The 56,523-nt window shown below is 73.7% G+C and carries 52 protein-coding genes and 1 pseudogene (2 of these 53 running past the window's edge); 14 read left to right on the forward strand and 39 right to left on the reverse strand.

Going from position 1 to position 56,523, the window contains the following annotated elements:
- On the forward strand, positions 1–369 hold the 3' portion of the coding sequence (locus tag OO47_RS09440) for a tyrosine-protein phosphatase (RefSeq protein WP_030215559.1). The gene continues 447 nt to the left of window position 1, outside the view; the window shows 369 of its 816 coding nt (coding positions 448–816); the start codon falls outside the window, past its left edge; the stop codon is at positions 367–369.
- Between the two features lie 18 nt (positions 370–387).
- Here OO47_RS09440 and OO47_RS36810 read toward each other — a convergent pair whose 3' ends face one another.
- From OO47_RS36810 to OO47_RS09525, 17 genes are all read right to left on the reverse strand, one after another.
- On the reverse strand, positions 388–564 hold the full coding sequence (locus OO47_RS36810; RefSeq protein WP_158708645.1) for a DUF6126 family protein: 177 nt from the start codon (positions 562–564) through the stop codon (positions 388–390).
- A 19-nt stretch (positions 565–583) separates the two neighbouring features.
- Positions 584–1,213 (reverse strand): helix-turn-helix domain-containing protein, encoded by a 630-nt coding sequence (locus OO47_RS09445; RefSeq protein ID WP_030215560.1) that lies wholly within the window; start codon positions 1,211–1,213, stop codon positions 584–586.
- A 76-nt stretch (positions 1,214–1,289) separates the two neighbouring features.
- Entirely contained in the window at positions 1,290–2,678 is a 1,389-nt protein-coding gene (locus OO47_RS09450; RefSeq protein WP_030215561.1) for an aspartate aminotransferase family protein, read from the reverse strand.
- Between the two features lie 16 nt (positions 2,679–2,694).
- Entirely contained in the window at positions 2,695–3,717 is a 1,023-nt protein-coding gene (gene hpnH / locus OO47_RS09455; RefSeq protein WP_030215562.1) for an adenosyl-hopene transferase HpnH, read from the reverse strand.
- Between the two features lie 7 nt (positions 3,718–3,724).
- The gene (locus OO47_RS09460) at positions 3,725–4,399 is read right to left on the reverse strand and encodes a phosphorylase family protein (protein WP_030215565.1); all 675 of its coding nucleotides are present in this window, start codon (positions 4,397–4,399) and stop codon (positions 3,725–3,727) included.
- Positions 4,399–6,474 (reverse strand): squalene--hopene cyclase, encoded by a 2,076-nt coding sequence (gene shc, locus OO47_RS09465; RefSeq protein ID WP_030215567.1) that lies wholly within the window; start codon positions 6,472–6,474, stop codon positions 4,399–4,401. Before shc ends, OO47_RS09460 begins: the two co-directional genes overlap by 1 nt.
- Before the next feature lie 108 nt (positions 6,475–6,582).
- Positions 6,583–7,680 (reverse strand): polyprenyl synthetase family protein, encoded by a 1,098-nt coding sequence (locus tag OO47_RS09470; protein WP_051716114.1) that lies wholly within the window; start codon positions 7,678–7,680, stop codon positions 6,583–6,585.
- Positions 7,677–9,077 carry a hydroxysqualene dehydroxylase HpnE gene (gene hpnE / locus OO47_RS09475; protein WP_030215572.1) on the reverse strand — a complete coding sequence of 467 codons (1,401 nt, stop codon included), beginning with the start codon at positions 9,075–9,077 and terminating at the stop codon, positions 7,677–7,679. The genes OO47_RS09470 and hpnE overlap by 4 nt, the downstream gene beginning before the upstream one ends.
- A 172-nt stretch (positions 9,078–9,249) precedes the next feature.
- On the reverse strand, positions 9,250–10,200 hold the full coding sequence (hpnD, locus tag OO47_RS09485; protein WP_030215583.1) for a presqualene diphosphate synthase HpnD: 951 nt from the start codon (positions 10,198–10,200) through the stop codon (positions 9,250–9,252).
- Positions 10,197–11,108 (reverse strand): squalene synthase HpnC, encoded by a 912-nt coding sequence (gene hpnC, locus OO47_RS09490; RefSeq protein ID WP_030215586.1) that lies wholly within the window; start codon positions 11,106–11,108, stop codon positions 10,197–10,199. Before hpnC ends, hpnD begins: the two co-directional genes overlap by 4 nt.
- A gap of 514 nt (positions 11,109–11,622) precedes the next feature.
- Positions 11,623–12,408, reverse strand: coding sequence for an ABC transporter ATP-binding protein (locus OO47_RS09495; protein ID WP_030215588.1), 786 nt, complete (start codon positions 12,406–12,408; stop codon positions 11,623–11,625).
- Positions 12,401–13,330, reverse strand: coding sequence for an ABC transporter permease (locus OO47_RS09500; RefSeq protein ID WP_030215590.1), 930 nt, complete (start codon positions 13,328–13,330; stop codon positions 12,401–12,403). The genes OO47_RS09495 and OO47_RS09500 overlap by 8 nt, the downstream gene beginning before the upstream one ends.
- 50 nt (positions 13,331–13,380) lie before the next feature.
- Positions 13,381–14,226, reverse strand: coding sequence for a glycosyltransferase family 2 protein (locus OO47_RS09505; protein WP_407696289.1), 846 nt, complete (start codon positions 14,224–14,226; stop codon positions 13,381–13,383).
- 47 nt (positions 14,227–14,273) lie between these two features.
- A complete protein-coding gene (locus OO47_RS09510; RefSeq protein ID WP_078489555.1) occupies positions 14,274–15,053 on the reverse strand; it encodes a CDP-alcohol phosphatidyltransferase family protein in 780 nt (259 codons plus the stop codon).
- The gene (locus OO47_RS09515; RefSeq protein ID WP_030215593.1) at positions 15,031–16,092 is read right to left on the reverse strand and encodes an iron-containing alcohol dehydrogenase family protein; all 1,062 of its coding nucleotides are present in this window, start codon (positions 16,090–16,092) and stop codon (positions 15,031–15,033) included. Before OO47_RS09515 ends, OO47_RS09510 begins: the two co-directional genes overlap by 23 nt.
- Positions 16,080–16,817, reverse strand: coding sequence for a phosphocholine cytidylyltransferase family protein (locus tag OO47_RS09520; RefSeq protein ID WP_030215597.1), 738 nt, complete (start codon positions 16,815–16,817; stop codon positions 16,080–16,082). The genes OO47_RS09515 and OO47_RS09520 overlap by 13 nt, the downstream gene beginning before the upstream one ends.
- Positions 16,814–18,613 carry a DUF5941 domain-containing protein gene (locus tag OO47_RS09525; RefSeq protein ID WP_078489556.1) on the reverse strand — a complete coding sequence of 600 codons (1,800 nt, stop codon included), beginning with the start codon at positions 18,611–18,613 and terminating at the stop codon, positions 16,814–16,816. The genes OO47_RS09520 and OO47_RS09525 overlap by 4 nt, the downstream gene beginning before the upstream one ends.
- Before the next feature lie 414 nt (positions 18,614–19,027).
- Between OO47_RS09525 and OO47_RS09530 the strand changes: the two genes are divergently transcribed.
- The 3 genes from OO47_RS09530 (at position 19,028) to idi (ending at position 22,222) form a co-directional block, all read left to right on the forward strand.
- Positions 19,028–19,981 (forward strand): cation diffusion facilitator family transporter, encoded by a 954-nt coding sequence (locus OO47_RS09530; protein ID WP_030215602.1) that lies wholly within the window; start codon positions 19,028–19,030, stop codon positions 19,979–19,981.
- Positions 19,982–20,183: 202 nt separating this feature from the next.
- Positions 20,184–21,449, forward strand: a complete 1,266-nt coding sequence (locus OO47_RS09535; protein ID WP_030215605.1) for a bifunctional class I SAM-dependent methyltransferase/N-acetyltransferase — start codon at positions 20,184–20,186, stop codon at positions 21,447–21,449.
- A gap of 152 nt (positions 21,450–21,601) precedes the next feature.
- Positions 21,602–22,222 carry an isopentenyl-diphosphate Delta-isomerase gene (gene idi / locus OO47_RS09540; protein ID WP_030215608.1) on the forward strand — a complete coding sequence of 207 codons (621 nt, stop codon included), beginning with the start codon at positions 21,602–21,604 and terminating at the stop codon, positions 22,220–22,222.
- On the opposite strand, the gene OO47_RS09545 is transcribed toward idi, so the two are convergent.
- Complete coding sequence (locus OO47_RS09545; protein WP_407696290.1) at positions 22,188–22,736, reverse strand: ATP-binding protein; 549 nt, start codon at positions 22,734–22,736, stop codon at positions 22,188–22,190. The two genes, idi and OO47_RS09545, sit on opposite strands and share 35 nt — an antisense overlap.
- Positions 22,737–22,920: 184 nt before the next feature.
- On the opposite strand from OO47_RS09545, the gene OO47_RS09550 reads away from it, so the two are divergent.
- Positions 22,921–23,664, forward strand: coding sequence for an enoyl-CoA hydratase/isomerase family protein (locus OO47_RS09550; RefSeq protein WP_030215610.1), 744 nt, complete (start codon positions 22,921–22,923; stop codon positions 23,662–23,664).
- A gap of 12 nt (positions 23,665–23,676) precedes the next feature.
- On the opposite strand, the gene OO47_RS09555 is transcribed toward OO47_RS09550, so the two are convergent.
- On the reverse strand, positions 23,677–24,330 hold the full coding sequence (locus OO47_RS09555) for a DJ-1/PfpI family protein (protein WP_030215611.1): 654 nt from the start codon (positions 24,328–24,330) through the stop codon (positions 23,677–23,679).
- A 172-nt stretch (positions 24,331–24,502) separates the two neighbouring features.
- The gene (locus OO47_RS09560; protein ID WP_030215613.1) at positions 24,503–25,474 is read right to left on the reverse strand and encodes a GlxA family transcriptional regulator; all 972 of its coding nucleotides are present in this window, start codon (positions 25,472–25,474) and stop codon (positions 24,503–24,505) included.
- A 609-nt stretch (positions 25,475–26,083) separates the two neighbouring features.
- Between OO47_RS09560 and OO47_RS09565 the strand changes: the two genes are divergently transcribed.
- Both OO47_RS09565 and OO47_RS09570 read left to right on the forward strand, forming a co-directional pair.
- On the forward strand, positions 26,084–26,950 hold the full coding sequence (locus OO47_RS09565; protein WP_030215616.1) for an SCO6745 family protein: 867 nt from the start codon (positions 26,084–26,086) through the stop codon (positions 26,948–26,950).
- Between the two features lie 95 nt (positions 26,951–27,045).
- Complete coding sequence (locus OO47_RS09570; RefSeq protein ID WP_030215619.1) at positions 27,046–29,475, forward strand: Tex family protein; 2,430 nt, start codon at positions 27,046–27,048, stop codon at positions 29,473–29,475.
- A gap of 79 nt (positions 29,476–29,554) precedes the next feature.
- On the opposite strand, the gene OO47_RS09575 is transcribed toward OO47_RS09570, so the two are convergent.
- The 6 genes from OO47_RS09575 to OO47_RS09600 form a co-directional block, all read right to left on the reverse strand.
- Positions 29,555–29,959 (reverse strand): hypothetical protein, encoded by a 405-nt coding sequence (locus OO47_RS09575; RefSeq protein ID WP_030215623.1) that lies wholly within the window; start codon positions 29,957–29,959, stop codon positions 29,555–29,557.
- Positions 29,960–30,087: 128 nt separating this feature from the next.
- Positions 30,088–31,725 carry an ABC-F family ATP-binding cassette domain-containing protein gene (locus OO47_RS09580; RefSeq protein WP_030215626.1) on the reverse strand — a complete coding sequence of 546 codons (1,638 nt, stop codon included), beginning with the start codon at positions 31,723–31,725 and terminating at the stop codon, positions 30,088–30,090.
- Between the two features lie 64 nt (positions 31,726–31,789).
- Positions 31,790–32,266, reverse strand: a complete 477-nt coding sequence (locus tag OO47_RS09585; protein WP_030215628.1) for a hypothetical protein — start codon at positions 32,264–32,266, stop codon at positions 31,790–31,792.
- A gap of 172 nt (positions 32,267–32,438) precedes the next feature.
- Complete coding sequence (locus OO47_RS09590; RefSeq protein WP_030215630.1) at positions 32,439–32,741, reverse strand: hypothetical protein; 303 nt, start codon at positions 32,739–32,741, stop codon at positions 32,439–32,441.
- Positions 32,742–32,859: 118 nt separating this feature from the next.
- On the reverse strand, positions 32,860–34,206 hold the full coding sequence (locus tag OO47_RS09595; protein WP_051716116.1) for a M14 family metallopeptidase: 1,347 nt from the start codon (positions 34,204–34,206) through the stop codon (positions 32,860–32,862).
- The gene (locus tag OO47_RS09600) at positions 34,203–36,248 is read right to left on the reverse strand and encodes a Xaa-Pro dipeptidyl-peptidase (protein WP_051736386.1); all 2,046 of its coding nucleotides are present in this window, start codon (positions 36,246–36,248) and stop codon (positions 34,203–34,205) included. Before OO47_RS09600 ends, OO47_RS09595 begins: the two co-directional genes overlap by 4 nt.
- A gap of 225 nt (positions 36,249–36,473) precedes the next feature.
- Between OO47_RS09600 and OO47_RS09605 the strand changes: the two genes are divergently transcribed.
- Positions 36,474–38,039, forward strand: coding sequence for a M1 family metallopeptidase (locus OO47_RS09605; protein ID WP_030215640.1), 1,566 nt, complete (start codon positions 36,474–36,476; stop codon positions 38,037–38,039).
- A 30-nt stretch (positions 38,040–38,069) separates the two neighbouring features.
- Here OO47_RS09605 and OO47_RS09610 read toward each other — a convergent pair whose 3' ends face one another.
- Both OO47_RS09610 and OO47_RS09615 read right to left on the reverse strand, forming a co-directional pair.
- Positions 38,070–38,933 carry an oxygenase MpaB family protein gene (locus tag OO47_RS09610; RefSeq protein WP_030215643.1) on the reverse strand — a complete coding sequence of 288 codons (864 nt, stop codon included), beginning with the start codon at positions 38,931–38,933 and terminating at the stop codon, positions 38,070–38,072.
- Positions 38,934–39,043: 110 nt separating this feature from the next.
- Positions 39,044–39,529, reverse strand: a complete 486-nt coding sequence (locus OO47_RS09615) for a F0F1 ATP synthase subunit B family protein (protein WP_030215645.1) — start codon at positions 39,527–39,529, stop codon at positions 39,044–39,046.
- 125 nt (positions 39,530–39,654) lie between these two features.
- Between OO47_RS09615 and sph the strand changes: the two genes are divergently transcribed.
- Entirely contained in the window at positions 39,655–40,680 is a 1,026-nt protein-coding gene (gene sph / locus OO47_RS09620; protein ID WP_051716117.1) for a sphingomyelin phosphodiesterase, read from the forward strand.
- 22 nt (positions 40,681–40,702) lie between these two features.
- On the opposite strand, the gene OO47_RS09625 is transcribed toward sph, so the two are convergent.
- Positions 40,703–41,194 carry a hypothetical protein gene (locus OO47_RS09625; protein WP_030215651.1) on the reverse strand — a complete coding sequence of 164 codons (492 nt, stop codon included), beginning with the start codon at positions 41,192–41,194 and terminating at the stop codon, positions 40,703–40,705.
- A 93-nt stretch (positions 41,195–41,287) separates the two neighbouring features.
- A complete protein-coding gene (locus OO47_RS09630) occupies positions 41,288–41,782 on the reverse strand; it encodes a macro domain-containing protein (RefSeq protein ID WP_030215654.1) in 495 nt (164 codons plus the stop codon).
- Positions 41,783–41,905: 123 nt separating this feature from the next.
- On the opposite strand from OO47_RS09630, the gene OO47_RS09635 reads away from it, so the two are divergent.
- Entirely contained in the window at positions 41,906–42,643 is a 738-nt protein-coding gene (locus OO47_RS09635) for a MerR family transcriptional regulator (protein WP_030215662.1), read from the forward strand.
- Positions 42,644–42,647: 4 nt separating this feature from the next.
- Here OO47_RS09635 and OO47_RS09640 read toward each other — a convergent pair whose 3' ends face one another.
- The 4 genes from OO47_RS09640 to OO47_RS09655 are packed head-to-tail and all read right to left on the reverse strand — an operon-like array spanning position 42,648 to position 48,425.
- Positions 42,648–44,822: a 3-hydroxyacyl-CoA dehydrogenase NAD-binding domain-containing protein gene (locus OO47_RS09640; protein ID WP_030215664.1), complete on the reverse strand. Its 2,175-nt coding sequence runs from the start codon at positions 44,820–44,822 to the stop codon at positions 42,648–42,650.
- A gap of 40 nt (positions 44,823–44,862) precedes the next feature.
- Positions 44,863–46,077, reverse strand: a complete 1,215-nt coding sequence (locus OO47_RS09645) for an acetyl-CoA C-acetyltransferase (RefSeq protein WP_030215666.1) — start codon at positions 46,075–46,077, stop codon at positions 44,863–44,865.
- Positions 46,078–46,137: 60 nt separating this feature from the next.
- The gene (locus OO47_RS09650; protein WP_030215668.1) at positions 46,138–47,280 is read right to left on the reverse strand and encodes an acyl-CoA dehydrogenase family protein; all 1,143 of its coding nucleotides are present in this window, start codon (positions 47,278–47,280) and stop codon (positions 46,138–46,140) included.
- Positions 47,277–48,425: a CaiB/BaiF CoA transferase family protein gene (locus tag OO47_RS09655; RefSeq protein ID WP_030215671.1), complete on the reverse strand. Its 1,149-nt coding sequence runs from the start codon at positions 48,423–48,425 to the stop codon at positions 47,277–47,279. The genes OO47_RS09650 and OO47_RS09655 overlap by 4 nt, the downstream gene beginning before the upstream one ends.
- A gap of 214 nt (positions 48,426–48,639) precedes the next feature.
- Here OO47_RS09655 and OO47_RS09660 point away from each other — a divergent pair, with 214 nt between their 5' ends.
- The gene (locus OO47_RS09660; RefSeq protein ID WP_051716118.1) at positions 48,640–49,863 is read left to right on the forward strand and encodes a saccharopine dehydrogenase family protein; all 1,224 of its coding nucleotides are present in this window, start codon (positions 48,640–48,642) and stop codon (positions 49,861–49,863) included.
- Positions 49,864–49,888: 25 nt separating this feature from the next.
- On the opposite strand, the gene OO47_RS09665 is transcribed toward OO47_RS09660, so the two are convergent.
- Entirely contained in the window at positions 49,889–50,260 is a 372-nt protein-coding gene (locus OO47_RS09665; protein WP_030215681.1) for a VOC family protein, read from the reverse strand.
- 128 nt (positions 50,261–50,388) lie between these two features.
- Entirely contained in the window at positions 50,389–51,114 is a 726-nt protein-coding gene (locus OO47_RS09670; protein WP_030215682.1) for an endonuclease V, read from the reverse strand.
- Positions 51,115–51,205: 91 nt separating this feature from the next.
- On the opposite strand from OO47_RS09670, the gene OO47_RS09675 reads away from it, so the two are divergent.
- A complete protein-coding gene (locus OO47_RS09675) occupies positions 51,206–51,505 on the forward strand; it encodes a YciI family protein (RefSeq protein ID WP_030215684.1) in 300 nt (99 codons plus the stop codon).
- Positions 51,506–51,524: 19 nt separating this feature from the next.
- Here the strand turns inward: OO47_RS09675 and OO47_RS33295 are convergent.
- From OO47_RS33295 to OO47_RS09690, 3 genes and pseudogenes are all read right to left on the reverse strand, one after another.
- Positions 51,525–52,831: pseudogene (locus OO47_RS33295) on the reverse strand (oxygenase MpaB family protein).
- A complete protein-coding gene (gene uppS / locus OO47_RS09685; RefSeq protein ID WP_267883685.1) occupies positions 52,828–53,541 on the reverse strand; it encodes a polyprenyl diphosphate synthase in 714 nt (237 codons plus the stop codon). Before uppS ends, OO47_RS33295 begins: the two are co-directional and overlap by 4 nt.
- 241 nt (positions 53,542–53,782) lie before the next feature.
- Complete coding sequence (locus tag OO47_RS09690) at positions 53,783–55,063, reverse strand: oxidoreductase (RefSeq protein WP_234323112.1); 1,281 nt, start codon at positions 55,061–55,063, stop codon at positions 53,783–53,785.
- A gap of 322 nt (positions 55,064–55,385) precedes the next feature.
- Between OO47_RS09690 and ssgD the strand changes: the two genes are divergently transcribed.
- A complete protein-coding gene (gene ssgD / locus OO47_RS09695) occupies positions 55,386–55,802 on the forward strand; it encodes a spore wall synthesis regulator SsgD (protein WP_030215698.1) in 417 nt (138 codons plus the stop codon).
- A 285-nt stretch (positions 55,803–56,087) separates the two neighbouring features.
- Positions 56,088–56,523, forward strand: partial view of an ABC-F family ATP-binding cassette domain-containing protein gene (locus OO47_RS09700; protein ID WP_030215704.1) — the 5' portion only. The gene runs 1,208 nt beyond the window's last position; the window shows 436 of its 1,644 coding nt (coding positions 1–436); the start codon lies at positions 56,088–56,090; the stop codon falls past the right edge of the window.

Raw genomic sequence — 56,523 nt, forward strand, 5'->3', positions numbered from 1 at the left:
ATGGCGGAGGAGAGCGTCCCGGCCCTGATGCACTGCGCGGCGGGCAAGGACCGGGCCGGGCTCGCCGTCGCGATCACCCTGCTCGCCGTCGGGGTCGAGCGGACCGCGATCGAGGCCGACTACGTGAAGTCGAACGAGCCGCACCGCCGCTACAAGGTGCGCCGCAGCTCCACCGCCCCGGACGCCATGGGGCCCGAGGTGATGGAGCTGCTGAGCCCGCTCTTCGACGCGCGGGCGGAGTACCTGCGGGCCGCCTTCGAGACCATCGAGACGACCTGGGGCTCGGTGGACGCCTACTTCGCCACGGGCCTGTCGCTGTCCCCGGAGACCCGCGAGCTGCTGCGGGAGCGCCTGCTCACCGAGGCGTAGGGCCTGTCCGCCCGGGCCCTACTTCGCACCCATCGCGAAGAGCAGGTAGAGGAAGCCGGCGAAGAGGTGCCCGGCGATCAGGTAGGCGAAGAGACGGAGCACCAGCCCCTTGGGGAACTTGCCCTCCCCGCGCTCCTCGCCGGTGACGGGTACGGACTTCTCGGACATGTCGGCCCTTTCCTGAAGAATCGTCACGGAAGAATCGTTACGGCGGTCAGCGCCGGTGCGGGGTCCCGTCGCCGAGGCACAGCTCGGCGACGGGGCTCTGCACCAGGGTGTGGACGAAGAGCAGCTCGGCCCCGCCCTGCGTGGCGGCGCCGATCCGGTGCGGGGTGAGCGAGTCGAAGTGCGCGCTGTCCCCGGGGTCGAGGACGTGGACCGCCTCGCCGAGCGCGAGCCGCACCCGCCCCTCCAGGACGTGGATCCACTCCTCTCCGGCGTGGACGCGCACGATGTCGGCCCGGGTGGCGTACGGCACGTGGACCCGCAGGCACTGGAGGGCGCGCCCGGCGCCGCCCGCCTGGCGGTAGATCCAGCCGTCCGCCTCGACGGGCTCGGAGCGGCCGGCCCGGACGACGGGGTCGCGCTCGGGGGGCACCTCTCCCAGGAGCTCGGAGACCGTCGTACCGTAGATGCGGGACAGGGCGAGCAGCATCGGCAGCGAGGGCTGCCGGTTCCCCGTCTCCAGGCGCGAGAGGTGGGCGGGCGAGAGGCCGGCCCGCCGGGCGGCGGCCTCCAGGGTGAGGCCCCGGCGCCGGCGCAGGGCCCGCAGCTGCGGGGCGACGTCGGGCAGGGCGCCGGAGGCGGCGGGGTCCGGGGAGGTGTCCCCGGGGACGTGGTCCATGCGTCCATTCCGCCAGGATCGTGCCTCTGAGGCAAGTTTCTTGCCCCAGAGGCAAAACCCGGAGGGTCCTTTCCGGTCAGCGCTGCGCGACCGCCTGCCTGACCAGGGTCTTCCCGAAGTCCCACATCAGGCCGCCCCCGCCGTGGGCCTCGTCCATGACCGCCGTGAAGGCGGTGACGAACCGGTCCACGTCCGCCTCGTCGACGACGAGCGGCGGGATCAGCTTGATCACCTCCAGGTGGTCCCCGGAGACCTGGGTGAGGATCCTGTGCCGCTGGAGCAGCGGCACGACGACCATCTGGGCGAAGAGGCCCTTGCGGGCCGCCTGGAGCATCGTCCAGCGGCCGCGCAGCCCGAGCGAGGACGGCCGGCCGAACTCGATGCCGATCATCAGGCCGCGCCCGCGGATCTCGTGCAGCAGCTCGTACCGGGGCACCAGCTCCTTGAGGCGGCCGGAGAGCAGGTCGCCGATCCGGCGCGCGCGGGCCACCGTGCCCTCGTCCTCCATCACGGAGAGGACGGCGAGCCCGGCGGCCATGGCCTGCGCGTTCGACCCGAAGCTGGCGGAGTGGACCAGGACCCGGTCCATGGACGAGTAGACCTTCCGGAAGATCCGGTCCGTGCCGAGGGTGGCGCCGATCGGCACGTAGCCGCCGGAGAGCGCCTTGGCGACGCAGACCAGGTCCGGCTCGACGCCCTCCTCGTGCTGGTACGCGTAGAAGTCGCCGGTCCTGCCGAGGCCGGTCTGCACCTCGTCCGCGATCAGCAGGGCGCCGTGCCGGCGCAGCAGCTCCTGGGCCGCGCGCAGGAAGCCGGGCGGGGCCTCGTGGACGCCCTTGCCCTGGATCGGCTCCACGACGAAGCCGGCCACGTCCCCCTTCCGCAGCTCCCGCTCCAGGGCGTCGAGGTCGCCGAGGGCGATCGCGGTGTCCGGCAGGAGCGGGGCGAAGCCGTCCCGGAAGCCCCGCTCCCCGTTGACGGAGAGGGAGCCGGCGGTGAGCCCGTGGAAGGCGTGGGCGCAGTAGACGATCCTGGGCCGCCCGGTGGCGTACCGGGCGAACTTGAGGGCGGTCTCGACGGCCTCGGTGCCACTGTTGCCGAAGAAGACGCGGTCGAGGTGGGGGCTGTGGGCGAGCAGCCGCTCGGCGAGGAGGCCGGGCAGCGGCTGGCAGTCGAAGCGGGTGAGGTCGGCGAGGCCGGCGTCCAGGACGTCGTGGAGGGCCTTGCGGACGACGGGGTGGTGCCGTCCGAGGCCCATCACGCCGAAGCCGGCGAGCATGTCCAGGTAGTCGTTCCCGTCGGCGTCCCAGAAGTGGGCGCCCTCGGCCCGCTCGTACACCTTGTCGAAGCCGATGGTGCGGAGCATGCGCGGCAGCTGGGGGTTGAGGTACCGGGAGTGCAGCTCGTACCGCTCGCCGCCGCGCTCGGCGAGCAGGGCCCGCAGGTCGAACCCGCCGCCGGTCACGCGCCGCTCACCCCGCTCACCTGCTGTTCCCGGAGGCGGTCTCCCGGACCGCGCGCAGGGACTCCTTGAGGGAGCCCATGGTGGCGAGGACGGCGGTGGGCTCGTAGCCGCAGTGCGCCATGCAGTTGGCGCAGCGCGGGTCCTTGCCCCGGCCGTACTTCTCCCAGTCGGTCTCCTCGACGAGCTCGCGGTACGTGGGGACGTAGCCGTCGCTCATCAGGTAGCAGGGCCGCTGCCAGCCGAAGAGGGAGTAGTTCGGGATGGCCCAGGCGGTGCAGGGGAAGTCGGCCCTGCCCTCCAGGAAGTCCAGGAAGAGCGGCGAGTGGTTCAGGCGCCAGCGGCGCCGGTTCCCACCGGCGAACGCCTTCCTGAAGAGCTCCCGGGTCTGCTCGACGCCGAGGAAGTGCTCCTGGTCGGGGGCCTTCTCGTAGGCGTAGGCGGGCGAGATCATCATCTCGTCGACCTGGAGGTCGTCGTTGAGGTAGTTGAGCACCTCGATGACGGTCTGCGGGGTGTCGGTGTTGAAGAAGGTCGAGTTGGTGGTGACCCGGAAACCGCGCCGCTTGGCCTCCTTGATCGCCGCCACCGCCTCGTCGAAGACGCCCTCCTTGGCCACCGACTCGTCGTGGCGCTCGCGCAGCCCGTCGATGTGCACGGCGAAGGCGAAGTACGGGGAGGGGGTGAAGTTCTCCAGCTTCTTGCGCAGCAGCATCGCGTTGGTGCAGAGGAAGACGTACTTCCGGCGGTCGACCAACTGGCGCACGATCTCATGGATCTGAGGGTGCATCAGGGGCTCGCCGCCCGCGATGGACACCATGGGGGCGCCGGACTCCAGGACCGCGCCGACCGCCTGGGCGACCGGCATGCGCTGCTTGAGGACACCCGCCGGGTGCTGGATCTTCCCGCAGCCCTCGCACTTGAGGTTGCAGGCGAAGAGCGGTTCGAGCTCGACGATCAGCGGGAACTTGTCGCGCTTGCGGAGCTTCTGTTCGAAGAGGTAGGTCCCGACCCGGATGGACTGACGGAGCGGCATGGCCATAACTCGCTCACCTCCTGGGGAGCAGCAAAGAACGGTGCCATTCGTAGAAAGCGGGAAGGACGGCACGAAGGACGCGAAAGGCTGATATTCCCCCGCGTACCGTGCCAATACGGACCAGCTCATGCTCTGGAGCGTCCACGACCACCCGGACGGCCGCAACCGGACGCGCGCCCGGCCCCTCTCCGAAGGCTCCGGCGGCCCGTGCGGTACGCAGGGTCGCGGCGGACTCCATGTCGACGGCGATCGCGCCCGTGCCGCGCAGCGCGGCCCGCTCCGGGCCCCGCACCACATGGTCGGAGCCGGACAGCGGGCCGATGTGCACGGACCGCCCCGGCACCGCCCTGACCAGGGCCTTCACCAGGAGGTCCGGGCCGGTGCACGCGGTCGTGCCGTCGGGCCCGCGGGTCTCGTCGGCGACCACCAGGTCCCCGGGGTGCATGCCCGGGGCGAGCCCCGCGCAGAACCCGGAGGCGATCACGGCCGCGTCCCAGCGGCGCCGCTCCCCCAGCGCCCGGGAGACCGCCGTCCGGGCCCGCTCGGGGCCCATGCCCGTCCGCAGCACGGTGACCGGCCCGGGGGCGCCGCCCCGGTCGCCGCTGCGCAGGGCGAGCTGCTCGATGCCGAGCGCGCAGGCGATCAGGAGCGGCGGGGTGGCGGCGCCGGGGGCGGGCGCGCGGCCCATCACCCCTCCTTGCGGAGCGACGGCTCCCCGTGCGCGTAGCGGCCGAGCGCCGTGAGGGGGAAGACCTGGCGGTAGAGGTGGTAGTTGATCGAGAAGTCCCAGGGGAACCCGGTGCCGGTGAAGTACGGCTCGTCCCACGAACCGTCCGGGAGCTGGGTCTCGGTCAGCCAGGAGATCCCCCGGCGGACCGGCTCGGACTCCCGCTCGCCCGCGGCGAGCAGGGCGATCAGCGCCCACGCGGTCTGGGAGGCGGTGGAGGCGCCCCGCCCGAGCCACTGCTCGTCCTGGTACGAGCGCAGGTCCTCGCCCCAGCCGCCGTCCTCGTTCTGCACGGAGCCGAGCCAGGCGACGGCCCGGCGGACCGCCGGGTGGGAGGCGGGGATTCCGGCGGCGGCGAGGGCGGGGAGCACGGAGCCCGTCCCGTACACCAGGTTGACGCCCCAGCGGCCGAACCATCCGCCGTTCGGCTCCTGGGCGGCGAGCAGCCACTCGATTCCCCGCCGGGTGCGCGGGTCCCCGGCCAGGCCCTCGTGGGCCAGCATCTCCACCACGTGCGCGGTGACGTCGGCGGAGGGCGGGTCGACGACCTCGCCGAAGTCGCAGAAGGGCAGCTTGTTGGGGAGGACGCTGGTGTTGTCGGCGTCGAAGGCCCCCCAGGCGCCGTCGCGGGACTGCATGCCGAGCGTCCAGCGCGCGCCCCGGGCGACGGCGGCCTCGACCCGGGCGGGGTCGGGGTGCCGGACCCGGCGCAGGGCGAGCAGGACCTCGGCGGTGTCGTCGGTGTCGGGGTAGTTGTCGTTGTGGAACTCGAACGCCCAGCCGCCCGGCGGGAGTCCGGGCCGGCGCACCGCCCAGTCCCCGGCCCGGGTGATCTCCTCGTCCAGCATCCAGTCGACGGCCTTCACCAGGGCCGGGTGGTCGGGCGGGAGCCCGGCGTCGGCGAGGGCGATGGTGGCGAGGCAGGTGTCCCAGACCGGGGACTGGCAGGCCTCGATCATCCGGGAGCCGTCCTCGCGCCGGACGGCGAAGCGGTCGAGGGACTCCAGGCCGGCCCGCATGACGGGGTGCCCGAGGTCGTAGCCGAGGAGGTGGAGGGCGATGATCGAGTAGACGGCGGGGGGCTGGATGCCGCCCCAGCAGCCGTCGTTCTCCTGGCGCTCGACGATCCAGCGGGCGGCGAGGTTCATGGCCACCTCGCGCACCGGGCGCGGCGCCACCCGGTGGTAGAGGTGCAGCGCCTTGTCGATCCGCTGGAAGATCCCGTCCCAGCCGGTCGCCGGGGCGAGCGGGCGGGGCGGGTTCGGGCGGGCCGGGTCGGTGTGCAGCTCGTCCAGGGGGAAGGGCGCGGGGCGGACCGGGCGCTTGGCGGAGACCACGGTGAGCGGCACGATCGTCTGGCGGGCCCAGCAGCCGAAGTCGTAGATGTTGAGCGGGAACCACTTGGGCAGGAAGAGCATCTCCGGGGGCAGCTCGGGCAGGTCCTCCCAGCGCCACCATCCGAAGAGGGCGAGCCAGATGCGGGTGAAGACCCGGGTGTCCGCGATGCCGCCGTGGGCGCGGACCCACGCGGAGGCGCGGGCCATGTGCGGGGCGTCGGGCGGGTCCCCGGCGAGCCGCAGGGCCACATAGGCCTCGACGGTGGTGGAGAGCTCGCCGGGTCCGCCGTAGAAGGTGGACCAGGTGCCGTCCTCGCGCTGCTCGCGGCGGACGTGGAGGGCCGCGGCCCGGGTGGTCCCGGGGTCGAGGATGCCCAGGAACTGGCGGAGGAGCAGGTCCTCGGCGTCCATGGTGACGTTGGTCTCCAGGTCGCCCTTCCACCAGCCCGCCGGGTCCTGGAGGGCGAGGAGGTGCTCGGCGGCCCGTGCCGCGGCCCGCGCGGCGGTCTCGTCGAGTCTTCCCGGGGCGGGGGCGGTCCCCTCCGGGAGGGTTCTTCCCGGGGCGGGGGCGGCCCCTTCCGGGAGGGTTCTTCCCGGGGCGGGGGCGGCCCCTTCCGGGAGGGCGGTGTCGGTCGTCTCGCCGTCCACGGCCGTCCGGGGGCTCGCGGCCCCGGCGCTTCCGTCGGTCGTCGCTGTCATGGCTTCCCCTTCGTGCAGTCTGTTTCCTTCTGCTCCTGCGGGTCTGCCGTCGGCCGGCGCCGGGTGGCACCGGCCGGCGACCGCGAACTCATATCAGGGTGATGGCGCTCACCTCTTCCGCACCACCACGAAGTCGGCCAGGGCGGTGAGCTGGGCCCGTACGCGGGCGGGCATGTCCACGTCCAGGGCCCCGATCGCCACGGCGTGCTGGCGGCGGGCCTCCTGGGAGGTCCACTCCCGGCCGCCGGCCTCCTCGATGAGGGCGGCCCGGAAGGCGAACTCCTCCTCGGAGAAGGAGGCGAAGTCGGCGGACTTGGCGTCCGCGGCGAGCAGTTCGCCGAGCCGCTCGGAGGCCGGTCCGCCGGCGGCGAGGGCGGCGACGACGGGCAGGGACTTCTTGCGCTGGCGCAGGTCGCTCCAGGTCTGCTTGCCGGTGGCCTCCGGGTCGCCCCAGATGCCGAGCAGGTCGTCCACGGCCTGGAAGGCGAGCCCGAGGTGGTAGCCGTACTCCTCCAGCTTGTCGGCGGTCCGGTCGTCGGCCCCGCCGAGGACGGCGCCGATGGAGACGGCGCAGGCGAGGAGGGCGCCGGTCTTGTTGCCCTCCATCTCCAGGCACTCCTCGACGGTGACCCGCTCGCGGTGCTCGTAGGAGATGTCCTGGGCCTGCCCGTCGATGAGCTTGCGGGTGGCCGTGGTGAGCCGGCGGGTGGCGCGCCCGGCCTCGACGGTGCCGAGTTCGAGGAGCAGTTCGTTGGCGAGGGCGAAGAGGGCGTCGCCGACGAGGATGGCCTGCGCGGGGCCGTGCACCTTCCACACGGTGTCGCGGTGGCGGCGCTGCTCGTCGCCGTCCATCAGGTCGTCGTGGAGCAGCGAGAAGTTGTGGACGAGCTCCACGGCGACGGCGCCGGGGATCCCGACCTCGGGCGCGGCGCCCGCGGCCTCGGCCGACAGCAGGGCGAGCGCGGGGCGGACGGCCTTGCCGCCGTCGCCGTCGGCGGGGTTGCCCTGGGCGTCGATCCAGCCGAAGTGGTAGGCGGCCACGGTGTCCATGGGCGGCGCGAGGCGGTCGACGGCCGCCCGCAGTACGGGGGCGGACAGGGTCCGTCCCCGCTCCAGCAGTGCGGACACGTCCGCGGTGTCGACGACCGGGTGTCCCGGCGGCGCTGTCGGCACGGTCTCTCCTCTTGTTCCGGTACTCACACTCATACCGCCTCCTGCAGCGGATGGTCATGGCGGCGGCCGAGGGCGGAGAGCGCCGCGCCCGCGGCGCTGAAACCACTGCGGACGGCCCCCTCCATGGTCGCGGGCCAGCCGGTGGCGGTCCAGGCTCCGGCCAGGTGGAGGCCCGGTGCCCGGGTGCGGGCGCCGGGGCGGAGCCGGCCGGTGCCCGGGGCGGGGTCGAACGTCGCCGTCCGCTCCCTGGTGACGAAGAAGTCGCGCACCCCGGCGCCGCGGGCGGCGGGCAGCAGCCGCTCCAGCTCCGGGAGGTAGCGCGCGCGCAGGACGGCGACGGGCTCGTCGATGTCGTCCTGGGCGGCGGACTGGGAGACGGCGAGGTACTGTCCGCCGCCCTTGAGCCCGGAGGCGTCGGTGCGGTCGAAGACCCACTGGACCGGGGAGCCGAGGGCGGTGAAGAAGGGCTGCCTCAGCACCTTGCGGTCGTAGACGACGTGCAGGTTGAGGATGGGGGCGGTGCCGATGTCGAGGAGCCGGTCGGGGTCGTCCAGGGCGCCGTCGGGCAGCAGGGCGCGGGTCTCGTGCTGCGGTACGGCGAGGACGACGGTGTCGGCCTCGACGGTCTCGCCGGGCACCTCCACGGCCCAGCGCCCGTCGCCGGTGCGGGAGATCCGCTCGGCCTTGGTGCGCAGTTCGGTGCGCACTCCGGCGGCGGCGAGGGCCTTGCCGGCCAGGGTGTCGTGGAGTTCGCCGAGCGGGACGCGGGCCCAGCCGATGTCGGCGGCGCCGGGCTCGGAGAGGAGTCCGGTCTTGAAGACCATGGCGGCCAGGGCCATGGAGGCGTTGGGGGCGGTGGCGTTGAGGGTGGCGACGCCGACGAGGTCCCACAGGGCCTCGACGGCGCGCGGGGACTGCCCGTGGCGGCCGAGCCAGGTGGCGAAGTCGATGCCGTCGAGGGCCGGGTCGGCGGGGTCGAGCCGGCTCAGGGCGAGCGCGGCCCGGCCGACGCTCACGCGCTCGACGGCGCTGAGGTGCGGGTAGGTCGCCAGGCTGCGGGCGAGGTGGAACGGGACGGGCAGGTCGTCGCGGCGGATCCGGCCGAGCCGGGGGTCCCGGCGGTGGCCGACGTCGAGGACGGGCACGTCGAGGCGGTCCTGCACGGGGGCGAGGCGGGCGCCGTCGATCCGGTCGAGGAACCAGCGGTAGGCGGTGCAGCAGCGCAGGTAGACGTGCTGGCCGTTGTCGACGGTCAGCTCGCCGCGGCGGAAGGAGAAGGCGAGGCCGCCGAGCCGGGGCCGGCCTTCGAGGAGGGTGACGCGGACGCCCGCGTCGGCGAGCTGGAGCGCGGCGGTGGTCCCGGCGAGCCCGCCGCCGACGACGACGGCGTGGGCCTGCCGGGCGCCCTGCCCGGTTGCGTCGCGGGTCACGCGGCCTCCGATCGGTTCGTCGTGGTCGGTCCCGCCGCACGCGGGGCCGACGGGGCCGGGCCGTGCGCGACGACCGTGATCAGGGACGCCGGGGCGGCGCCGGGGGTTGCGGCGGGGGCGGTCGCACGGGGGCCGGTGCCGGGTGCGGTCGGGAGCGCGGGCGCGTGCGGGGTCATCGGGTGCGCCTCCTGACGTCGCGGCGGGCGATGTGGCGGGTGTCGAGGCCGGAGAGGCCGCGCACCGCGACGTACGCCTTCTCGCGGCCCGGCAGCGAGACGCGGCCGCGCAGGACCGCCTCCGGGTCGCGCTCGATCCGGTCGAGCAGGCGCCGGTAGATGCCGGCCATGGCGGCGACGCAGGCGCCGCTGCGCCGGTCGAGCAGGGGAAGCAGCCGGTAGCCCTCGGCGAACAGGGCGCGGGCGCGCCGCACTTCGAAGTGGACGAGCCCGGCGAAGTCGGAGCCCTCGGGCAGGGGGCCGGCGAAGCCGTCCCCGCAGCCGAACTTGGCGAGGTCGTCGGCGGGCAGGTAGGTGCGCCCGTTCTCCGCGTCCTCGCGCACGTCCCGGAGGATGTTGGTGAGTTGGAGCGCGAGCCCGAGGGTGTCGGCGTACTCGGGGGCGCGGTCGGCGCCGGGGGCGCCCGGGTGGGTGCCGAAGACGCCGAGGGAGAGGCGGCCGATGGCGCCGGCGACGCAGCGGCAGTAGGCCTTGAGGTCGTCCCAGGTCTCGTAGGTGGCGCCGTGGACGTCCATGAGGACCCCGTCGATGAGCTCGTCCAGGCCGTCGAGCGGGATCGGGAAGCGCCGGGCGGAGTCGGCGAGGGCGACGGCGACCGGGTCGGTGTCGTCCTCGTCGACCTTGTCGGAGCGGATCCGGTCGAGCAGGTCCCGGGTGGCCTCCAGGCGCTCCTTCTTCTCGCCGGGCGCGAGCGTGCCGTCCCCGATGTCGTCGACGCGCCGCGAGAAGGCGTACAGGGCGGACATCGCCCGGCGCTTCCCGGCCGGCAGCAGCCGGATGCCGTAGGCGAAGTTGCGGGCCTGCTGCCCGGTGACCGCCTCACAGTAGCTGTAGGCGGCCTGTACCGGTGCGGACGGCTGGTGCTGTCCCTCCACGGTCACGGTCACCCCTCTCTCCGCGCCCTGAGCAGGACCTCTCCCGCCCGGCGCATCAGGCTCGGCTTGGTGGGCCCCGGCGGGCCGGTCAGTACGTCGAATCCGGCGTCGGCGATCGCGTCGAGGGCCGCGAGTCCCCCGGCGGTGAATCCGGCGAGGAGGAGGCGGAGGCGGCCGTGGACGCTGCCGACGAGCGGGACGCCCGCGTGGAGCAGGGCGCGGGCCCGATCGGCCTCGAAGGCGATCAGGGCGCGGACGGAGGCTCCGGCGGTGGGCCGGGCGAGGTCGTCCTCGGTGACGTGGAACCGCTTGAGGTCCTCGGCGGGCAGGTAGATCCGGTCGCGGCCGAGGTCCTCGGCGACGTCCTGGAGGTGCTCGACGATCTGGAGGGCGGTGCAGATGCCGTCGGAGAGCCGGATCCGCTCGGGGGTGGCGGTGCCGGTGATCCCGAGGACGAGGCGGCCGACGGGGTTGGCGGAGAGCTCGCAGTACGCGAGGAGGTCGTCGTACGTCTCGTACCGGCCGACCAGCTGGTCCTGGCGGTTGGCGGCGATCAGGCCGAGGAAGGGCTCGGGGGTGAGGCCGCACCGCCGGACGGTCGGCTGGAGGGCGCGCAGCAGGGGGTGACGCGGGGTGGAGTCGAAGACGCGGCGGAGGTCGGCCTCGAAGGCGTCGAGGAGGGCGAGCCGGTCGTCGGCGGCCTCCGGGGGGACGCCGAGGTGCCGGGCGTCCGCGCCGCCGGGGGCGAGGTCGCCGTCGCCGATGTCGTCGACGAGCCGGGCGTAGCCGTAGACGGCCATGAGGTCGTCGCGCCGGGCGCGGGGCAGGAAGAAGGGGGCGACGGGGAAGTTCTCGTCCGCAGCCTTGCCGAGGGTGGCACGCGAGGTGGCGCCGGGGCGCGCCTGCCGGGGGTCCGTCACCGGTCGCTGCCCGGCGGAGGGACGGCGACGCCCTCGTGGAGCTGGAGATTCTGCGTCATGGCCGTCACGTCTCCCGTTCTACACTGCTGACCCAATCCATCCTATTTCGGACACGCCGCCGACCCCTGCCCGTAGGGCCGCCACCCGGGGCCCGATGGCCGTGGGGTATCGCCCTACTTGCCGCGAAACAGACCGGTCCAGCTTACGTTGTACGACGACCGTCGCCATTCGGGGGTCGCGCGCACCAGGGATTTCACCCGCACCGAACGTCAACCTGCCACGGAATCAGGGGAGTTGAGTACGACCGGGCTTCGGGGAGCGCGTGTCCCGGCGGCGGCCGCGACGAGGACGGATCCGGCGACGGCCCTCCCGGGCCACACGGAAAGGCCGCGAGAAGGCCCCCCGAACAGCGGAAGTGACGCTCCGTACACGCCGGAACGCGCTGTGACGCCGGGAAAGGGGGCGCCCCCGGCGCGGGAGCTGCGACGGGGGCGGGAACCTCGGGCGGGGTCGCTCAGCGGGCGGTCTCCCGCTCGTACGCCTTGAGGACCTCGTCCGTGGGGCCGTCCATGAGGAGCTGGCCCTTCTCCAGCCAGAGCACCCGGTCGCAGGTGTCCCGGATGGACTTGTTGCTGTGGCTGACCAGGAAGACCGTGCCGGCCTCCTTGCGCAGCTCGCGGATGCGCTCCTCGGAGCGGATCTGGAACTTGCGGTCGCCGGTGGCGAGGGCCTCGTCGATGAGGAGGACGTCGTGGTTCTTGGCGGCCGCGATGGCGAAGCGGAGCCGGGCGCCCATGCCGGAGGAGTACGTGCGCATGGGCAGGCTGATGAAGTCGCCCTTCTCGTTGATGCCGGAGAAGTCGACGATGCCCTCGTAGCGGGAGCGGACCTCCTCGCGGCTCATGCCCATGGCGAGGCCGCCGAGGATCACGTTGCGCTCGCCGGTGAGGTCGTTCATCAGGGCCGCGTTGACGCCGAGGAGCGAGGGCTGGCCGTCGGTGTAGACCTTGCCGCTCTCGGTGGGGAGCAGGCCGGCGATGGCGCGCAGCAGCGTGGACTTGCCGGAGCCGTTGGAGCCGATGAGGCCGATGGCCTCGCCCCGGTAGGCGGTGAAGGTGACGCCGCGGACCGCGTGGACCTTGCGGACGCCCCGGGTGACCTCGGCCTTGCCGCGGCCGACGATGCGGCTGAGGGCCGCCGTGGCGCTGCCCTTGCCCCCGCCGCCGGCGTTGACCCGGTAGACGATGTGGACCTCGTCGCAGATGACGGTGGGAACGCTGGACCGGTTCGTGTCAGCCACGGCCGTACCTCTCCTCGGCCTTCCAGAAGTAGACGAAGCCGCCGATGCCGAAGACGAGGGCCCAGCCGAGGGCGGTCATCCAGACGTGGTCCGGCAGGTTCTCCGCGCCGTAGCCCTCGATGAGGGAGAAGCGGATCAGGTCCATGTAGACCGCCGCCGGGTTGTACATGAGGACGTCGGCGATCCAGGCGGGCTTGTCGGCGAGCATCGCGGGGATCGAGAACATCACGCCGGAGGCGTACATCCAGGTGCGCATGACGAACGGCATGAGCTGGGCGAGGTCGGGCGTCTTGGCGCCCATCCTGGCCATGATCATCGCCAGGCCGACGTTGAAGACGAACTGCAGGAACAGCGCCGGGACCAGCAGCAGCCAGCTGAGCGAGGGGTAGCTGCCGAAGGCCATGACGATCGCCACCAGGACGATCATCGAGAACAGCAACTGCTGGAGTTGCTGGAGCGAGAAGGAGATGGGCAGCGAGGCGCGCGGGAAGTGCAGGGCCCGGACGAGGCCGAGGTTGCCCGAGATCGCCCGGACGCCGGCCATCACCGAGCTCTGGGTGAAGGTGAACACGAAGATGCCGGTGACCAGGAAGGGGATGTAGACCTCTTTGGTCATGCCCCGGCCGGCACCCAGGATGAGGCCGAAGATCAGGTAGTAGACCAGGGCGTTCAGGAGCGGGGTCGCCACCTGCCACACCTGGCCCAGCTTCGCCTGGCTGTACTGGGCGGTCAGCTTGGCCGAGGAGAAGGCCAGGATGAAGTGGCGGCGGCTCCACAGCTCCCGGACGTACTCGAACAGTCCGGGCCGGGCGCCGCTGACCGAGAGGCCGTACTTCGCGGCGAGGTCGGCCGGAGCCAGGCCCTCGTCGACGGACGGGGGCGCGCTCGTCGCGACCGCCCCGCCCTGGTGTGTGTCACTCACAAGTCGAAACTTTCGTGTTCAAGATGCGCGGCACGTCGGGTACCACGATGTCAGACGACCGGGGGGCGACCCAGCCGGGTCAGCCGCCATACCGTACGCCACCTCATGGGGCGGCGCGGTCCGCAGGGGGTGGTCCAGCCCGCCCGGAATCCGCCGCACCACGCCTTCAGCGCGGGGACCGAGGGGCGCCGGGCCAGGGTGAGCAGCAGCCAGACGCCGAGATAGGCCGGCACCAGGGGCGCGGGCAGATTGCGACGGGCCAGCCACACTCGGTTGCGCGCCACGTTGAAGTGGTAGGAGGCGTGCCGGGAGGGCGCTGTCGTGGGGTGCAGCAGCACCATGTCCGCACGGTAGTCGATCATCCAGTCGGCGTCGAGCGCCCGCCAGGCGAGGTCGGTCTCCTCGTGCGCGTAGAAGAACTCGTCCGGAAGGCCGCCGACTTCGGCGAAGACCTTGGTGCGGACGGCGTTGGCGCCGCCGAGGAAGGTGGTCACCCGCGAGGAGCGCATCGGGTCGGAGGCGCGCAGCCGGGGCACGTGCCGGCGCTGGGTGGCACCGGTCTCCGGGTCGGCGATCCGGAAGCTGATGATGCCCAGGCGCGGGTCGGCGGTGAAGGCCTGGCGGACCAGCTCGGCGGTGTCGGGGTGGGCGAGCAGGCCGTCGTCGTCGAGGAAGAGCAGGACGTCGACGTCGGTGCCGCCGGGGCCGAAGGCCTCGATGCCGACGTTCCGGCCGGCGGGGATGCCGACGTTCTCGGGCAGGTCGACGGTGCGGACCCCGTCGGGCACCCCGGTGACCGGGGTGCCCTGGCCGACGACGACGACCTCGACCGGGTCGCCCTCCTGCGCGGCGACCGAGTCGAGCAGCGCGCGCAGGTCGTCGGGGCGGTTGCCCATGGTGATGACGACGGCGCCCACCTTGAGCGGCGTGTTCACGGCCGGCCTCACTTCAGCCTGCTGGAGACCAGGATCGACACCAGGTGCAGCAGGGTCTGGAGCAGGGCGATGCCGGCGAGGACGGCGACGCCGAGCCGGGAGAAGAAGAGGTCGCCCCTGATCTGGTCCGCGATCGCGAGGACCAGGATGAGCAGGGAGGCCTCGATGCCGAGGATCAGCCGGTGGAACTTGAGCGCGGCGGCGGCCCGGCGGGCCAGCGCCATGCCGGAGGAGCGCGGCTCGGAGGCGGACTCCTTGACGGGCGGGAGGCCGCCCTGGTGGCGGGCGACGCCGACGAGGTCGGTCTCGGCCTTGATCAGGATGGCGCCGAGGGCGGCGAGGGTGCCCAGGAAGGCCCACAGCCAGTCGATCCGTCCGGTGCCCCACAGGTCGGCGGCGCGCAGGCCGAAGCCGACGAGGACCGCCGCGTCGCACAGGTAGGCGCCGACCCGGTCCAGGTAGACGCCGCCGAGGGAGAACTGCTTCTTCCAGCGGGCCAGCTCGCCGTCGACGCAGTCGAGCAGCAGGTAGAGCTGGACCATCAGCACGCCGAGGACGGCGCCCGGGACGCCCGGCACGAGGAGCGCCGGGGCGGCGAGCACGCCGAAGACGGTCATCAGGTAGGTCAGCTGGTTGGGGGTGACCCGGGTGTTCGCCAGCTGCCGGGTGATCCGCAGGGAGATCTCCCGCATGTACAGGCGGCCGCCCCAGTGCTCGCCGCTCCGCCGGTCCTTCACGCCCGGGGGGTGGACGACCGGTCGGAGCTCAGCTACCGATGGCTTGTGCATAGTCGGCGTACGCGTCCCTGATCTCGTCGTCGGACAGGTCGAGGTGTTCGAGGATGGTGAAGCGGCCCGGTCGCGTCTGCGGGGCGAAGGAGACCGCCCGGACGAACTCGTCCACGGTGAAGCCCATCTCCTGCGGGGTGACGGGCAGGCCGTGCCGGCGCAGGGTCTCGACGATCAGGCCGGACTCCTCGCGGGCGCCGCGCAGGTGCATGGCGAAGGCCGCTCCGAGGCCGCACTGCTCGCCGTGGCTGGCGGCGCGGGTGGGGAAGAGCAGGTCGAAGGCGTGGCTGATCTCGTGGCAGGCGCCCGAGGAGGGGCGGCTGTCGCCGCTGATCGACATGGCGATGCCGGACATGACCAGGCCCTCGGAGAGGGTGACGAGGAAGTCGTCGTCGCCGACGCCGCCGGGGTGGCGGAGCACGGCCTCTCCGGCGCTGCGGGCCATGGCGGCGGCGAGACCGTCGACCTTCTCGCCGGTCTCGCGGTGCGAGAGCTCCCAGTCCGCGATGGCGGAGAGGTTGGAGACCGCGTCGCCGATGCCGGAGCGGACGTAGCGGACCGGGGCGTCCCTGATCACGTCCAGGTCGACGACCAGGGCGATCGGGGTGGGGACGCCGTAGGAGCCGCGCCCGTTGTCGTTGTCCAGGGTGGAGATCGGGGAGCAGATGCCGTCGTGCGACAGGTTGGTGGCGATGGCCACGAGCGGCAGCCCGACCCGGGCCGCCGCGTACTTGGTCACGTCGATGATCTTGCCGCCGCCGAGGGCCACCACCGCGTCGTACCGCTTGCCGCGCATGGCGTCGGCGAGCTTGACGGCCTCGTCGATGGTGCCGCCGGCGACCGGGTACCAGTCGGCTCCGGGCAGCTCGGCGGCGAACCGGTCGCGCAGCTTGAGGCCGGAGCCCCCGCTAATGGCGACCGCGATCTTGCCGTTGCTGGAGATCCGCTGGTCCGCGAGGAGCGCGGACAGGTCGTCCAGCGCTCCCCCGCGGATGTCGACGACGACCGGCGACGGGATCAGCCGGGTCAGTACTGGCACGCGATCTCACGGCCCTTCGCGAGGTCGTCGTGGTTGTCGATCTCGACCCACTTGACGTCGCCGATGGGGGCCACGTCGACGGTGAAGCCGCGGTTGACCAGCTCCTGGTAGCCGTCCTCGTAGTAGAGGTCGGGGTCGCGCTCGAAGGTGGCCTTGAGGGCGTCGGCCAGCTCCTCGGCGGCTTCGGCCTCGATCAGGGTGACGCCGATGTACTCGCCGGTGGCGGTGGCCGGGTCCATGAGCTTGGTGATGCGCTGGACGCCCTTGCCCTCGGCGGTGATGACCTTCATCTCCTCGTCGGCGAGGCTCTTCACCGTGTCGAGGGCGAGGATGATCCTCTGACCGTCGCCGCGGGCGGCGAGCAGGGTCTTCTCGACGGAGACGGGGTGGACGGTGTCGCCGTTGGCGAGGATCACGCCGCGCTTGAGGACGTCACGGGCGCACCACAGGGAGTAGGCGTTGTTCCACTCCTCGGCCTTGTCGTTGTCGACGAGGGTGATCGTGAGCCCGTACTTCGCCTCCAGGGCCTCCTTGCGGTCGTAGATGGCCTCCTTGCGGTAGCCGACGACGATCGCGACCTCGGTGAGGCCGATCTCGGCGAAGTTCTTCAGGGTCAGGTCGAGGATCGTGGTGTCCCCGTCGACCGGCACGAGGGCCTTCGGAAGGGTGTCGGTGTAGGGGCGCAGACGCCGCCCGGCACCGGCTGCCAGGACGAGACCGATCATGCTGTTTCTCCTTCGTCGTGAACGGCGGGTGCTCCGGCGGAGACCCAGAAGCGGATGGACTCCACGAGCACCACCAGCGCGACGGCGACCGCGAGGGCGGTCAGTGCCAGGGTGAAGTCGTCGCCGCGGCCCGCGAGGAGGGCGGCGAGGACGGTCACCAGGAGCGTGCGCCCCTCGTGTCCGCCGGTGACGCGCACCAGCCAGGCGGGCGGCGCGCCGGTGCCGCCGCGGATGCGGTACACCGTGTCGTAGTGATGGTAGGCGACCGCCGCGACCAGCCCGAACGCCGCCGGGAGGGCCCCCGGGGAGTCGGAGCGGGCGGCCAGGACGAGGACGGTGGTGTACTCGGCGGCGCGGAAGAGCGGGGGGACGAGCCAGTCGAGGGCGCCCTTGAGGGGCTGGGCGACGGCGAGCCCGGCGAAGATCGTGTAGCCGACGGCGGCGATCACGGTCTGCCGGTCGCCGAACGGCCACGTGAGGACGGCGAACAGCAGGCCGGCCGTCGCGATCGCGGCGAGGACGACGCCGAGGCTCCGGTCGCCGGGGCGGCGGAAGAGCCGGGCGGCGAGCTGGGCCAGCGGTCCGGAGTCGGTGAGGTCGAAGAGCGCCCGGGCGGCCCGGTCGCTCCTCCTCCCCTTGCGGGTCAGGGAGCGCAGGACGCGGCCGGCGGTGGTGTAGCAGGCGCCGAAGGCGCAGCCGGCGATCAGGGCCCAGAAGACGATCCGGGGGCCGGTGACGGCGGTGAGGACGGCGATCATCGCCCAGCGCTCGCCGATCGGCAGGATGATCATGCGGCGGGCCCAGACGGTCCAGCCGACGCCGTCCAGCCTGCTGGAGAGGGCCAGGCTGGTCTTGGCCGCGGCGCCGGTGCTCTCGGCGTTCGCCTCGTTGAAGGAGAAGTCCACGACGTGCCGGCAGGTCATCAGGACCATGGCGCCGAGCGCGAGGGCCCAGACGTCGTCGCCGTTCCGGGCGGCGCCGAGGGCGAGGCCCGCGTAGAAGGCGTACTCCTTGGCGCGGTCGAAGGTGGCGTCGAGCCAGGCGCCCATCGTCGAGTACTTCAGCGCGTAGCGGGCGAGCTGCCCGTCGGCGCAGTCCAGGACGAAGGAGACGAGGAGGAGGACGCCGGCGGCGACGTAGCCGGCGCGCTCGCCGGTCGCCGCGCAGCCGGCCGCGACCAGGGCGGTGAGCAGGGAGGCGGTGGTGACCTGGTTGGGGGTCAGTCCGCGGCGCGCGCACCAGCGGGCGATGTGGCGCGAGTACGGGCTGATGAAGAAGGTGGTGAAGAAGCCGTCGTGCGCCTTCACGGCCGAGCGGAGGCGTACGGCCTCGTCGTCGACGGCCTCGACGGCGGCGCGCGCCGCGTGGCGGGCCTCGGCGTCGGTGGGCACGGTGGCGACGAGGGTGCCGAGCTGGGGCCGGTGCACGGCGACGCCGCCGGCGTCGAGGGCGTCGGCGAGGGTGCCGGGGAGGTCGTCGGCGGGTGTGCCGGCGGGCGCGGGGGCGCCGCCCAGGGCGCGGGCCAGCGCGGGGCGGGCCTCGGCCTGCGCGGTGAGCGCGCCGGGGACCGCGGCGGCCGGGAAGCGGGGGTCGGTGAGGGCGAGGCGCAGCGCGTGCAGATGGCCGACGAACCGGGGGTCGACGAGCGCGACGCGCTCGCCCGCCGGGACGACGGCCAGCAGGGCGCCGGCCTCCTCGGCGCCGGAGGCGATCCGGACGTCGAAGCCGAGCGACCGCAGATCACCGTCGAGCGAGGATCCGGGTGCCGGCGGGCCGGTGAGGATGGCGGTCGACAGACGAACTCACTCCTTGGAGCTGACGGAGGGCCGGCGGGGCCCATGGCGGCCCCGGGCGCGGCGGTGCGGCCCGGCACCGGGCGGCGACACGTCGGCTGAGGCTATCCGATGAACAGAAGGACGAGTTCACCGAGGCTTCGCGGGCAGGACTCCCCCGGGCCCGCTCGTGTCCGCCCCGATGCGCTCGGTCCGTCGCGGATCATGATGGGTGATCATCCGGCCGCCCCACAAACCCCGGTCGCGCGCCTCCTGCCGGGCTGTCTCCGAGCGCTTCTCGCCACACCCCGTCCGGACGGCATCACCGCAGGTCAGAGCATATGACAACGGTGTTCAGTACCGTGTTGCGCATACCCCCCACCCGTAGTTGACTTGCGCATCGGGGCACACGGACGACACGACCGGGAGGCCAATGTCATGGGGGCTGGACACGATCACGGGCACGGCCATGGGCACGGCCACGTGGGCCCGCCGCCGACGGGTACCGCGGGGGCCGCGTACCGGAGCCGGTTGCGGATCGCGCTCGGCATCACGCTCTCCGTGATGGTGGTCGAGATCGTCGGCGGCGTCGTCGCGGACTCGCTCGCGCTGATCGCGGACGCGGCCCACATGGCGACCGACGCGGTCGGCCTCGCGATGGCGCTCCTGGCGATCCACTTCGCCAACCGGCCGCCCTCGGGGAACCGCACCTTCGGCTACGCGCGGGCCGAGATCCTGGCGGCGCTCGCGAACTGCCTGCTGCTGCTCGGCGTCGGCGGCTACGTGCTCTTCGAGGCGATCCAGCGGTTCATGGAGCCGGCCGGGACCAAGGGCGGCCTCGCCATCGCGTTCGCGGTGGTCGGCCTGGTGGCGAACGTGATCTCGCTGACGCTGCTCATGCGGGGGCAGAAGGAGAGCCTCAACGTGCGCGGGGCGTACCTGGAGGTGCTCGCGGACGCCCTGGGCTCGGTCACGGTGATCGTCGCGGCCGGGATCATCCTGCTCACGGGCTGGCAGTACGCGGACCCGATCGCCTCGCTGGTGATCGGTCTGATGATCGTCCCCCGGACGGTCAAGCTGCTGCGCGAGACCCTGGACGTGCTCCTGGAGGCGGCCCCCAAGGGCGTCGACATGACGGAGGTACGGGCCCACATACTGGCCCTGCCGGGGGTCGAGGACGTGCACGACCTGCACGCGTGGACGATCACCTCGGGGATGCCGGTCCTCTCGGCGCACGTGGTCGTCGACCAGGGGGCCCTGGACTCGGTGGGCCACGAGAAGATGCTGCACGCGCTCCAGGGCTGCCTGGGCTCGCACTTCGACGTGGAGCACTGCACCTTCCAGCTGGAGCCGGTCGGCCACGCGGAGCACGAGGCGAAGCTGTGCCTGTAGCGCACCGGAGCGCCTGTTAGTCTTTTCGTACGAACGCGTGGTGGAGAGGAGCTGGGGTTGATGACCGTCGCGATGGAGGCTGCCCCCTGCGGCAGCGCCCGGTCGTCCCTCAGCCTCCGGGTCTCCGGCTGACCTGATCCCGGTCCTCGCACCGGTACGTCACGTCGTCGGCCGGGGCCCTCTCATCCAAGGGTTTCCCACGTTGTCCGACAACGCTCTTCGCGATTCCTTCTTCGCCCTGCACCACGGCCTGCCGCGCCAGGGTCCGGGCTCCGACACCACCACCCGTCGGCTCCTCGCGCTCGCGGGACCGCTCCCCGAGCGTCCGCGCGTGCTCGACCTGGGCTGCGGCCCGGGCCGCTCCGCGCTGCTCCTGGCCGCCGAGGCGGGCGCCGAGGTGACCGCCGTCGACACCCACGAGCCGTTCCTCGCCGAGCTGCGGGAGTCCGCCGCCGCGCGCGGACTCGACGGCACGGGCCCCGGCGGCGGTTCCGTCCGCGCCCTCCGCGCCGACATGGGCGCCCTGCCCTTCCCCGACGGTTCCTTCGACCTGGTCTGGGCCGAGAGCTCGGTCTTCGTGCTCGGCTTCGACCGGGCCCTCGCCGCGTGGCGCCGCCTCCTCGCGCCCGGCGGCACGCTCGTGCTCACCGAGTGCGTGTGGACCACCGGGGAGCCGGGCCCGGCGGCCCGCGCCTTCTGGGAGGAGCACTACCCGCTCCGTACCGTCACCGGGAACGCGGCGGCGGCGGTCGCGGCCGGCTACCACGTCCTGGGCACCTTCGTCCAGCCGGAGGGCGACTGGGACGAGTACTACGGTCCGCTGGCCGCGCGCGCCGGTGCGGCCGACACCTCCGTGCCCGGCATGGCCGAGGCGGTCGCCGGGGCGCGCGCCGAGATCGCGCTGCGGCGCGAGCACGGCGCCGACTACGGCTACGCCGGTTTCGTCCTCCGGCCCGCCGATCCGCGCTGGCGCACCCGGCCGGAGGCGCCCGGCGAGGAGGCGGAGGTCCGGCGGGTCGAGGCGGCGGCCTTCGGGTCGGCGGCGGAGGCCGACCTGGTCGACGCGCTCCGGGCGGACCCCGACGCGTGGCTGCCGGGCCTGTCGTACGTGGCCGAGGCCCCGGACGGCACGGTCGCGGCGCACGCCCTGCTCACCCGGTGCCACGTGGACGGCGCCCCGGCGGCGGCGCTCGCGCCGGTCGCGGTCGCGCCCGAGCACCAGCGGACGGGGGCCGGGCAGGCCGTCGTCCGGGCGCTCCTCGACGCGGCCCGGCTGCGGGGCGAGACCCTGGTGCTCGTCCTGGGGCATCCGGAGTACTACCCCCGGTTCGGGTTCGAACGGGCGTCCGCGTATGGAATCCGGCCAGGTTTCGAGGTTCCGGACGAGGCGATGAGGGCGCTCGTCCTGGACGGCTCCGCCCCCGTCCCCTCGGGTGCGCTGCGCTATCCCGCGCCTTTCGGGGTGTAGTGCCCCCTCTGACCCCTGCCGCTCCCGCCGCCCCGGTCGTGCTCCGGTGCGGTGGGAGCGGCCGCGTCCGGCCGTCGAAGTACGGACAAGCCGCTTTTGTACGGCAGACTGAGGGGGCCCCACCGGGCCGAGGACCGAAGCGAAGGATGGGTATGCCGACCACACCAGCCCCCGCGGCTCAGATCTCGCCGGAGATCGCGTCGAACGGCGTCCAGCCGTCCGGAGACCCGGCCCCGATCATGCTCGAACTGGTCGACGAGGACGGAAGGACCATCGGCACGGCGGAGAAGCTCGCCGCCCACCAGGCGCCGGGGCAGCTGCACCGCGCCTTCTCCGTCTTCCTCTTCGACGAGTCGGGCCGGCTGCTCCTCCAGCGGCGGGCCCTCGGCAAGTACCACTCCCCCGGCGTCTGGTCGAACACCTGCTGCGGCCACCCCTACCCGGGCGAGGCGCCGTTCGCGGCGGCGGCCCGGCGCACCTTCGAGGAGCTGGGCGTCTCGCCCTCGCTGCTCGCGGAGGCCGGCACGGTCCGCTACAACCACCCGGACCCGGCCTCGGGCCTGGTGGAGCAGGAGTTCAACCACCTCTTCGTCGGCCTGGTGCAGGCCGAGCCGCGCCCGGACCCGGAGGAGATCGAGGACACCGCCTTCGTGACCCCCGCCGAGCTGGCCGAGCGGCACGCGGCCGCGCCGTTCTCCGCCTGGTTCATGACGGTGCTCGACGCGGCGCGTCCGGCCGTCAGGGAGCTGACGGGTCCGTCCGGGGGCTGGTGACCACCGGCTCGTGCGGCACCGCTCCCGGCCCCGGTGCCATCGGGGCCAGGGGCAGGGCCGCCCAGATGATCTTGCCGCCGCTCGCGGTGTGCTCGACGTCGCAGGTGCCGCCGGCCTCCTGGGCGACCTCGCGGACCAGGAGCAGTCCCCGGCCGCCGGTCTGCCCCCAGTCGGCCTCCAGGGCCTTGGGCCGGTAGGGGTGGTTGTCCTCGACGGACACCCGGATCCACTCGGGGCCGATCGCCACCTCGACCGCTATCTCCGGGGACAGCAGCGCCGCGTGCCGCACGGCGTTGGTGACCAGCTCGGAGACGATCAGCAGCAGGCCGTCCATGATCTCGTCGTGGAGGGGGACGCCCTGGCGGACCAGCAGGTCGCGCACGGCGTGCCGGGCCTGCGGGACGGAGACGTCGACCGCGGCAGCGGTGAAGCGCCAGACTCCTTCGTAGGACGGGTGCCGGGTGGGGCCGCCTTCGCGCGGCTCCACCGTCCGGTTCCCACCCTCGTGCTCGATTCTCGCCACGGATCGAGTCTTGGCAATGCGCGGGGGCGGGCCGACCTACTGACCAGAAGTCGACACTTATCGGCCGCCTTCTGATCGGGTGAGTATGCCGATGTCAGTTGTTCGACTGATCGCGCACGCTTTCTGAGGGCTCCGGAGAGCCCGACGTCCGAGCCCGCCGGATAGCATCCGGCCCATGGAGCCGCAGCTGAAGGACAGCGTCACGGACGGGATCGCCACCGTCGTCATCGCCAACCCCGCCAAGCGCAACGCGATGAGCGCCGGCATGTGGCGCGCCCTGCCGGGCGTCCTGGAGCGGCTCGCCGCCGACCCGGAGGTCCGGGTCCTGGTCCTGACCGGCGAGGGCGACACCTTCTGCGCCGGGGCGGACATCTCGGCGCTGCGGGAGCCCGGGGACGAGCAGCAGAGCCTGGCGGTACGGGCCGAGGAGGCGCTCGCGGCCTTCCCCAAGCCGACCCTGGCGGCCGTCCGGGGCTTCTGCGTCGGGGGCGGCAGCCAGCTCGCCGCCGCCTGTGACCTGCGGTTCGCCGAGGAGGGCGCCCGCTTCGGGGTCACCCCGGCGAAGCTCGGCATCGTCTACCCGTCCTCGTCGACCCGCCGCCTCGCCGCCCTCGTGGGCCCGTCGGCCGCCAAGTACCTGCTGTTCTCCGGTGAGTTGATCGACGCGGAGCGGGCGCTGCGGACGGGGCTCGTGGACGAGCTGCACCCGGCGGGCGGACTGGACAAGCGGGTGGCGGAGTTCTGCCGGGTGCTCGTCTCCCGCTCGCTGCTCACCCAGGCAGCGGCCAAGGAGTTCGCCGACGGGCGCACGGACCGGGAGGCCCACTGGGCGGAGCAGGCGCGCGGCAGCGGCGACACCGCGGAGGGCGTCGCCGCCTTCCTGGAGCGCCGCCCGCCCCGCTTCACGTACGGGATCTGAGGACCGTACGGGCTACTCGGTCCCCGCCGGGGCGGTCTCCGGCCGCCCGGCCTCCGCGCGCCACTTCGCGACGAGTGCGGCCGGGGCCTTCTCCGGCGAGCCCGCGTCGTACGGCGGCTGGGGGTCGTACTCGGTGAGGAGCTGGATCGTCTGCGCGGTCTCGTCCCCGGCGATCCGGCCGAGGAGGTGGAGCGCCATGTCGATGCCGGAGGAGACCCCGGCGGAGGTGACGTACTTGCCGTCGAAGACCACCCGCTCGCCGGTGGGTTCGACGCCGAGGGCCCGCAGTTCGTCGAAGGCGAGCCAGTGGGTGGTGGCCCAGCGCCCGCCGAGGAGGCCGGCGGCGGCGAGGACCAGCGAGCCGGTGCAGACGGAGGTGGTCCAGGTGCTGGTGGCGTCGGCGGCGCGGAGCCAGGCGAGGGTCTCCGGGTCGTCCATGGCCGCCCGGGGGTCGGGGCCGCCGGGCACGAGGACGATGTCCGGGGCCGGCACCTCGGCGAGGGCGCGGTCGGCGACGAGGGCGAGGCTGTCCTGGTCGTTGCGGACCGGGCCCCTCTCCTTGGCCACGAAGACGGTCTCGGCTCCGGGGAGGTGGGCGAGCAGTTCGTACGGCCCGACGGCGTCGAGGGCGGTGAAGCGGTCGTAGAGCAGGACGGCGATCTGCACGGTGGTTCCTCTCGGTGGGCGGAGACAGGTGGGCGGAGACATCGGTGGCGGGCCCGGTCGGTCGCGGGCGCACGGACGGACGGAAGGCCCGCGGAGGGATCCCTTCCGGACGGCGCTCGACCGGCCACGAGGACGGCCGGCGGCGGAGGCCGACGACGGCATGGGCGGACGGTCAGGACAGGACCGCGTGGAAGCGGCGGCGGTACTCCGCCGGGGAGGTCTCCAGGGCCTTGAGGAAGGCGCGGCGCATCGCCTCCGGCGTCCCGTAGCCCGAGGCGCGGGCGACCTCCTCGACGCCGCGCGGGGTGTCCTCCAGGAGGCGGCGGGCGTGTTCGAGCCGGACCCGGTCGACGTAGCGGCCCGGTGGCGTGCCGGTCTCCGCGTGGAAGGCGCGGGCGAAGTGGCGGGGCGAGAGCCGGGCGCGGGCGGCGAGCGCCGGCACGGAGAGGTCCGCGTCCGGGTGCTCGGTGATCCAGTGCTGGAGGTCGCGCAGCGGCTCCCGGCGGGCGGTCTGGGCGGAGAGCTGGACGCTGAACTGGGCCTGGTTGCCGGGGCGGCGCAGGAACACGACCAGGTGACGGGCGACGGCGAGGGCGACGTCCCGGCCGTGGTCCTCCTCGACCAGGGCGAGCGCCAGGTCGATCCCGGCGGTGACCCCGGCCGAGGTGGAGAGGCGCCCGTCCCGTACGAAGATCGGGTCCGGGTCCACCTCGACCTCGGGGTGGCAGCGGGCGAGGTGGTCGCAGGCGTTCCAGTGGGTGGTCGCCCGGTGCCCGTCGAGGAGCCCGGCCCCGGCCAGGAGCAGCGCCCCGGTGCAGACGGAGACCAGGCGCTCGGCGCGCGGTCCGTGTGTCCGCAGCCAGTCGATCAGCGCCGGGTCGGGCGTCCGGGTGCCCTCGCCCCCGGGGACGACCAGGGTGTGCGGGGCGCCGCCGGCGACGGCGTCCGCGAGCGTGGAGTCGGGCAGCAGGCGCAGCCCGCTCTGCGTACGGACCGGTCCGCCGTCCGGGGAGGCGGTGCGGACCGGGTAGGCGGACGGGTCCCCGGCGGCCAGGCCGGCACCGGCGAACACCTCGACGGGGCCGGTGACGTCGAGGCTCTGGACGCCGTCGAAGAGGACGACGAGGAGGGGGCGTGAGGGCATGCCCCCATCCTTGGCCGGGACGGCCCGCGTCCACAATGCCGAGGACCCCACCTTTCCTGCCATCGCCTCTCGTCGGCGGAAGGTGGTGGACCTTCTCCCGCCGGCGGAAGGGCGCGCCTGCTCCCGCCGATGGCGGGGATGCGGCTGCTCCCCCGGCGGTGGGGCGCGCCGGCACCTGCCCCGCCGCCCGAGGCGACGCGCCGGTTCCCGCCGGTGGAGGAGATGTGCCCGCCCCTCGTGGCGGTGGAGAGCGTCTGCGCCTGCCGGCGGGAGGGAGCGCCTGCTCCGCCGTCCGAGAGAACACCCTTGCTCCTGCCCGCGGAGGGGATGCGTCCGCTCCCGCCGAGGACGGGAATGCTCCTGCGCCCGGCGGCGGTGGGACGCGCCTGCCCCCACCGGCCGGGGGAACGCACCTGCGCCTGCCGCCGGAGGGGACGCGTCGGCTTCCCTCAGTCGAGGGGACGTGCCCGCTCCCGCCGACGAGAAGGAGCGTCCGCCCCGACGCCGGAGGCCACGCATACCCCCCCGCCGGTCGAGGCGACGCGCCCGCCCCCGCCGGAGGCCGCGTGCCTGTTCCCGTCGTACCGACCAGTCGGTAACGTTCGGGGCATGACGAACACCCTGCCGCCGCGTGCCGGGCGCCGCTGCCACAACGCCCTGAACCCGCTGCACTCCTCGCTGTACTTCTCGCCGGACCTGGACCGCGAGCTCTCCGCCCTCGGCTTCGAGGACCAGAGCGCGATGCGGCTCGCCGCCCGGAGCGCCCCGCTCGGCGCGGTGGGCGCGGGCACGGTCGCCGCGACCTTCTACAACTACAACCACGAGCTGCTCGCCCGCCACCTGCCCGCCGTGTGGGAGACCGCCTCCCCCGCCGAGGTCCTGGCCGCACGGCTGCGCGCCGTGGACGCGACCCTGCGCCGGCTGCTCGGCGAGGACGCCGTCGCCTCCCCAGAGATGGCCGAGGCGGCGGAGCTGGCGCTGCGGGCCGCCGAGGCCTGTACGCGGCACGCCCGGCCCCTGTACTCGGCCAATGCCGACCTGCCGGTCCCCGAGGAGCCCCACCTCGCCTACTGGCACGCCACCACCCTGCTGCGCGAGCACCGGGGCGACGGGCACCTCGCGGCCCTGCTCTCCGCCGGGCTCGACCCGATCGAGGCCCTGGCCTCCCACACCGCCACCGGCAAGGGCATGGCCCCGCGCTGGGTCCTCGGCTCCCGGGGCTGGCGGCGGGTCGACTGGGAGGGGGCGGTGCAGCGGCTGCGCGACCGGGGCCTGATCGACGCCGAGGGCGAGCTGACCGAGGCCGGGACGACCCTGCGCGCCGACCTCGAGGAGCACACCGACCGGCTGGACTCCGCCCCGTACGAGCACCTCGGCGCGGCCGGCGTCGAGCGCCTGACCGAGCTGGGGCGCGGCTTCCTCTTCGCGGCGGCCGCCGCGGGCGCCTTCCCGGAGGACCTCGTCGGCAAGGGCTGAAGGACGCGCGGGATGGGTCGGTTGCCGCGTACGGGTGACCGACCCGGCACAATGCAGTCGCAAGCTTGAGGCACGAGAAGGCGAGTCGGGACACCGTGACGACGTCCATCGAAGCAAGGATCGCCGAGGAGCTCGGCGTACGCGAGCGACAGGTGAGGGCAGCCGTCGAGCTCCTCGACGGCGGTTCGACCGTGCCGTTCATCGCGCGCTACCGCAAGGAAGCGACCGAGATGCTCGACGACGCGCAGCTGCGCACCCTGGAGGAACGGCTGCGCTACCTGCGCGAACTGGAGGACCGCCGGTCGGCCGTCCTCGACTCGGTCCGCGAGCAGGGCAAGCTGACGGAGGAGCTGGAGGCCCGCATCCTGGGCGCCGACACCAAGGCGCGCCTGGAGGACGTCTACCTGCCCTTCAAGCCGAAGCGCCGGACCAGGGCGCAGATCGCCCGCGAGGCCGGTCTGGAGCCGCTGGCGGAGGGGCTGCTCGCGGACCCGTCCGTGGAGCCGTCGGCCGCCGCGGCGGCCTTCGTGGACGCGGACAGGGGCGTCGCGGACGCGGCGGCGGCCCTGGAGGGCGCGCGGGCGATCCTCGCGGAGAAGTTCTCCGAGGACGCCGACCTCATCGGCGAGCTGCGCGAGCGCATGTGGGGCCGGGGGCGCCTCGTGGCGAAGGTCCGCGAGGGCAAGGAGGAGGCGGGGTCGAAGTTCGCCGACTACTTCGACTTCGCGGAGCCGTTCACCGCGCTGCCCTCGCACCGGGTGCTCGCCATGCTGCGCGGCGAGAAGGAGGACGTGCTCGCCCTGGACCTCGAACCGGAGGAGCCCGCCGAGGGGCCTTCCTCGTACGAGGGGATCGTCGCGCACCGCTTCGGCGTCGCCGACCGGGGGCGCCCCGGGGACAAGTGGCTCCAGGACACGGTCCGCTGGGCCTGGCGGACCCGGATCCTGGTGCACCTGGGGATCGACCTGCGGCTGCGGCTGCGGACGGCCGCCGAGGACGAGGCCGTACGGGTCTTCGCGGCGAACCTGCGGGACCTGCTGCTCGCCGCGCCGGCCGGCACCCGGGCGACCCTGGGCCTCGACCCCGGTTTCCGTACGGGCGTGAAGGTCGCCGTCGTGGACGCGACCGGCAAGGTCGTCGCCACCGACACGATCCACCCCCACGTCCCGGCGAACAAGTGGGACCAGTCCCTGGCGACCCTGGCGCGGCTCGCGAAGGAGTACGCGGTCGAGCTGGTCGCGATCGGCAACGGCACGGCCTCCCGCGAGACCGACAAGCTGGCGACCGAACTCATCGCCAGGCACCCCGAGTTGAACCTGACCAAGGTGATGGTCTCGGAGGCCGGCGCCTCGGTCTACTCGGCCTCCGCGTTCGCCTCGCAGGAACTCCCGGATCTGGACGTGTCGTTGCGCGGCGCCGTCTCCATCGCCCGGCGGCTCCAGGACCCGCTGGCGGAGCTGGTGAAGATCGACCCGAAGTCGATCGGCGTCGGCCAGTACCAGCACGACCTGGCCGAGGTGAAGCTCTCGCGCTCGCTCGACGCGGTGGTCGAGGACTGTGTGAACGGCGTCGGCGTGGACGTCAACACCGCCTCCGCACCGCTCCTCTCGCGCGTCTCGGGCATCAGCTCCGGCCTCGCGGAGAACATCGTCGCGCACCGGGACGCCAACGGCCCCTTCCGCTCCCGCCGGGCGCTCAAGGACGTGGCCCGGCTCGGCCCGAAGGCGTACGAGCAGTGCGCGGGCTTCCTGCGCATCCGGGGCGGCGACGACCCGCTCGACGCGTCGGCGGTGCACCCGGAGGCGTACCCTGTGGTGCGCCGGATGGCAAAGACGACGGGCGGCGAGGTCGCTTCCCTGATCGGTGACACGGGCACGCTGCGCTCGCTGCGGGCGGACGACTTCGTCGACGAGACCTTCGGTCTGCCGACGGTGACGGACATCCTGCGCGAGCTGGAGAAGCCGGGCCGCGACCCGCGTCCGGCGTTCCGGACGGCCACCTTCAAGGAGGGCGTCGAGAAGATCGGCGACCTGGCGTCCGGGATGGTCCTGGAGGGGGTCGTCACCAACGTGGCGGCGTTCGGGGCGTTCGTGGACGTCGGTGTGCACCAGGACGGTCTGGTGCACGTGTCCGCGATGTCGAGGACCTTCGTGAAGGACCCGCGCGACGTGGTGAAGCCCGGCGACGTGGTCAAGGTGAAGGTCCTGGACGTGGACGTCCCGCGCAAGCGGATCTCGCTGACGCTGCGGCTCGACGACGAGCCGGGCGCGGACGCGACGGGCGGCGCGGGCGGCCGGGGCCGGGGCCGGGGCGAGCGCGGTGACCGGGGCGAGCGCTCCGGCCGGCCGCCGCAGCAGCGGCAGGGCGGCGGTGGCGGCGGTCGCCGGGCCGAGCGCGGCGACCAGGGCGGCCGGGGCGGTGGCGGCCGGGACCGCGGCGCGGCCCCCGCTCCCGCCAACAGCGCGATGGCCGACGCCCTCCGCAAGGCGGGCCTGCTGGGAGAGGGCGGCGGCAAGCGCCGGTAGGGCCGGCGTACGGGGAGGGGCCTCGGTCCCTTCCCGTACGGACGGCGTTACGGCGTTACGGCTCTACGGCCCTACGACTCTACGGCAGGAAGCGCAGCGCCCAGTCGGCACGGTGGGCGACGGCGAGGTCGTCGTCCTCCGTCAGGGGCCGCAGCAGGCCCTCGGCCTTCTTCGGGTCCGCCTGGACCAGGTCCACGATCTCGGCGGCCAGGCCGTCCTGGTCGTCGCCGAGGTCGACGGCGGAGGCCCGCACCAGGACCGGCAGGCTGCCGGTGCCGCCGATGCCCGCGACGACGCCGCCGAGCAGCTCGCGGGCGTACCCGTTGCGCTCCTCGACCGCCCGGCCGAGCTCGGTCTCCAGGCGCGGCAGCAGCTCCGGACCGCCCGTCGCCGCGATCTCGTCCGCGAGGTCGATGGTCGCGTCGACGTCCGCGTCGAGGTCGTCCAGCATCGCGAGGAGCCGGGTGATGCCGTCGTCGGTCATGTGGTGCCTCCTGGAGAGTGCCCTCCGGGGCGACGGGACCGGTCGCGTCCCGCGGAGAGCCGTTGTGCGTACAAGTTCACGGCCCGGGTCGCGTCCGTGCAAGACGGGCGGCCCGGGCCGGGGGTGTCTCAGACCTCGGTGACCTTGCCGTCCGCCACCTCGATACGGCGGGTGGTGCGGACGGCGTCGAGCATGCGCCGGTCGTGGGTGACGAGCAGCAGCGTGCCGGTGTACGAGTCGAGGGCGGACTCCAGCTGCTCGATCGCCGGGAGGTCCAGGTGGTTGGTCGGCTCGTCCAGGACCAGCAGGTTGACGCCCCGGCCCTGGAGCAGCGCGAGCGCGGCCCGGGTCCGTTCGCCCGGCGAGAGGGTGGTGGCGGGCCGCAGCACGTGGACGGCCTTCAGGCCGAACTTGGCGAGCAGGGTCCGGACCTCGGCGGGCTCGGTGTCGGGCACGGCCGCGCAGAACGCCTCCAGAAGGGTCTCGGTGCCGTGGAAGAGCTTGCGGGCCTGGTCGACCTCGCCGACGACGACGCCCGAGCCGAGGGACGCGTCGCCCGAGTCCAGCGGGAGGCGGCCGAGGAGGGCGGCGAGCAGGGTCGACTTCCCGGCGCCGTTCGCGCCGGTGACGGCGACCCGGTCGGCCCAGTCGATCTGGAGGGTGACGGGGCCGAAGGAGAAGTCGCCGCGCTCGACCTCCGCGTCGCGCAGGGTCGCCACGACCGAGCCGGAGCGCGGGGCGGCGGCGATCTCCATGCGCAGCTCCCACTCCTTGCGGGGCTCCTCGACGACGTCGAGGCGCTCGATCATGCGCTGGGTCTGCCGGGCCTTCGCGGCCTGCTTCTCGCTGGCCTCGCTGCGGGCGTTGCGGCCGAGCTTGTCGCCGTCGGTGGCCTTGCGGCGGGCGTTCCGGACGCCCTTGTCCATCCAGGACCGCTGCATGTGGCCGCGCGCTTCGAGGGCCGCCTTCTTCCCGGCGTACTCCTCGAACTCCTCGCGCGCGTGGCGCCGGGCGGTCTCCCGCTCCTCCAGGTAGGCCTCGTAGCCGCCGCCGTACAGGGTGATCTGCTGCTGGGCGAGGTCGAGTTCGAGGACCTTGGTGACGGTGCGGGCGAGGAACTCGCGGTCGTGGCTGACGACGACCGTCCCGGCGCGCAGCCCCTTCACGAAGGCCTCCAGGCGCTCCAGGCCGTCGAGGTCCAGGTCGTTGGTGGGCTCGTCCAGGAGGAAGACGTCGTAGCGGGAGAGGAGGAGGGAGGCGAGCCCGGCGCGGGCGGCCTGGCCGCCGGAGAGGGAGGTCATCGGCTGGTCGAGGCCGACGGTGAGCCCGAGGGAGGCGGCGACCTCCTCGGCGCGCTCGTCGAGGTCGGCTCCGCCGAGGTTCAGCCAGCGCTCCAGACCGACGGCGTACGCGTCGTCGGTGCCGGGGGTGCCGTCGACCAGGCCCTGCGTGGCCTCGTCCATCGCGGCCTGGGCGGCGGCGACGCCGGTGCGCCGGGCGAGGAAGGCGCGCACGGTCTCGTCCGCGCGCCGCTCGGGCTCCTGCGGGAGGTGGCCGACGGCGGCGGTGGGCGGGGAGAGCTTCAGCTCGCCCTCCTCCGGGGCGTCGAGCCCGGCGAGCAGCCGCAGCAGGGTCGACTTGCCGGCGCCGTTGACGCCGACGAGGCCGATGACGTCGCCGGGGGCGACGACGAGGTCGAGCCGGGCGAAGAGGGTGCGCTCGCCGTGGCCGGCGGCGAGGTCCTTGGCGACGAGGGTTGCAGTCATCAGGGAAGGAATCCTAGGCGACCGGGGGACCCGCCGAGGGGGCCGGGGCCGTGGGCCTCCGCGGTCAGCGGCGGGAGGCGCCCGCCGGGGCGGGGGCGGCGCCCCGCCGGGTCCCGTCGAGGAGGCGCAGGAGCACGGTCCGGTAGGAGGCGCCGTGGAAGCGGTACGGGCCGGTGCCGGGGTAGCCGTCGCGCGCAAGGTCCACGGCGGGGCCGGTCCACCAGGCGAAGTCGCGCCAGACGACGTCGTCGCCGTCGCGCTCCACGACGGCCGTGACGGCTCCGCAGCCGGGGTCGTCGCAGTCGGGGCAGGAGTGGAGCACGTGGCGGCCGCCGGGGAGGCCGTGGTCACCGGCGTCGAGGAGGCGGCGGACGTGCTCGGCGCGGAGGACGGGCGGGAGGTCCGCCGCGAGGGGGGAGACGGTGTCCGCGCCGTCGGCCCCGTCGAGCCGGTGGAGCAGCGGCCTGCCGTCGACCAGGAGGTCGGTGGGGGCGGTGCGGGTCGCGGGGGTGAGGTCGAGGCTGGTGTACGCGGACGGCATGCTTCGAGTATTTCCCCGCGGAGGGGCCCGTTCCATGGCTGATGCGTCCTGGAAATGTCCCGATCCGGGTACGGGGGCCGGCCTCCGGGAAGCGTGCGCCCGACGGCGGGAACGCCCGGAACGGCCGCGGGGCGGTTGCCGTCCTTTCGGATGGCAACCGCCCCGCGAGGTGTCACTTGCCGAACGGCGGGCGGCTGCTGTTGTCCGCGTCGGCGCACTGCCTGGCGCGCTTCTCCAGGGCTGCGGCGTTGGCGAGGGCCTTCTTGGCCTCCACCGTGGCGCCGAGGCGCTTGAGCTTGGCGGCGCGGTCGCGCTCCTTGCGGGCGTCGGCCTTCAGCTTGCCGATGTTGCAGGTGATGGCACCGGCGGCCGCGGGCTCGGCGGTCACCGTCTGGCCGACGAGCACGCCTCCGGCAAGGAGCGTGGTGGCGAGCAGGGCCGGCAGGACGCGGCGCACGGTCTTGAGGGGACGCATGGTGGTTCTCCAACTTCCGGGCGGGGACAGCCCGTTCGAGGCATGGTCAGTACCAGCAGGTAACTTTACCTCGGCAAACATCGGAACCGTGCCATGGGTTCGGGGCCCCACAGGGTCGTCAACACTTCTCCACAGGACTCCCACTGACGAGGTGGTGGGCGGCCCGCCCGTCGAGCAGCAGCGGGACGAGCGCGCGCTGCGACTGCCGCAGCGGTACGAACGCCCCCGTGCCCTCCCGGCGCACGGTGACGCCGTGCAGGGCGAGTTCGTCGCCGGCCTCGGCGTACTGCGCGGCGTCCAGGCGGTAGCCGCAGGGCGGGTCGGCCAGGACCTCCTCCGGCTCCGGCGGGTCGTTGTCGGCGCCGCCGAGGAAGACCGGGCCCCGGTCGGCGAAGCCGGTGAGCCGGGCGCGGGCGGTGACCGCCGCCAGCGGGCCGCGCCGCTCGTCGAGGTGGGCGAACAGCCCCTTCAGGGCGGCGTGCTGGGTGGCGACCCGGCGCCGGTGGTTGAGGGCCGGGTCGTCCTCCTCGGCCCGGTCGAGCGCGTCCACCCGGGTCTCGACCAGCAGGCCGGCGGCGTGCTTGATGCCGACCGTGTTGCGCAGGATCCGCTCCTGGCCGTCGCCCGCGACCTGCCGGACCGGCTCGCCGGTGAGGGGGTCGGTCCAGATGCCGTAGATCCCGGTGGTGTACCCGGCGAGTCCGGCGGCGGGGCGGACGTACCTCTCGGAGAGCGTCCGGGACTCGTCGTGGACGTGCGGGTCGGCGTCGAGGCTGCGGGGCCAGAGCGCGAGCAGGTCCTTCTCGTAGTACCGGGGAGTGGCGCCGTACTCGTGCAGGTCGTAGACGAGGTGGGGGCGCCGGTCGCGGAGGAGGGCGGCGATCGCCCGCGCCTCGGCGGTCCGCAGGGCGATGTGGTCGCGGTTGACGTCGACGCCGTCGGCGTTGCCCCGGGTGTCCGCCTCCCGGCCGTCGGGGTTCGCGGTCGGGACGACCAGGACGGTGGTGCGGTCGAGGAGGCGGCGGGTCTCCGGGTCCCGGGCGAACGCGAGGTCGCGCACCGTGCTCAGACAGGCCTCGCGGCCGGCGGGCTCGTCGCCGTGCTGGCTGCACACGAGGAGCACGGTCGTGGCGCCGGGCCGGGTCGTGCCGAGGGCGGCGAGCCGGAGCGGGCGGCCCCGCGCGGTGGTGCCGATCTCGCGCAGCGACACCCGGTCGCCCACCCGGTCGACGGCCGCGAGGAAGTCCCGCTCCTCGGTCTCGGTGGTCCAGCGGGCGCCCCGGCTCGTCTCGAAGCCGGTGCGCGGCGGCGGCTGCGCGGGGGCGCTGCCGGCCGTCTCGGCGGGGACGGCGACGAGCGGCAGGGCGAGGGCGGCGGCGCCCGCCGCGAGGGCGAGCGCGCGCCGTGAACTCCGCCGCGCGGTACGGGTCTCCGGGGTACGGGTCTTCGCGGTACGGATCGTCATCGGGCGGCCCCCGTTCCGGGCAGGCGCGGACCGGCGACGGCGGCCGGCGGCGCGGAGACGCCCGGTTGCAGGAGCGCGGACGGCGGCCGGAGCGCGTGCGGCGGGGCGGAGAGGGCCGGGGCCGGTCCCGTGGTGGCCCGGGCGAAGGCGCCCGCGCCGCCGACCAGCGGCACCTCCGCCCGGGTGCGGACGAGGTCCAGGGTGAGGGTCGGGGTGGTCGACGGGGGGTCGAGCAGGTCCCGGTCGGTGCCGCCGACGATCAGGGCGAGCCGGTGGCCGGCCGGGACGACGTAGTCGGCGGCGGCGAGGTCCAGGGTGAGGGTGTACGTCCTGCCGGGGGTCAGCGGGCGCCCCTTCCGGGGGTCGGCCCAGGTGCCGAGGTCGGCCCAGCCCCGGCTGACGACCGTGTGCGCGACGTCGGCGGTGCGGGCCTCGGTCTCCTTGAAGCAGGCGCTGTCGCCGGGGGTGCTCGCGCCCCAGCAGGTGCGGTGGGCGAGGGTGGTGATGCCCTCCCCCGCCGCCGTGTAGTCGCGGATGGCGGCGGGGCCGAGGTCGACGAGGACGGCGGAGAGGTGGGCGGTGGCGGTGGTCGGGGTGGCGGTGACCGTCACCCGGGAGGAGCCGGCGATCCGCAGGTCGCGGGAGAGCGGGCGGGTGACGAACCCGGCCTTCTCGGGGGTCGCGGCGTCGATCCGGGCCGCCCAGTCCAGTTCCCCGAGGGACGGGTCGTCGGTGAAGGCGGCGGTGGAGCCGGGGGCGGCGGGGGTGCGGCCGAGGACGCCGGGGCCGGCGGCGGCGCCGGGTGCGGGGCGCAGGGCGGTGGTCGCGGTGCCGCGCGGCGGCCAGTGCCGGTCGGTGGTCCAGCGGTCCGGGGCGCGCTCGATGTCGGCGACGGGCTCGCGGTCGACGCCGTTGTCGTAGCCGAGGAGGTAGTGGTCGAACCAGCGGTGCAGGGTGCGGACCCAGTCGGCGCGCCGGAAGTCGAAGGGGTCGACGTGACCGGTCTGCGAGAGCCAGACCTTCCGCTCGACGCCGTGGGCGGCGAGGGCGTCCCACCACTTGCCGAACTGCCCGGCCCGCACGTTGAGGTCCTGCTGCCCGTGCACGGCGAAGACGCTGGCCCTCACCTTGTGGGCGTCCTTGACGTGGTCGCGCTCGCCCCAGGCCGCCGTCCAGTCGCCGCTGTAGGGGGTGGCGGCGGTGATCCGGTCCTGGACGGCGCCGCAGCGGACCCGCGCGTCGGGGCTGTTGACGTAGTCGGAGAGCCAGCTCGGGTTGGCGTCGTAGAGCGGGGCGCCCTGGGAGTGGAAGTAGTCGTACCAGGAGGAGATGGCGCCGATGGGGACGATCGTTTTCAGCCCTTCGACGCCGGTGGCGGCCACGCCGTTGGCGACGGTGCCGTCCCAGCTCTTGCCGATCATGCCGACGTTCCCGGTGCTCCAGCCGGTGGCGCGGGCCGGGGCCGTGCCGGTGCGGGTGGTGTAGCCGCGGGCGCGGCCGTTGAGCCAGTCGACGACGGCCTTGGCGGACCGCACGTCGGAACGTCCGCCGACGTCGTCGCAGCCGTCGGACCGGTTGGTGCCGGCGAGGTCGACGGCGACGAAGGCGTAGCCGCGCGGGACGAAGTAGTTGTCGTAGTAGAGCGGGAACTGAACGGGCTTCCCGTCCGCGTCGTACGTCTTCTTCTGGCTCTCGTTGCCGCGTCCGCAGCAGGCGTAGTACGGGCTGGCGTCCATGATGACCGGGATCTTCCGGCCGGCCGCGGCGGGTTCCCGGGGGCGGACGACGTCGACGGCGACCCGGTCGGCGCGTCCGTCGCCGTCGCCGTCGAGTCCGGTGTCCACCCAGACGGACTCGCGGACGGCGTCGGCGTACGAGTGGACGGGGCGCGACTCGCGCACGGCCCCGGCCGCGGGCGCGGCGGGGTCGGTCCGGGCGCCGGCCGGGGTGACGAGGGTCGCGAGCAGCGCGGCCGTGGCCGCCGCCACGAGGGTTCCGTACGGCGCTCGGGCTCCGCGGGTGATCCGCTTTCGCATCGGCATGGGCGGGAACGTACCCCGGTCAACTCCCGTGCAAAAGAGCGCCGGAGGGAATCGGGGTCCATTCGGGGGGATCCCGTGGGCGGAGGGGTTCGTGTCGGCCGAATGGCGATCGTGTGACAGGAGGTCCTCTGGACGTGACGGTCCGTCGGGGCTCTGAATAGGGTCGAGAGCAAGGACCGACGACCACCCGCGCGTCTTACGTTTCTTATGACTTGGGGAGCACCTGTGCACCGCAGAATCATCGTTCCGAGCGCCCTCGCGGCCTCCCTGATGCTGGCGATCCCGGCGTCGGCGGCCGACTTCGTCCCTGGGGCCCCGGGCATCGGCGACTCCTACTACCCCGCCAGCGGCAACGGCGGCTACGACGTCTCGCACTACGACCTGCGCCTGAAGTACGAGCCCGCCACGGACCTCCTGGAGGGCACGGCGACGATCGTCGCCACCACCAAGCAGAACCTGTCCCGGTTCAACCTCGACCTCGGACTGAAGGTCAGCGAGGTCCGGGTGAACGGCCGGATCGCGAAGTTCGCCGCCTCCGGCGCCCACGAGCTGGAGGTCACCCCGGCCGTCCCGCTGGAGAAGAACAAGGAGATCTCGGTGGTCGTCCGCTACGCGGGCAAGCCCTCCGAGTTCAAGATAGACGGCTGGTCGGCCTGGGCCCGCACCCCGGACGGCGGTGTCGCCGCCCAGGAGCCGGACTCGGCCGTGTGGTGGTTCCCGTCCAACGACCACCCGCTGGACAAGGCCACCTTCGACGTCTCGGTCTCGGTGCCGGCCGGTCACCAGGCCATCAGCAACGGCGTGCTGCAGTCGCAGTCCACGTCGCTGGGCCGGACCCGTTTCAACTGGCGCTCCGACAAGCCGCAGGCGACGTATCTGGCCACGCTCGCCGTCGGGAAGTTCGACATCACGACGGACCGCACGGCGAACGGCCTGCCGGTCCTCAACGCGTACAGCAAGGACCTGGGCGCCCACGCGGGCGCGGCGCGCGCCTCGATCGAGCGCACGACCGAGGTGGCGGAGTGGCTGGAGACGGTCTTCGGGCCGTACCCGTTCAACTCGCTCGGCGGTTACGTGCCCAATGTGACCAGCGGTTTCGCCCTGGAGACGCAGACCCGGCCGTTCTACAGCCCGCGGCAGTTCGCCAACGGCGCGAACGTGTCGGTGGTCGTCCACGAGCTGGCGCACCAGTGGTACGGCGACAGCGTGTCCGTCCGGGACTGGAAGGACATCTGGATCAACGAGGGCTTCGCCCGGTACAGCCAGTGGCTGTGGTCGGAGAAGGAGGGCGAGGGCACGGCGCAGGAGCTGGCGGACTACGTGTACGCCCTGCGGGGCGCGGACGACCCGTTCTGGACGGTGAAGCCGGGCGACCCGGGCCCGGAGAACCAGTTCCACGGCGCCGTCTACGACCGGGGCGCGCTGGCGCTCCATGCGCTGCGCAACGAGATCGGGGACGAGGACTTCTTCGCGGTCCTGAAGGGCTGGCCGAAGCAGTTCGCCTACGGCAACGCGCGGGTGGCCGACTTCGTACGGTACGCGGAGCGGGTCTCCGGCGAGCCGCTGGCCGAGCTGTTCGACACCTGGCTGTACGAGCCGTCGAAGCCGGCCGCTCCGGCGGCGGCCGCGGCGGGCCTGTCCGCCCCGGCGGCCGGGCGGCAGACGGCCCCGAAGGCGGGGGCGAAGGCCGCGAAGCCGGTGCAGCCGAAGTCGTGGAAGAAGATCGCGGCGACGAACACGGTCCACGACCACGAGCGCGGCCGTGGCCACGAGGGCCACGGCAGTCACTGAGCCGTACGGCGGGTCCCGGGAGGCCGTCCGTCAGCGCTTCGCGCGGCGGGCGGCCTTCCGCGCCTCCCTGGCGAGGGGCAGGTAGCGCAGCCGCTCGGGCAGGACGGGGACCACGGCCCGCAGCACCCGGCAGAGCCGGCGCAGGGTGCGCTCCTGCGCGTCCGTCCACTCCAGGCCGACGGCCTCGCGGGCGTCCGGGGGCATGAAGCCGGCGGTGAGGAAGGCGCGCAGCCGCAGGAAGGGGCGGCGCAGGAGGGGCCAGAGGAGGCGGAGGGCGAGCCGGACCGGCAGCGGGCCCCGGTCGGGCGCGGGGACGGGCAGGTCGGTGTCGAGGAGTTCCCGGACGACGACGGTGGCCTCCAGCTCCTCGGCGAGGACCTTGCGGTAGTACGGCCAGAACTCCTCGATCGTCTGCGGCATGTCCCGGTCGTGGATGCCGAGGACCCGGCCGACCTGGAGCCATTCGGCGTACAGCTGTCGTTCCTGGGCGCCGGTGAGGGGGCGGGCGAGCAGGCGGAGGCCGTGCCGGTAGACGGGGAAGCCGGTGGCGTGCACCCAGGAGTAGTAGGCGGGGGTGAGGGCGTGGTAGCGGCGTCCGTGGGCGTCGGTGCCCCGGATCGTACGGTGCAGCTCCCGGAGCCTGCGGCCCTCGCGGGCGGCTTCCTCGCCGCCGTAGACCCAGAGCTGGACCGAGCGCAGGGAGCGCTCGCCGCGGCCCCAGGGGTCGGTGCGGAAGACGGAGTGCTCGTCGACGCCGGCGCCGATCGCGGGGTGGGCGACCTGCATGGTGAGGGCGGCGGGCAGCATGAGGAGCGACCGGACGTCGCCGGCGACGCTCCACAGCACTCCGCCCACGGGCGGTGGCGCGGGGTCGGCCTGCTTCGCGCGTTCCACGGTGCTCCTCCTCTGCGGTCGTCCCCAGGGTGCACCCGTGGCGGGGTGCGCGGCGAGGGACATGACGAAGGGGCCGTCGCCCGGGCGACGGCCCCTTCCGGGTGTACAGGTCAGGCGCGGTCGGCGCCGACCGGCTCGCCGACGATGCGGCCGGCGAGGGCGTGGGCCCAGGCGTCGACGTCGGCGTTGAGCTCGCGCTCGGCGTTGGCGCGCTCCTCGGCGATCTTCGCGGTGCCGGCGGCGAGGATGGCGTCGCGCTCGGCGGAGCCCTCGGCGCGGGCGGCGGCGATGGCGGCGGAGCCCTCCTCGACGGCCTTGGAGCGGATGCGCGCGGCCTCGTGGCGGGCCTCGGCGAGCTCGGCCTCGTACTGCTCGCGGACGCGGGAGGCCTCGGCGCGCAGGTCGTCGGCGCGGTCGGTGCCGCCCTCGATGGCGTCCTCGCGCTCCTCGATCGTCCGCTTGATCTTCGGCAGGACGCCCTTCGCCAGGATGAGGAAGGTGATGCCGAACAACACCAGGCCGAGGATGAGCTCGGCCCAGACGGGGTTGAGCGGACCGAGGTCCATGTTGAAGATCTGCGAGTTCGCGAGGGTCATGCGCGCATTCTACCTGGAGCAAATGGGTGCAATGGAGACACCGGAGTGAGAGTTGGCACGCCCGTGCGGACGCGGCCAGATTCCGGGCACCCAGAGGCTACCGGAAGGTAACCGCGGCTGATTGTATGTGCGGCGCCAGCCCAATCCCCCACGCCTCCACGGGAGTTCACGTGACGTTCGCCGCGCTCCGCCGCGCCCCCGGCGCCGCCCTTTCCCTCGCGCTCGCCGCCGCCACCCTGGCGGCGACGGCCCCGGCCGCGTCCGCCGCGCCCGCCGAGGCCCCTCGCCTGAAGGTCCTCACCTACAACGCGTTCCTCTTCTCGAAGACGCTGTACCCGAACTGGGGGCAGGACCACCGGGCGAAGGCGATCCCCGCCGCGCCCTTCTTCCAGGGGCAGGACGTCGTCGTCCTCCAGGAGGCCTTCGACAACTCCGCCTCCGACGCCCTCAAGGCGAACGCGGCCGGGCAGTACCCGCACCAGACCCCGGTCGTGGGCCGGAGCAAGAGCGGCTGGGACGCCACCGGCGGCTCCTACTCCGCGACCACGCCCGAGGACGGCGGCGTGACGATCCTCAGCAAGTGGCCGATCGTCCGCAAGGAGCAGTACGTCTACAAGGACGCCTGCGGCGCCGACTGGTGGTCGAACAAGGGCTTCGCGTACGCCGTGCTCGACGTGAACGGCAGCCGGGTCCACGTCCTCGGCACCCACGCGCAGTCCACCGACCCGGGGTGCTCGGCGGGCGAGGCGGCGCAGATGCGCAGCCGCCAGTTCAAGGCGATCGACGCCTTCCTCGACGCGAAGAGGATCCCGGCGGGCGAGCAGGTGATCGTCGCGGGCGACATGAACGTCGACTCGCACACGCCCGAGTACGGCACGATGCTCGCCGACGCGGGCCTGGTGGGGGCCGACGCCCGCACCGGCCACCCGTACTCCTTCGACACCGACCTGAACTCGATCGCCTCCGAGCGCTACCCGGACGACCCGCGCGAGGACCTCGATTACGTCCTCTTCCGCGCCGGGAACGCGCGGCCGGCCGGCTGGACCAACCACGTGGTCCTGGAGAAGAGCGCCCCGTGGACGGTCGGCAGCTGGGGCACGAACTACACGTACACCAACCTTTCGGACCACTATCCGGTCACGGGCTTCTGACGGCCGGCCCGGGGGCCGCGGCTCAGTAGCCGCGGCCCCCGAAGAGGCTGTAGAGCCAGGCGCCGAGCACCGCGACGACACAGAGCATGACGAACCACGAGCCGGCGCTGGTGTGCCGCTCCTTCCGGGGGCGGCGGCCGGGGCGGGGGGCGCGGGCCTTCCGCCCCGGCTTCTCGCGCTTCCCGCCCTTCCCCGCGCGGTCCGGCGCGGGCGCCGGCTCGTCCATCGCGGCGACGTCGGCGAGCATCCGGCGGCAGACCGCCGCCAGCTCCGCCGTCCCGGCCGTCAGGTCCACGACCACCTCGGTGCGCGCCGGCGCCGTCGTGCCGCCGTCCAGTATCCGTCCGGCGCGCAGCAGCGCCCGGTCCTTGCCCCCGGTCGGGGCCAGGCTGATCCAGCGGCGCACGTGCTCGCCCCGGATCACCACCCCGCCGCCCCGCTCGCGGTAGACGGTGTGCTCCCGCCACAGGATCCCGGCCAATTCCCCCGCCGTGTCCCTGAGTTCCGCGTACATCGAATCCCCCCTGTCTCTCTGCCCCCGTCGCGCCGGCGGCCGACTCTAGCCCCCGCGCCCGAGGCCGCTCACCACACCCCGGCCCCGCGCCCCTTACGCGCCGAAGTCGTACACCGTGACCGGTATCCCCCGGTCCACGAGCCGCCGGAGGACCAGCGGCTCGACCCGGTCCCAGGAGCCGCCCGCGAGTCCGCAGCCGATCCGGGGCATGTACACGGAGGCACCCAGCTCGGCGGCCTTGTCCGCCAGCGTCCCGAGGGCCGTGTCGATCGCCTCGTACCGTACGGGGACGCCCGTGCTCCGTCCTGTGCGCATTCCCCGCTGCCCCACCAGGTTGGCCACCCAGACGTACGGCTCGACGCGGACGAACTGGACCGCGCCCAGGCCGAAGTCGTTCCCCGCCCGCTCCCGGTGCCACCGGCGGTAGGCGGCCTCCGGCTCGGGCCAGCGGCGGGAGAGGGCCAGGACGAAGCCCTTGCCCCAGCCGCCGAGGTCGTTGCAGACATGGGCGATGATCTTGACGCCCTCGCCCTGCGGGGAGGTGGCGTCCCCCCGGACGTGGGCCATCCCGTTCGCACTCCCGTTCATGACGATCACGCTACGGGTGGCCACTGACAATCGCGCCGGTCTTTTACAGCGGTGGTGAGACAGCAATACTGTTCCAGCGGTCCGGACACGCGGGCCGACGGCTGGGGAAGCGAGGCGGCTCGGATGGACGTCGAGAGCGACGTGGAGCGCGGACCGCGCTACACCGTCGACGAGCTGGCCGCGCGGGCCGGGGTCACGGTGCGGACCGTGCGGTTCTACGGGACCCGGGGGCTCCTGCCGCCGCCCGTCATCGGGGCCCGGCGGGTGGGGCACTACGGGCCGGAGCACCTCTCCCGGCTCGCGCTCATCGAGGAGCTCCAGCGGCAGGGCATGACGCTCGCCGCGATCGAACGGTACCTGGAGCAGCTGCCGCCCGACCTCAGCGCGCGGGACCTGGCGGTCCACCGGGCCCTGGTGGCCTCCTGGGCGCCCGAGTCCGCCGAGTCGATCACCCTGCGGGACCTGGAGCGGCGGGCCGGGCGGGCGCTGACCGGGCGGGACGTCGACCGGCTCGCCGCGATGGGGGTCCTGGAGCGGACCGACGACGCCGACACGTACCGGCTCGACGGCTCGCTGCTGCGGCTCGGCGTGGAGATGCTGGACGTGCCCATCGAGCACGAGACGATCCTGGCCTCCCGGACCGTGCTCCTGGAGCACGCGCGGGCCGCCGCCCAGGAGCTCGCCCGGCTCTTCCGGGAGGAGGTGTGGAACCCGTACCGGGAGAGCGGCGAGGACCCGGACCACCTGAGAGCGATGAGGTCGCTCTCGGCCCACATGCAGCCGATGGTGATCCAGGCCCTCGTCACGGCCTTCCAGCGCTCGCTCAGCGAGGAGCTGAGGACGGCGTTCCGCGGTCCGTGACCGGTCAGGCGTCGGTGAAGACCTCGCCCCGCTCCGCCTTCTCCACCAGGAGGGCCGGCGGGGCGAAGCGCTCGCCGTACGTCTCCGCCAGCTCGCGGGCGCGGGCCGTGAAGCCGGCGACGCCGCCTTCGTAGCCGTTGATGTACTGGAGGATGCCGCCGCTCCAGGCCGGGAAGCCGATGCCCATGATGGAGCCGATGTTGGCGTCGGCGACCGAGGTCAGGACGCCCTCCTCCAGGAGGCGGACGGTGTCGATGGCCTCGGAGAACAGCATCCGCTCCTGCATGTCGCGGAAGGGGATCTCGTACCCCGGCTTGGTGAAGTGCTCGCGCAGGCCGGTCCAGAGCTTGCCGCGCTTGCCGTTCTCGTCGTACTCGTAGAAGCCGGCGCCGCCGCTGCGGCCGGGGCGCCCGAACTCGTCGACCATGCGGTCGATCACGGCCTCGCCCGGGTGGGTCGCCCAGACGCCGCCGGCCTCCTCGATCGCCCGCTTGGTCTCGTTGCGGATCTTGCGCGGCAGGGTCAGGGTCAGCTCGTCCATCAGGGAGAGGATCTTCGCCGGGTAGCCGGCCTGCGCCGCCGCCTGCTCGACGGAGGCGGGCTCGATGCCCTCGCCGACCATGGCGACGCCCTCGTTGAGGAACTGGCCGATCACCCGCGAGGTGAAGAAGCCGCGCGAGTCGTTGACGACGATCGGGGTCTTGTTGATCTGCCGGACCAGGTCGAAGGCGCGGGCCAGGGCCTCGTCGCTCGTCCGCTCGCCCTTGATGATCTCCACGAGCGGCATCTTGTCGACGGGCGAGAAGAAGTGCAGGCCGATGAAGTCGGCCTGGCGCTCCACGCCCTCGGCGAGGACGGTGATCGGCAGGGTGGAGGTGTTGGAGCAGAGCAGCGCGTCGGGCTCCACGACGGACTGGATCTCCTGGAACACCTTGTGCTTGAGGGCGGTGTCCTCGAAGACGGCCTCGACGACCGCGTCGCAGCCCGCGAGGTCGGCGACCTCGGCGGTGGGGGTGATGCGGGCGAGGAGGGCGTCGGCCTTCTCCTGGGTGGTGCGGCCGCGCGAGACGGCCTTGGCGCACAGCTTCTCGGAGTACGCCTTGCCCTTGGCCGCGGACTCGGCGGAGACGTCCTTGAGGACGACCTCGATGCCGGCGCGGGCGCAGGAGTAGGCGATGCCGGCGCCCATCATGCCGGCGCCGAGGACGGCGACCTTGCGGACCTGGCGGGGCTCGACGCCCTTGGGGCGGCTGGCGCCGGAGTTGACGGCCTGGAGGTCGAAGAAGAACGCCTGGATCATGTTCTTCGCCGTCTGGCCGGTGACCAGCTCGGTGAAGTAGCGGGACTCGATGACGGAGGCGGTCTCGAAGTCGACCTGGGAGCCCTCGACGGCGGCGGCCATGATGGCGGCGGGCGCCGGGTAGGGGGCGCCGTTCAGCTGCTTGCGCAGGTTGGCCGGGAAGGCCGGCAGGTTGGCGGCGAACTTCGGGTGCGCGGGGGTGCCGCCGGGGATCTTGTGGCCGGGCAGGTCCCAGGGCTGGTGCGACTCGGGGTGGGTGTCGATGAAGGCGACGGCCTTCGCGAGCATCTCCTCGGGGGTGGCCGCCAGCTCGTGCACCAGGCCGTTGTCCAGGGCCCGCCTGGGGTTGTACTGGGTGCCCTGGAGCAGCACCTTGAGGAGGGCGTCGGTGATGCCCATCAGGCGCACGGTGCGGGTGACGCCGCCGCCGCCCGGCAGCAGGCCGAGGGTGACCTCGGGCAGGCCGATCTTGGAGCCGGAGGCGTCGAGGGCGATCCGGTGGTGGGAGGCGAGGGCGATCTCGTAGCCGCCGCCGAGCGCGGCGCCGTTGATCGCGGCCACGACCGGCTTGCCGATGGTCTCGATGCGGCGCAGGGCCTTCTTCATCTCCAGGGCGCCCTCGAAGATGTCCCGGGCGTGCTCGGGGCCCGCCTGGATCATGTCCTTGAGGTCGCCGCCGGCGAAGAAGGTCTTCTTCGCGGAGGTGTAGACGATGCCCCGGATGGAGTCCTTCTCGGCCTCCACGCGGTCGGCGATCGCGATGATGGAGGCCCGGAAGGCCTGGTTCATGGTGTTGGCGGACTGGTTCGGGTCGTCCAGGACGAGGGTGACGATCCCGGTCTCGTCCTGCTCCCAGCGGATGGTGGTGCTCTCGCTCATGACTGATGCTTCTCCGTAAGAAGGGGTTCGGACGGGACGGTCAGACGCGCTCGACGACGGTGGCGATGCCCATGCCGCCGCCCACGCACAGGGTGGCCATGCCGTAGCGCTTGTCCTGGCGCTCCAGCTCGTCCACGAGGGTGCCCAGGATCATCGCGCCGGTGGCGCCGAGCGGGTGGCCGAGCGCGATGGCGCCGCCGTTGACGTTGACCTTGTCCAGCGAGGTGCCCATGTCCTTGACGAAGCGCAGGACGACGGCGGCGAAGGCCTCGTTGATCTCGACCAGGTCGATGTCGTCCATGGTCAGACCGGCCTTGGCCAGGGCCTTGCGGGCGGCCGGGGCCGGGCCGGTGAGCATGATGGTCGGCTCGGAGCCGGAGACGGCCACCGAGACGATCCGGGCGCGCGGCGTCAGGCCGTACCGCTCGCCGACCTCCTTCGAGCCGACGGCGACGAGGGCGGCGCCGTCCACGATGCCGGAGGAGTTGCCCGCGTGGTGGACGTGGTCGATCTCCTCGATCCAGTGGTACTTCTGCAGCGCGACCGCGTCGAAGCCGCCCAGCTCCCCGATGTCCGCGAAGGAGGGCTTCAGCTTCGCCAGGGAGTCGGCGGTGGTGCCGGGGCGCAGGAACTCGTCGTGGTCGAGGACGGTGAGGCCCGCGCGGTCCTTGACGGGGATGACGGAGCGGGCGAACCGGCCGTCCTTCCAGGCCTCGGCGGCGCGCTCCTGGGAGAGGGCCGCGTACTCGTCCACGTCGCGGCGGGAGAAGCCCTCGATGGTGGCGATGAGGTCGGCGCCGATGCCCTGGGGGACAAAGTTGGTCTCCAGGTTGGTCATCGGGTCGGCGAACCAGGCGCCGCCGTCGGAGCCCATCGGCACGCGGGACATGGACTCCACGCCGCCGGCCAGGACGAGGTCCTCCCAGCCGGAGCGGACCTTCATGGCCGCCATGTTGACCGCTTCGAGGCCGGAGGCGCAGAAGCGGTTCTCCTGGACGCCGGCGACGGTGTCGGGGAGCCCGGCGGCGATGGCGGAGATGCGGGCGATGTCGGAGCCCTGGTCGCCGACCGGGCCGACGACGCCGAGGACGATGTCGTCGATGGCGGCCGGGTCGAGGCCGGGGTTGCGGCTCTGGATCTCCTTGATCAGGCCGACGACCAGGTCGATCGGCTTGGTGCCGTGCAGGGAGCCGGTGGCCTTGCCACGACCGCGCGGGGTGCGGATCGCGTCGTACACGTACGCTTCGGTGCTCACGGGAAGCCTTTCGCGATGAGGGTGGGAGGGGTTGCGCCGGGGGTGTCGCGGGGGCGGAGGTCAGCCGAGGAGGGAACGGCCGATGATCTCCTTCATGATCTCGGTGGTGCCGCCGTAGATGGTCTGGATGCGGCCGTCGGTGTAGGCCCTGGCGACCGGGAATTCAGTCATGTAGCCGTATCCGCCGTGCAGTTGCAGGCAGCGGTCGGCGACCTTCTTCTGGAGTTCGGTCGCCCACCACTTGGCCATCGAGGCGTCCACGGCGTCCAGCGCGCCGTTCGCGTGCTCCTCGATGCAGCGGTCCAGGAAGGCCCGGGTGACGGCGCACTCGGTGGCCATCTCCGCGATCTCGAAGCGGACGTGCTGGAGCCGGGAGAGCGGGCGGCCGAAGGCCTCGCGCTCCTTGACGTAGGTGGTGGTGATCTCCAGGAGGTGTTCGGCGGCGGCAATGCCGGCGACGGCGATGGCCATCCGCTCCTGGGCGAGGTTGGTCATCAGGTGGATGAAGGCGCCGTTGAGCTCGCCGAGCAGGTTCTCCTTGGGGACGCGGACGTCGTGGAAGAACAGCTCCGCGGTGTCCTGGGACTTCTGGCCGATCTTGTCGAGGTTGCGGCCGCGCTCGAAGCCCTCCGCGCCCCGCTCCACGACGAGGAGGGAGAGGCCGTGGGCGCCGCCCTCGGGGGTGGTGCGGGCGACGACGACGACCAGGTCGGCCAGGATGCCGTTGGAGATGAAGGTCTTGGAGCCGTTGAGGACCCAGTGGTCGCCGCGGTCCTCGGCGGTGGTGCGGATGCCCTGGAGGTCGGAGCCCGCGCCCGGCTCGGTCATGGCGATGGCGGTGATGGTCTCGCCGGAGCAGAAGCCGGGCAGCCAGCGCCGCTTCTGCTCGTCGGTGGCGAGGGAGGTGAGGTACGGGCCGATGATGTCGTTGTGCAGGCCGAGGGCGAGGCCGGGGGTGCCGGCCCGGGTGAACTCCTCGGCGAGGACGGCTCCGTAGCGGAAGTCGGGGTTGCCGCCGCCCCCGTACTCCTCGTCCACGGCGATGCCGAGCAGGCCCTGCCGCCCGGCGGCGAGCCAGGCCTCGCGGGAGACGATGCCGTCCTTCTCCCACTGCTCGTAGTGGGGCAGCACCTCCTTCTCCAGGAAGGTGCGCACGACCGCCCGGAAGGCTTCGTGGTCCTCGGTGTAGATGCGGCGCTTCATGCGGAAGTCTCCTGGGGGTGCAGGGAGGGTACGGCCCAGTCGCGGGCGACCTCGGCGGTGTCGGCACCGGGCAGGGCGGGGCCCGTGCGCAGGGTGCCGGGGGTGGCGGAGAAACGGGGTGCGGGGGCCGGCTGGACCTGCCCGCCGTGCTCGGCGAAGGTGCCGCGGGCGGCGAGGTGGGGGTGGGACGGGGCCTCGTCCAGGGAGAGGACGGGGGCCACGCAGGCGTCGGACCCGTCGAAGACGTCGGTCCACTCCTGCCGGGTGCGGCCCAGGAACGCCTTGGCGACGGCCTCGCGCAGCTCGGGCCAGCGGGCGAGGTCGTAGCGGCCGGCGGCGGCCTCCTCGCCGATCCCGAGGAGGCGGACGAACTCGGCGTAGAACTGCTCCTCCAGGGCGCCGACCGCCATGTGGCCGCCGTCGGAGGTCGCGTACACCCCGTAGAAGGGGCAGCCGCCGTCGAGCAGGTTGGTGCCGCGCCGGTCCTGCCAGCTCCCGGCGGCCAGCATGCCCCGGATCATGGTGGTGAGGTGGGCGGTGCCGTCGACGATCGCGGCGTCCACGACCTGGCCCTCGCCGTGGGAGCGGGCGTGCTGGAGGGCGGCGAGGACGCCGATGACCAGGTAGAGGGAGCCGCCGGCGTAGTCCCCGAGCAGGTTGGCGGGGATCGCCGGCGGTCCTTCGGGGTCCGGGCCGATCATGCCGAGGGCGCCGGTGATCGCGATGTAGCCGATGTCGTGCCCGGCGGTCGGGGCGAGCGGTCCGTCCTGGCCCCAGCCGGTCATCCGGCCGTAGACCAGGCGCGGGTTGCGGGCGAGGCAGGTGTCCGGGCCGACGCCGAGGCGTTCGGCGACGCCGGGCCGGTAGCCCTCGATCAGGACGTCCGCGCGCTCGACCAGGTCGAGGACGGTGGCGGGGCCGTCGGCCGCCTTGAGGTCCACGAGCACCGAGCGCTTGTTGCGGTTGGTGAGGTCGCGGGCGGGGTCGATGCCGAGGCCGGGGCCGCCGGGCCGGTCGACCCGTACGACGTCCGCGCCGAGGTCGGCGAGGAGCATGGCGGCGAAGGGGCCGGGGCCGATGCCGGCCAGTTCCACCACGCGGACCCCGGTCAGGGGGCCGTTGCGGGCGGTGTGCGTCGTGCTCATCGAACCCCCGGGAGTGTGTGACACCAATGATGTAACACCAGAGATGCTAGGAACGTGTTCCACTCGGCACAAGCCCCCCGGCCGAGCAAGCGCTTGGAAAATTCGGAGGGACCCCTTCGCCCGAGGGCTCGGGAGATCCGGAGGGGGTCTTCCGCTATCCTCCGCCGACGACGACCGCGCACGGCGGCGCGGTCCGGCCGAAGCGAGGGGCTGCATGGACATAGGGGCGGACGTGGCGGACGAGGCCGGGGCGGACCCGGAGCGCGGGGGCAGGCCGTACGACGTGGTCCTCTTCGGGGCCACCGGGTTCGTGGGCGAGCTGACCGCGGAGTACCTGGCCGGGCACGCCCCCGCCGGGTGCCGCTGGGCGCTCGCGGGGCGCAGCCTCGGCAGACTGGAGGCGCTGCGGGACCGGCTGGCCTCGGGCCGGCCGCACCTGGCCGGCCTCCCGCTGGTCGTGGCGGACTCCGCCGACCCGGACTCGCTGCGCGAACTGGCCGCGTCCGCGCGGGTGGTGGCGACGACGGTCGGGCCCTACGTCTGGTACGGCGAGGGGCTCGTCGCCGCCTGCGCGGAGGCCGGCACGGACTATCTGGACCTGACGGGCGAGGCCGAGTTCGTGGACCTCGTGTACGTACGGCACGACGCGCGCGCCCGGGAGACCGGCGCCCGGATCGTGCACGCCTGCGGCTTCGACTCGATCCCGCACGACCTGGGCGTGCACTTCACCGTGGGGCAGCTCCCGGAGGGCGTGCCGCTGCGGGTGGACGGTTTCGTACGGGCCGGGGCCGCGTTCTCCGGCGGCACCTTCGCCTCCGCGCTGACCGCGCTCGGCCGGGGCCGGGAGGTCCTGCGGGCCGCGCGCGAACGACGCCTGCACGAGCCCCGGTTGGTGGGCCGCCGGTCGCGGGCCCCGCTCGGCGGTCCCCGGTTCAGCCGGGAGACGGGCACGTGGGCGCTGCCGCTGCCGACGCTCGACCCGCAGGTCGTGGCGCGCTCGGCGGCGGCCCTCGACCGGTACGGACCGGACTTCCGCTACCGGCACTACGCCTCCGTGAAGACGCTCCCGATGGCGCTCGGCGGCGCCGCCGCCGTCGGCGCGGGCGTGGCGGCGGCCCAACTCCCGCCCGTACGCGGCTGGCTGATGGAGCGTTACAGCGCCGGGGAGGGCCCGTCGGCCGAGCGGCGCGCCCGCAGCTGGTTCTCCGTGCGGTTCGTGGGCGAGGGCGGCGGGCGGCGGGTCTTCACCGAGGTGTCGGGCGGTGACCCGGGCTACGACGAGACGGCCAAGATGCTCGCCGAGTCTGCCCTCTGCCTCGCCTTCGACCCGCTGCCGAAGACCGCCGGGCAGGTGACGACGGCGGTCGCGATGGGTGACGCCCTCACCGCCCGCCTGCGCGAGGCGGGCATCCGCTTCCGGGTGGCGCACCGGGGGTAGGGCCCGGATCGGGGCCGTGCGGTCCTCAGGGCCGTACGAGGCGGAAGGGATGGCCGGCCGGGTCCGCGTAGACGCGTCGGGCCGGGTCGCCTCCCCCGTCGTCCAGCGGTACGGCTCCGAGGGCGAGGACGGCCTCGTCGGCGGCGGCCAGGTCGTCGACCCGCACGTCGAAGTGGAACTGCTGCTCGGGCGCGCCCCAGGCGGGCGACCGGTGGCCGGGGACGCTCTGGAAGGCGAGGACCGGGCCGCAGTCGCCGCGCAGCACGACGCAGCCCTCGCCGGCGGTCCACCGGGGGTCGGGCGCGTCGACCACACCGCCAACCAACCGCTGGTAGAACAGGGCGAGTTCGTACGCGTCGGGGCAGTCGAGGACGACGCACCGCAGCCGCCCGATCATGCGCGGCCCCCGGTGGCGGCGGGGGTCGGGTTCGGGTCGCGCCGGGCGGAACGCGGCGGAACGGAGAGGGGAGGCGTCATGCCTCCACTCTGCCGGGCGGTCCCGGGAACCGGTATCCGTACGCGTACTCAGAGGGAGTCGGGCGTTCCGGAAGGACTCGGGCGGTCCCCGAGCGCCTCCGCGAGGGCGCGGCGGCAGAGGGAGTCGGCGCGGCGGGTGGTCTCCGGGAGGCGGTAGCGCGGGGTGAGGTGGAGGGTGTGGGCGCAGGCGCCCGCGAGGGAGACCCGGTGTCCGACGGAGACGAAGACCGGCTTGACCCCGGCCCGGGTGCGGACCGCCCGGCCCACCTCCTCCCCGCACGCGAGCAGCGGGGACGTGTCGCCGCGCGCGGGCCCCGGCTCCTCGTACGCGAAGGCGAAGGGGTTCTTGGCGACGCCGACGGACGGGCGCCCGGTGAGCACGCCGAGGTGGCAGGCGAGGCCGAAGCGGCGGGGGTGGGCGAGGCCGTAGCCGTCGCAGACCAGGAGGCCGGGGTCGGCGGTCAGGGCGCCGAGCGCGGCGAGCACGGTCGGGATCTCCCGGAAGGCGAGCAGGCCGGGGACGTACGGGAAGGAGACCCGGCCGACCGCCGTCGCCTCCTCCACCACCTCCAGGGTCCGCGCGTCGAGCACGACGGCCGCGGCGGCGACGAGATCCCGCTCGTCGTCGTAGGCCACGTCGAGCCCCGTGACGTGCCCCTCGCCGACCACCGGCCCCTCCTCGTCCCGTACCAGCCGCTCCCTCAGTTCCCGCTGGACGGCGAGGGCGGCGGCCTCGTCGGCGGGCCAGCCCGCCGGAATCTCGATGATCGTCATGATGCGGGCCAGCCTACGGCCGACCGGGCCTCCGTTCCGAGGGGCGGAACGGAGGCCCGGGGCCGGGGAGGCGGCCGGTAGCCTGGCGATCATGTTCGTACTGGAATTGACCTACACCGCCCCCGTCGAGCGGGTGGACGCCCTGCTCGACGCGCACGTCGAGTGGCTCGACGCGCAGTACGCCGCCGGCGTGTTCCTCGCGTCCGGCCGGAAGAACCCCCGGGACGGCGGGGTGATCCTGGCCGCCGGGGTCGACCGCGCGGAGATCGAGCGGATCGCGGCGGCCGACCCGTTCAGCGCCGAGGGCGTGTGCGCGTACCGGATCACGGAGTTCTACGCGACCAAGACGGTCGACGGGATCGCGGCGTACCGGGAGCGGCTGCCCTCCTAGGAGGTGTCCCGCCGGGCGGTCACGCGTCGGCGAGGAGCGGGTCGTAGGGGGTGGTGCGGCGGCGTCCGGACATGAAGGACAGGAAGTCGTTGACGAACGCGCCGCGGCCGTAGGTGCCGCCCGCGTCGACGGCGTCGCGGTGGAAGGCGGTCCGGAACAGGGCCCGTAGAGCCTGGTCTCCTCGGGTTCGTCGAGGTCGAGGCGGGTGGAGAGCTCGCGTGCCATGGCGGCGAGGTCGGGCCAGTCCAGGTACCCGTCCCCCGTCTGGTCGAGGACCTCGGTGAAGAACTCCCGCGCGCCGCGCTCCGTCCCGCCACCCGGGTCGGGCTCCGGTTCGGGGGACAGCGGGGCGATGAGCCGGATGAGGGCGCCGGCCCGTTTCATCCGGTCGCGCAGGGCGCCGACCGTCCGCGCGCGGGGGTCGTCGCCGTCGGGGGAGAGCGTGAGCAGTCCGAGGACGTCCTCGGCCCTGAGCCAGCCCTCGGGCAGGAACCGGGCCAGGCCGGCGACGAGGTAGGTGCCCTGCATGACGGTCTGCGCCCCCGCGAGTTCGGGCAGGCCGGCGCGTCGGCGGAACGGTTCCGGCAGGGAGGCCACGGTGATCGCTCCGACGACCGGCCCGGCGACGGTCCGGCCGGTCGCCCACAGGGCGGGAAAGCCGCTCAGCACGGGCGGCGCGGGGAGGTGGTCGAAGAGCTTGTAGAGGATGATGCGCATCGCCTCGGTGTTCTCCAGGTCCTCGGCGACCACCCGGTCGTAGTAGGGCCAGAACTCGTCGAGGGTGCCCGGCAGGTGGCCCTCGTCTTCTCCCAGGGCGACGTGGAAGGCCTGGAACTCGGCGTACAGCCGCTCCATGGTCCTCTGTTCGAGAGGTTGTCCGCTGAGCCGGCACATGGTGACGGTGCTCTCGAACAGGGTCGCCACCACCCAGGCGCGCGCGTCGGGGTCCATGGCGTCGTAGGGCCGGTCGTGCGGGTCGGTGCCGCGCAGCCGTGCGTGCAGCCGGTTGAGGCGCGCCGCCTCCCTCTGCCGGGTGTGGTCGTCGGTCCCGAACATGCGCTGCAGGCTGGTGAGGGTGTTGCGGAGGCGTCGCCAGGGATGGGCGACGAAGGTGGAGCTGTCGATCAGTGCGGCGCCCACCTGCGGGTGCGCGGCCTCCAGTACGGTGGCCCGGATCATGGCCAGGGCCCAGCGCGGGTCGTTGAAGAACCCGTGGAACTGCGAGCCGGGCCCGAACAGGGGCTCCTCTCCGGCGTCGCCGTTCCCGCCGCGGTGACCGCCGGCACCGGTGGTCGTCGTGGAGTGGTGACCGTCTGCGGTCGTCATGATTCGGGTTCTCCGTTCCGGGACGGCGGCACGGCGCCGAAGCGGCGTTCGCGCTGCCGGTAGGCGTGCAGGCACCGGAGGAAGTCCGGTGCGCGGAAGTCGGGCCACAGCACCGAGGGGAAGACCCACTCGGCATAGGCGACCTGCCAGAGCATGAAGTTGGAGATGCGCTGTTCGCCGGAAGTGCGGATGACCAGGTCCACGTCCGGGGTGTCGGAGAAGGGCAGATGCGCGGCGAAGCTCTCCTCGGTCACGGATCCGGCCGGCACGCCGCTGCGGATCAGCGACCGGGCCGCCTCGACGATGTCCTTGCGGCCGCCGTGGTCGAAGGCGACGGTCAGCGTCATCTGCCGGTTCCGGCCGGTCAGCGTCATCAGGTCGGCGATGTCCCGGGCCAGGCCGGGAGGGATGCGGGGGTCGGTCATGCCGAGGAAGCGGCAGCGGATGCCCCGCGCGTGCAGCAGCGGGGCGTGCTTGCGCACCACCCGGCGCACCAGGTGCATCAGGAACTCGATCTCGGTGTCCGGACGGCGCCAGTTCTCGGTGGAGAACGCGAACAGGCTCAGCCAGCCCACCCCGGCCGAGCGTGCCGCCTCGATGACGTCGATCACCGTCGTCTCCGCGGCGCGGTGGCCCGCCGTGCGCGGCAGGGACCGCCGCGCCGCCCACCGGCCGTTCCCGTCCATCACGCACGCGACGTGACGCGGCACCTCGCCCCGCGCCCCGGACGACCCGGCGCCCCGGGGAGCGGCGAGAGGGAAGGAAGACCCCTCGTTCGTGGACTGTCCTGTCGTCACGCCCGCCCCTTCGGCGTCCGGGACGGACGCCGTCCCACGACGGGGCCCGCGGGCCCCGTACGACGATCACCGACGGCAGACTGTCAGCGCTCGGCCCCCGGCGGGCCGCACATCCCGCAGGTTCACCCCTGGCACTCGTGTCCGAGTCCGGCGCCTACGTCCGGGGGCGCACCAGGTTCGCGACGCGGCCCTGCTCCCCCGAGGCCCAGCAGGAGCCGTCCGGGGTGCAGTCGACCGTGTCGTAGGAGCCGGTGTCGACCGTGCGCCAGGTGCGGCCGCCGTCCGTGGTCAGGTCCGTGCCGGTGGGGCCCACGGCGAGCGCGGACGTCCTGCCGTACGGGAGCCAGGCGACGCCCGAGCGGTAGGCGGGCGGCGGCGCGGCCGAGGGACGCCAGGTGCGGCCCCCGTCGGCGGTGACGGCGGCGGCCTCGGGGGACGGCTGGTCCTTGCGGTAGTCGCCGCCGACGGCGATGCCGTGCGCACGGTCGCGGAAGGCGAGCCCGAAGACGCCCCGGGCCGGGTCCCCGGCCGGGATCGGCGAGGCCGTGACCGTCCAGTTCAGGCCCCGGTCGGCGGAGTGCAGCACCCGCGCGGTGGCCGCGCCGCCCGTGGCGAGCCACACGTCCCGGGGCCCGGCCGACACCAGGCACTGGCCGCTCGCCGCGAAGCCCGCCTCGCCGGGGAGCGCGTCCGGCATCCCCGCGTTCGGCAGGACCCGCCAGGACCGGCCGCCGTCGCGGGTGGAGAGGATGCGGTACTTGCCGTCGACCGGGTCGCTCATGGCGAGGCCGTTGCGGTGGTCGAAGAAGGTCAGGCAGTCGTAGAAGGCGCGCGGGTCGGTGTTGCGGAAGGACTCGGTCCAGGTGGCGCCGCCGTCCTCGGTGCGCAGCACCCGCGAGGCCTCCCCCTCCCCGATGGCGAGGACGACGGCCCGGCGGGCGTCGAAGGCCTCCACGTCGCGGAACTCCAGCCCCTCCGCGCCGGGCGGCGAGACGTTCCGCCAGCTCCGGCCCCCGTCGGTGGTGCGCAGCACCGTGCCCCGGGAGCCCGCGGCCCAGGCGGTGCGGCGGTCGACCGCCGCGAGTCCCCGGAAGCGCGCGTCGGTGCCGGTGGGCGTGGGCCGCCAGCCGAGGGAGGGCGTGCGGCGGTGGTCGGCGGTGGGCGGCGGCTGCAGGGCGGTGGTGGGCAGCGGCTGCAGGGCGGTGGTGGGCGCCGGCTGCAGGGCGGTGGTGGGCAGCGGTTGCCGGTCCGCGGTGGGCGGCTGCTGCAGGGCGGTCGTGCGCGCGAGCTGCCCGGCGTTCGTCGTCGTGGACCGGTCGCCGGTCGCGGCCGTGGGGGTCTCCCCGGCCCGCGCCGGGACGGCCAGGGTCAGCGCGAGCGCCGCCCCGACCAGTCCCGCCGACATCGTTCGTCTCGTCTTCCCCATGGACGTCATGGCGCCGGAAGCTAGTGCCCCGCCCGCCCGCCGTCCAGAGCGCCTTCCCGGCCCGCCCGGGCCCCGTCGCCTCCCGGCACCGCCGGGACCCGCCCGGCGGCGCCGCCGTCCGGAGGGGCCGGCCGGAAAGTTTTCCGGCCAGAGTCGAGGAGCGGCGGGAGGGCTCCCACCTGCCCGGACGCCCCTGCCGGTGGGCCCGGTGACGCAGCTCACGTGGATCCGGAGTGCACGTTCCGGCCGTCCCACCCGTCTTCCCGGGTGTCAGGAGCCCCGCTGTCGGGGAGACGCACAGGATCCGAAACCCGCGCGAGAGGAGCCGGTCTTGTCCGCCGTCATCGAGCAGGCCGTCCAGGCCCGTCTGGTCGCATCCGCTCCCCGGATGGAGACCGTCCCCGCCACCCTGCGCTACGACCGCGAGGATCCGTACGCCGTCAGCATGGCCTTTCCTCCTCCCGCGACCCTGGAGGGCGTCGAGGTCTCCTGGGCCTTCGCGCGCGAGCTGCTCGTCCAGGGGGTCGAGCGCCCGGCCGGTGTCGGGGACGTGCGGTTGCGCCCGTACGGGTACGACCGGACCGTGGTCGAGTTCCACGCCCCGGAGGGGGTGGCCATGGTCCACGTCCGGACCTCGGAGCTGCGCCGCTTCCTGGAGCGCTCGCAGCACCTGGTGCCGGAGGGGCGCGAGCACCAGTACCTGGACTGGGACCAGGACCTGACGGAGCTGCTCCGCGAGCGCCCGTAGCCCTCGCCCCCATCCCCGCCCCCGCCCCCGCCCTGGAAAGATCCGCCGTCAAATCGTTTGCCGCCCTCCCGATCGGGCTCGTATCGTCGGTATCGACCTTGTCGTCACCCGATCGGAGAAGGACGTTGCTCGTCTGAGGTTGCGAGACACCGCGCCGCGCGTGCCCCCTGTGCCGCGTGTGCCGTTCTCGACCTCGGCGTACGAGCCGTTCTCCCACAGCCCGCGCCCCGGTGTCTCCACGCGTTGCATCCCGTCACGCCCGCGCTCGCGCATCCGGAGGCCCTTATGGCGCATCACCCCACCTTCCTCACCTGTTCCTCGCTCTCCTTCTCCTGGCCGGACGGCACCGAGGTCTTCGACGACTTCCGGCTCGCCGTCGGCCCCGGCCGCACCGGGCTCGTCGGGCTCAACGGCTCCGGCAAGTCCACGCTCCTCAAGCTGCTCGCGGGCGAGCTGACGCCCACCTCCGGCACGGTCCGGGTCACGGGCGAGCTCGGGTACCTCCCGCAGAACCTGGTCCTGGACACCTCGCGCCGGGTGGACGAGATCCTCGGCGTCCACGCGAAGCGGGCCGCCCTGCACGCCATCGAGGCGGGCGACCCGGCCGAGGAGCACTTCACCGCCCTCGCCGACGACTGGGACGTCGAGGAGCGGGCCCGGGCCACGCTCGACCAGCTCGGGCTCGGCGGCATCGGCCTGGACCGGACCGTCGGCGAGATCT

This window comes from Streptomyces bikiniensis (assembly GCF_000716625.1).
Classification (GTDB): Bacteria; Actinomycetota; Actinomycetes; order Streptomycetales; family Streptomycetaceae; genus Streptomyces; species Streptomyces bikiniensis.

Coding starts and splice junctions, on each gene's coding strand:
- OO47_RS09445 (WP_030215560.1), bottom strand. CDS start 1,213: ATGGACCACGTCCCCGGGGACACCTCCCCGGACCCCGCCGCCTCCGGC.
- hpnH (WP_030215562.1), bottom strand. CDS start 3,717: ATGGCCATGCCGCTCCGTCAGTCCATCCGGGTCGGGACCTACCTCTTC.
- OO47_RS09460 (WP_030215565.1), bottom strand. CDS start 4,399: ATGGGCCGCGCGCCCGCCCCCGGCGCCGCCACCCCGCCGCTCCTGATC.
- shc (WP_030215567.1), bottom strand. CDS start 6,474: ATGACAGCGACGACCGACGGAAGCGCCGGGGCCGCGAGCCCCCGGACG.
- OO47_RS09470 (WP_051716114.1), bottom strand. CDS start 7,680: ATGAGTGTGAGTACCGGAACAAGAGGAGAGACCGTGCCGACAGCGCCG.
- OO47_RS09505 (WP_407696289.1), bottom strand. CDS start 14,226: ATGGGCAACCGCCCCGACGACCTGCGCGCGCTGCTCGACTCGGTCGCC.
- OO47_RS09510 (WP_078489555.1), bottom strand. CDS start 15,053: ATGCACAAGCCATCGGTAGCTGAGCTCCGACCGGTCGTCCACCCCCCG.
- OO47_RS09520 (WP_030215597.1), bottom strand. CDS start 16,817: ATGATCGGTCTCGTCCTGGCAGCCGGTGCCGGGCGGCGTCTGCGCCCC.
- OO47_RS09530 (WP_030215602.1), top strand. CDS start 19,028: ATGGGGGCTGGACACGATCACGGGCACGGCCATGGGCACGGCCACGTG.
- idi (WP_030215608.1), top strand. CDS start 21,602: ATGCCGACCACACCAGCCCCCGCGGCTCAGATCTCGCCGGAGATCGCG.
- OO47_RS09550 (WP_030215610.1), top strand. CDS start 22,921: ATGGAGCCGCAGCTGAAGGACAGCGTCACGGACGGGATCGCCACCGTC.
- OO47_RS09560 (WP_030215613.1), bottom strand. CDS start 25,474: ATGCCCTCACGCCCCCTCCTCGTCGTCCTCTTCGACGGCGTCCAGAGC.
- OO47_RS09565 (WP_030215616.1), top strand. CDS start 26,084: ATGACGAACACCCTGCCGCCGCGTGCCGGGCGCCGCTGCCACAACGCC.
- OO47_RS09575 (WP_030215623.1), bottom strand. CDS start 29,959: ATGACCGACGACGGCATCACCCGGCTCCTCGCGATGCTGGACGACCTC.
- OO47_RS09580 (WP_030215626.1), bottom strand. CDS start 31,725: ATGACTGCAACCCTCGTCGCCAAGGACCTCGCCGCCGGCCACGGCGAG.
- OO47_RS09585 (WP_030215628.1), bottom strand. CDS start 32,266: ATGCCGTCCGCGTACACCAGCCTCGACCTCACCCCCGCGACCCGCACC.
- OO47_RS09590 (WP_030215630.1), bottom strand. CDS start 32,741: ATGCGTCCCCTCAAGACCGTGCGCCGCGTCCTGCCGGCCCTGCTCGCC.
- OO47_RS09595 (WP_051716116.1), bottom strand. CDS start 34,206: ATGACGATCCGTACCGCGAAGACCCGTACCCCGGAGACCCGTACCGCG.
- OO47_RS09600 (WP_051736386.1), bottom strand. CDS start 36,248: ATGCCGATGCGAAAGCGGATCACCCGCGGAGCCCGAGCGCCGTACGGA.
- OO47_RS09615 (WP_030215645.1), bottom strand. CDS start 39,529: ATGACCCTCGCGAACTCGCAGATCTTCAACATGGACCTCGGTCCGCTC.
- sph (WP_051716117.1), top strand. CDS start 39,655: ATGTGCGGCGCCAGCCCAATCCCCCACGCCTCCACGGGAGTTCACGTG.
- OO47_RS09625 (WP_030215651.1), bottom strand. CDS start 41,194: ATGTACGCGGAACTCAGGGACACGGCGGGGGAATTGGCCGGGATCCTG.
- OO47_RS09630 (WP_030215654.1), bottom strand. CDS start 41,782: ATGAACGGGAGTGCGAACGGGATGGCCCACGTCCGGGGGGACGCCACC.
- OO47_RS09635 (WP_030215662.1), top strand. CDS start 41,906: ATGGACGTCGAGAGCGACGTGGAGCGCGGACCGCGCTACACCGTCGAC.
- OO47_RS09640 (WP_030215664.1), bottom strand. CDS start 44,822: ATGAGCGAGAGCACCACCATCCGCTGGGAGCAGGACGAGACCGGGATC.
- OO47_RS09650 (WP_030215668.1), bottom strand. CDS start 47,280: ATGAAGCGCCGCATCTACACCGAGGACCACGAAGCCTTCCGGGCGGTC.
- OO47_RS09655 (WP_030215671.1), bottom strand. CDS start 48,425: ATGAGCACGACGCACACCGCCCGCAACGGCCCCCTGACCGGGGTCCGC.
- OO47_RS09660 (WP_051716118.1), top strand. CDS start 48,640: ATGGACATAGGGGCGGACGTGGCGGACGAGGCCGGGGCGGACCCGGAG.
- OO47_RS09665 (WP_030215681.1), bottom strand. CDS start 50,260: ATGATCGGGCGGCTGCGGTGCGTCGTCCTCGACTGCCCCGACGCGTAC.
- OO47_RS09670 (WP_030215682.1), bottom strand. CDS start 51,114: ATGACGATCATCGAGATTCCGGCGGGCTGGCCCGCCGACGAGGCCGCC.
- OO47_RS09675 (WP_030215684.1), top strand. CDS start 51,206: ATGTTCGTACTGGAATTGACCTACACCGCCCCCGTCGAGCGGGTGGAC.
- OO47_RS09690 (WP_234323112.1), bottom strand. CDS start 55,063: ATGACGTCCATGGGGAAGACGAGACGAACGATGTCGGCGGGACTGGTC.